At 53.5% G+C, this 57,671-nt stretch carries 51 protein-coding genes, 1 other RNA gene and 1 pseudogene (1 of these 53 cut by a window edge); 23 read left to right on the top strand and 30 right to left on the bottom strand.

The genetic code is table 11. The features are described 5' to 3' along the window. Both N512_RS0116115 and argH read left to right on the top strand, forming a co-directional pair. Positions 1–1,114, top strand: partial view of an argininosuccinate synthase gene (locus N512_RS0116115; RefSeq protein WP_025889296.1) — the 3' portion only. 110 nt of this gene lie to the left of the window's left edge; only the last 1,114 of its 1,224 coding nucleotides appear in the window; the start codon falls outside the window, past its left edge; its stop codon occupies positions 1,112–1,114. Positions 1,115–1,179: 65 nt separating this feature from the next. Then, positions 1,180–2,547 carry an argininosuccinate lyase gene (gene argH / locus N512_RS0116110; protein ID WP_028780992.1) on the top strand — a complete coding sequence of 456 codons (1,368 nt, stop codon included), beginning with the start codon at positions 1,180–1,182 and terminating at the stop codon, positions 2,545–2,547. Between the two features lie 84 nt (positions 2,548–2,631). On the opposite strand, the gene N512_RS0116105 is transcribed toward argH, so the two are convergent. Then, complete coding sequence (locus N512_RS0116105; RefSeq protein ID WP_028780991.1) at positions 2,632–5,166, bottom strand: penicillin-binding protein 1A; 2,535 nt, start codon at positions 5,164–5,166, stop codon at positions 2,632–2,634. 182 nt (positions 5,167–5,348) lie between these two features. Here N512_RS0116105 and N512_RS0116100 point away from each other — a divergent pair, with 182 nt between their 5' ends. The 9 genes from N512_RS0116100 (at position 5,349) to N512_RS0116060 (ending at position 14,500) form a co-directional block, all read left to right on the top strand. Beyond that, positions 5,349–6,428, top strand: coding sequence for a pilus assembly protein PilM (locus N512_RS0116100; protein ID WP_025011592.1), 1,080 nt, complete (start codon positions 5,349–5,351; stop codon positions 6,426–6,428). After that, complete coding sequence (locus N512_RS0116095; RefSeq protein ID WP_028780990.1) at positions 6,416–7,003, top strand: PilN domain-containing protein; 588 nt, start codon at positions 6,416–6,418, stop codon at positions 7,001–7,003. The genes N512_RS0116100 and N512_RS0116095 overlap by 13 nt, the downstream gene beginning before the upstream one ends. Continuing rightward, positions 7,000–7,620, top strand: a complete 621-nt coding sequence (locus N512_RS0116090) for a type 4a pilus biogenesis protein PilO (protein WP_025889304.1) — start codon at positions 7,000–7,002, stop codon at positions 7,618–7,620. Before N512_RS0116095 ends, N512_RS0116090 begins: the two co-directional genes overlap by 4 nt. Continuing rightward, positions 7,617–8,135: a pilus assembly protein PilP gene (locus tag N512_RS0116085; protein ID WP_025011594.1), complete on the top strand. Its 519-nt coding sequence runs from the start codon at positions 7,617–7,619 to the stop codon at positions 8,133–8,135. Before N512_RS0116090 ends, N512_RS0116085 begins: the two co-directional genes overlap by 4 nt. A gap of 21 nt (positions 8,136–8,156) precedes the next feature. Then, entirely contained in the window at positions 8,157–10,211 is a 2,055-nt protein-coding gene (gene pilQ, locus N512_RS0116080; RefSeq protein ID WP_025011595.1) for a type IV pilus secretin PilQ family protein, read from the top strand. Positions 10,212–10,528: 317 nt separating this feature from the next. Continuing rightward, complete coding sequence (gene aroK / locus N512_RS0116075) at positions 10,529–11,044, top strand: shikimate kinase AroK (RefSeq protein ID WP_025011596.1); 516 nt, start codon at positions 10,529–10,531, stop codon at positions 11,042–11,044. An 8-nt stretch (positions 11,045–11,052) separates the two neighbouring features. Beyond that, positions 11,053–12,129 (top strand): 3-dehydroquinate synthase, encoded by a 1,077-nt coding sequence (gene aroB / locus N512_RS0116070; RefSeq protein WP_025011597.1) that lies wholly within the window; start codon positions 11,053–11,055, stop codon positions 12,127–12,129. 16 nt (positions 12,130–12,145) lie between these two features. Then, a complete protein-coding gene (locus N512_RS0116065; protein WP_028780989.1) occupies positions 12,146–13,612 on the top strand; it encodes an AAA family ATPase in 1,467 nt (488 codons plus the stop codon). 48 nt (positions 13,613–13,660) lie between these two features. Then, a complete protein-coding gene (locus tag N512_RS0116060) occupies positions 13,661–14,500 on the top strand; it encodes a Dam family site-specific DNA-(adenine-N6)-methyltransferase (RefSeq protein ID WP_028780988.1) in 840 nt (279 codons plus the stop codon). 10 nt (positions 14,501–14,510) lie between these two features. Here the strand turns inward: N512_RS0116060 and N512_RS0116055 are convergent, their stop codons facing one another. Then, positions 14,511–14,699, bottom strand: a complete 189-nt coding sequence (locus tag N512_RS0116055; RefSeq protein WP_025011598.1) for a DUF2970 domain-containing protein — start codon at positions 14,697–14,699, stop codon at positions 14,511–14,513. Then, positions 14,700–15,050 carry a hypothetical protein gene (locus N512_RS0116050; protein ID WP_025011599.1) on the bottom strand — a complete coding sequence of 117 codons (351 nt, stop codon included), beginning with the start codon at positions 15,048–15,050 and terminating at the stop codon, positions 14,700–14,702. Between the two features lie 192 nt (positions 15,051–15,242). Between N512_RS0116050 and rpe the strand changes: the two genes are divergently transcribed. Genes rpe through trpS form a run of 3 tightly spaced genes read left to right on the top strand, consistent with a single transcriptional unit; the run spans position 15,243 to position 17,614 of the window. Beyond that, on the top strand, positions 15,243–15,911 hold the full coding sequence (gene rpe / locus N512_RS0116040; protein WP_028780987.1) for a ribulose-phosphate 3-epimerase: 669 nt from the start codon (positions 15,243–15,245) through the stop codon (positions 15,909–15,911). Positions 15,912–15,914: 3 nt separating this feature from the next. Then, positions 15,915–16,601: a phosphoglycolate phosphatase gene (locus tag N512_RS0116035; protein WP_037475295.1), complete on the top strand. Its 687-nt coding sequence runs from the start codon at positions 15,915–15,917 to the stop codon at positions 16,599–16,601. Between the two features lie 8 nt (positions 16,602–16,609). After that, positions 16,610–17,614 carry a tryptophan--tRNA ligase gene (trpS, locus tag N512_RS0116030; RefSeq protein WP_028780985.1) on the top strand — a complete coding sequence of 335 codons (1,005 nt, stop codon included), beginning with the start codon at positions 16,610–16,612 and terminating at the stop codon, positions 17,612–17,614. A 57-nt stretch (positions 17,615–17,671) separates the two neighbouring features. On the opposite strand, the gene N512_RS0116025 is transcribed toward trpS, so the two are convergent. After that, on the bottom strand, positions 17,672–18,562 hold the full coding sequence (locus N512_RS0116025; protein ID WP_028780984.1) for a LysR substrate-binding domain-containing protein: 891 nt from the start codon (positions 18,560–18,562) through the stop codon (positions 17,672–17,674). Positions 18,563–18,684: 122 nt separating this feature from the next. Between N512_RS0116025 and N512_RS0116020 the strand changes: the two genes are divergently transcribed. Beyond that, positions 18,685–19,560 carry a DMT family transporter gene (locus tag N512_RS0116020; RefSeq protein WP_028780983.1) on the top strand — a complete coding sequence of 292 codons (876 nt, stop codon included), beginning with the start codon at positions 18,685–18,687 and terminating at the stop codon, positions 19,558–19,560. Between the two features lie 31 nt (positions 19,561–19,591). Here N512_RS0116020 and N512_RS0116015 read toward each other — a convergent pair whose 3' ends face one another. The 4 genes from N512_RS0116015 to N512_RS0116000 all read right to left on the bottom strand — a co-directional run bounded on the left by N512_RS0116015 (position 19,592) and on the right by N512_RS0116000 (position 23,012). Further along, positions 19,592–20,161 (bottom strand): BON domain-containing protein, encoded by a 570-nt coding sequence (locus N512_RS0116015; RefSeq protein ID WP_028780982.1) that lies wholly within the window; start codon positions 20,159–20,161, stop codon positions 19,592–19,594. Next, on the bottom strand, positions 20,158–20,751 hold the full coding sequence (locus tag N512_RS0116010) for a phosphoheptose isomerase (protein WP_028780981.1): 594 nt from the start codon (positions 20,749–20,751) through the stop codon (positions 20,158–20,160). Before N512_RS0116010 ends, N512_RS0116015 begins: the two co-directional genes overlap by 4 nt. A gap of 96 nt (positions 20,752–20,847) precedes the next feature. Beyond that, a complete protein-coding gene (locus tag N512_RS0116005; protein ID WP_025889313.1) occupies positions 20,848–21,174 on the bottom strand; it encodes a YraN family protein in 327 nt (108 codons plus the stop codon). An 8-nt stretch (positions 21,175–21,182) separates the two neighbouring features. Next, positions 21,183–23,012 (bottom strand): penicillin-binding protein activator, encoded by a 1,830-nt coding sequence (locus N512_RS0116000; protein ID WP_028780980.1) that lies wholly within the window; start codon positions 23,010–23,012, stop codon positions 21,183–21,185. 88 nt (positions 23,013–23,100) lie between these two features. Between N512_RS0116000 and rsmI the strand changes: the two genes are divergently transcribed. Both rsmI and rnpB read left to right on the top strand, forming a co-directional pair. Continuing rightward, on the top strand, positions 23,101–23,943 hold the full coding sequence (gene rsmI / locus N512_RS0115995) for a 16S rRNA (cytidine(1402)-2'-O)-methyltransferase (RefSeq protein WP_028780979.1): 843 nt from the start codon (positions 23,101–23,103) through the stop codon (positions 23,941–23,943). A gap of 44 nt (positions 23,944–23,987) precedes the next feature. Continuing rightward, an RNA gene (rnpB, locus tag N512_RS23835) (RNase P RNA component class A) lies at positions 23,988–24,357 on the top strand. Positions 24,358–24,402: 45 nt separating this feature from the next. On the opposite strand, the gene N512_RS0115990 is transcribed toward rnpB, so the two are convergent. From N512_RS0115990 to N512_RS0115980, 3 genes are all read right to left on the bottom strand, one after another. After that, entirely contained in the window at positions 24,403–25,197 is a 795-nt protein-coding gene (locus tag N512_RS0115990) for a substrate-binding periplasmic protein (RefSeq protein WP_028780978.1), read from the bottom strand. 68 nt (positions 25,198–25,265) lie between these two features. Next, positions 25,266–26,915 (bottom strand): ShlB/FhaC/HecB family hemolysin secretion/activation protein, encoded by a 1,650-nt coding sequence (locus N512_RS0115985; RefSeq protein WP_028780977.1) that lies wholly within the window; start codon positions 26,913–26,915, stop codon positions 25,266–25,268. 156 nt (positions 26,916–27,071) lie between these two features. Next, positions 27,072–28,292 carry a threonine/serine ThrE exporter family protein gene (locus N512_RS0115980; protein ID WP_025889321.1) on the bottom strand — a complete coding sequence of 407 codons (1,221 nt, stop codon included), beginning with the start codon at positions 28,290–28,292 and terminating at the stop codon, positions 27,072–27,074. A gap of 216 nt (positions 28,293–28,508) precedes the next feature. Here N512_RS0115980 and N512_RS0115975 point away from each other — a divergent pair, with 216 nt between their 5' ends. Both N512_RS0115975 and N512_RS0115970 read left to right on the top strand, forming a co-directional pair. After that, positions 28,509–28,913, top strand: a complete 405-nt coding sequence (locus tag N512_RS0115975) for an MAPEG family protein (protein ID WP_028780976.1) — start codon at positions 28,509–28,511, stop codon at positions 28,911–28,913. Between the two features lie 175 nt (positions 28,914–29,088). Beyond that, positions 29,089–31,452 carry a YgiQ family radical SAM protein gene (locus N512_RS0115970; RefSeq protein ID WP_028780975.1) on the top strand — a complete coding sequence of 788 codons (2,364 nt, stop codon included), beginning with the start codon at positions 29,089–29,091 and terminating at the stop codon, positions 31,450–31,452. A gap of 58 nt (positions 31,453–31,510) precedes the next feature. On the opposite strand, the gene N512_RS0115965 is transcribed toward N512_RS0115970, so the two are convergent. Next, a complete protein-coding gene (locus N512_RS0115965; RefSeq protein WP_028780974.1) occupies positions 31,511–32,122 on the bottom strand; it encodes a TetR/AcrR family transcriptional regulator in 612 nt (203 codons plus the stop codon). Positions 32,123–32,681: 559 nt separating this feature from the next. Between N512_RS0115965 and N512_RS0115955 the strand changes: the two genes are divergently transcribed. After that, complete coding sequence (locus N512_RS0115955) at positions 32,682–34,139, top strand: MFS transporter (RefSeq protein WP_028780973.1); 1,458 nt, start codon at positions 32,682–32,684, stop codon at positions 34,137–34,139. On the opposite strand, the gene N512_RS0115950 is transcribed toward N512_RS0115955, so the two are convergent. The 5 genes from N512_RS0115950 to speFL form a co-directional block, all read right to left on the bottom strand. Further along, positions 34,136–36,829, bottom strand: coding sequence for a DEAD/DEAH box helicase (locus N512_RS0115950; protein ID WP_028780972.1), 2,694 nt, complete (start codon positions 36,827–36,829; stop codon positions 34,136–34,138). The genes N512_RS0115955 and N512_RS0115950 overlap by 4 nt on opposite strands. A gap of 272 nt (positions 36,830–37,101) precedes the next feature. Further along, on the bottom strand, positions 37,102–38,256 hold the full coding sequence (locus N512_RS0115945) for a porin (protein ID WP_028780971.1): 1,155 nt from the start codon (positions 38,254–38,256) through the stop codon (positions 37,102–37,104). A 77-nt stretch (positions 38,257–38,333) separates the two neighbouring features. Beyond that, the gene (gene potE, locus N512_RS0115940; protein WP_028780970.1) at positions 38,334–39,653 is read right to left on the bottom strand and encodes a putrescine-ornithine antiporter; all 1,320 of its coding nucleotides are present in this window, start codon (positions 39,651–39,653) and stop codon (positions 38,334–38,336) included. A gap of 58 nt (positions 39,654–39,711) precedes the next feature. Next, positions 39,712–41,877 carry an ornithine decarboxylase SpeF gene (gene speF, locus N512_RS0115935; protein WP_025011933.1) on the bottom strand — a complete coding sequence of 722 codons (2,166 nt, stop codon included), beginning with the start codon at positions 41,875–41,877 and terminating at the stop codon, positions 39,712–39,714. Between the two features lie 269 nt (positions 41,878–42,146). Then, positions 42,147–42,245 (bottom strand): leader peptide SpeFL, encoded by a 99-nt coding sequence (gene speFL / locus N512_RS24860; protein ID WP_352167380.1) that lies wholly within the window; start codon positions 42,243–42,245, stop codon positions 42,147–42,149. Between the two features lie 440 nt (positions 42,246–42,685). On the opposite strand from speFL, the gene N512_RS0115930 reads away from it, so the two are divergent. Continuing rightward, positions 42,686–43,021 carry a YkvA family protein gene (locus N512_RS0115930; RefSeq protein WP_025011932.1) on the top strand — a complete coding sequence of 112 codons (336 nt, stop codon included), beginning with the start codon at positions 42,686–42,688 and terminating at the stop codon, positions 43,019–43,021. Between the two features lie 36 nt (positions 43,022–43,057). On the opposite strand, the gene N512_RS0115925 is transcribed toward N512_RS0115930, so the two are convergent. From N512_RS0115925 to N512_RS0115890, 8 genes are all read right to left on the bottom strand, one after another. Beyond that, entirely contained in the window at positions 43,058–44,116 is a 1,059-nt protein-coding gene (locus tag N512_RS0115925) for a porin (RefSeq protein ID WP_028780969.1), read from the bottom strand. Between the two features lie 103 nt (positions 44,117–44,219). Beyond that, positions 44,220–45,185, bottom strand: coding sequence for a formate dehydrogenase subunit gamma (locus N512_RS0115920; RefSeq protein WP_028780968.1), 966 nt, complete (start codon positions 45,183–45,185; stop codon positions 44,220–44,222). Between the two features lie 18 nt (positions 45,186–45,203). Next, positions 45,204–45,827 (bottom strand): TorD/DmsD family molecular chaperone, encoded by a 624-nt coding sequence (locus N512_RS0115915; RefSeq protein ID WP_028780967.1) that lies wholly within the window; start codon positions 45,825–45,827, stop codon positions 45,204–45,206. Further along, positions 45,824–46,372 carry a 4Fe-4S dicluster domain-containing protein gene (locus N512_RS0115910; RefSeq protein ID WP_025890007.1) on the bottom strand — a complete coding sequence of 183 codons (549 nt, stop codon included), beginning with the start codon at positions 46,370–46,372 and terminating at the stop codon, positions 45,824–45,826. The genes N512_RS0115915 and N512_RS0115910 overlap by 4 nt, the downstream gene beginning before the upstream one ends. Before the next feature lie 11 nt (positions 46,373–46,383). After that, a complete protein-coding gene (locus N512_RS0115905; protein WP_025011929.1) occupies positions 46,384–48,585 on the bottom strand; it encodes a molybdopterin-dependent oxidoreductase in 2,202 nt (733 codons plus the stop codon). Positions 48,586–48,701: 116 nt separating this feature from the next. Beyond that, entirely contained in the window at positions 48,702–50,144 is a 1,443-nt protein-coding gene (locus tag N512_RS0115900; protein WP_028780966.1) for a disulfide bond formation protein B, read from the bottom strand. Between the two features lie 9 nt (positions 50,145–50,153). Next, positions 50,154–50,321, bottom strand: coding sequence for a hypothetical protein (locus N512_RS24555; RefSeq protein WP_164489371.1), 168 nt, complete (start codon positions 50,319–50,321; stop codon positions 50,154–50,156). 32 nt (positions 50,322–50,353) lie between these two features. After that, positions 50,354–51,316, bottom strand: a complete 963-nt coding sequence (locus tag N512_RS0115890; RefSeq protein WP_025011927.1) for a LysR family transcriptional regulator — start codon at positions 51,314–51,316, stop codon at positions 50,354–50,356. 336 nt (positions 51,317–51,652) lie between these two features. Here N512_RS0115890 and N512_RS0115885 point away from each other — a divergent pair, with 336 nt between their 5' ends. Next, positions 51,653–52,222: a hypothetical protein gene (locus N512_RS0115885; RefSeq protein WP_037475286.1), complete on the top strand. Its 570-nt coding sequence runs from the start codon at positions 51,653–51,655 to the stop codon at positions 52,220–52,222. A 49-nt stretch (positions 52,223–52,271) separates the two neighbouring features. On the opposite strand, the gene N512_RS0115880 is transcribed toward N512_RS0115885, so the two are convergent. The 5 genes from N512_RS0115880 to N512_RS0115860 all read right to left on the bottom strand — a co-directional run bounded on the left by N512_RS0115880 (position 52,272) and on the right by N512_RS0115860 (position 56,989). After that, on the bottom strand, positions 52,272–52,850 hold the full coding sequence (locus tag N512_RS0115880; RefSeq protein WP_028780964.1) for a YSC84-related protein: 579 nt from the start codon (positions 52,848–52,850) through the stop codon (positions 52,272–52,274). Between the two features lie 208 nt (positions 52,851–53,058). Further along, positions 53,059–55,119, bottom strand: a complete 2,061-nt coding sequence (locus tag N512_RS0115875) for a S9 family peptidase (protein ID WP_028780963.1) — start codon at positions 55,117–55,119, stop codon at positions 53,059–53,061. Positions 55,120–55,187: 68 nt separating this feature from the next. Next, entirely contained in the window at positions 55,188–56,045 is an 858-nt protein-coding gene (locus tag N512_RS0115870; protein ID WP_028780962.1) for a hypothetical protein, read from the bottom strand. Positions 56,046–56,103: 58 nt separating this feature from the next. After that, a complete protein-coding gene (locus N512_RS0115865; RefSeq protein ID WP_025011925.1) occupies positions 56,104–56,490 on the bottom strand; it encodes a nitrous oxide-stimulated promoter family protein in 387 nt (128 codons plus the stop codon). A gap of 139 nt (positions 56,491–56,629) precedes the next feature. After that, a complete protein-coding gene (locus N512_RS0115860) occupies positions 56,630–56,989 on the bottom strand; it encodes a DsrE/DsrF/TusD sulfur relay family protein (protein ID WP_025011924.1) in 360 nt (119 codons plus the stop codon). Positions 56,990–57,259: 270 nt separating this feature from the next. Here N512_RS0115860 and N512_RS24855 point away from each other — a divergent pair. Continuing rightward, positions 57,260–57,671: pseudogene (locus tag N512_RS24855) on the top strand (hypothetical protein); the annotation flags it as partial.

Below are 57,671 nucleotides of genomic sequence, written 5' to 3'. Positions count from 1 at the left end.
TGAGATCGTTGCCTTTTGTGCCGATGTTGGACAAGGGGAAGCCGAACTCGAAGGTTTGACAGAAAAGGCGTTGGCTTCCGGCGCCAGTGAATGTCATATTGTTGATTTGAAAGAAGAGTTTGTTAAAGACTACATCTATCCCACCATAGCAACCGGTGCCATCTACGAGGGAACCTATCTGCTGGGCACCTCCATGGCCAGACCCATCATCGCCAAGGCTCAGGTGGAAGTGGCCCGTAAGGTCGGCGCCGACGCCTTGTGTCACGGTTGTACCGGCAAGGGTAACGATCAGGTGCGTTTCGAAGGCTGTTTTGCCGCACTGGCGCCGGATCTGAAAGTGATTGCCCCTTGGCGTGAGTGGACCATGGAGAGCCGTGAAGATCTGCTGGCTTACCTGGCCGAGCGCAACATCAAGACCTCGGCTTCGGCCACCAAGATCTATAGCCGCGACGCCAACGCCTGGCATATCTCCCACGAAGGTGGGGAACTGGAAGATCCCTGGAATGAGCCCAGCAAAGAGGTGTGGACCATGACAGTCGATCCGCTGGATGCGCCAGATGAGCCTGAGTATGTCAGCCTGAAAGTGGAAAACTGCCGGGTGACTGAAGTCAACGGTGAAGCCCTGAGCCCCTATGCGGCGCTGATGAAGCTGAACCAGATTGCTGCCGCTCACGGTGTTGGCCGTATCGATATCACTGAAAACCGGCTGGTGGGGATGAAGTCCCGTGGCTGTTATGAAACACCGGGCGGCACTGTCATGTTTGCTGCTCTGAGAGCGGTAGAGGAGTTGGTGCTCGACAAGACCAGCCGTAACTGGCGTGAACAGGTGGCCGCTCAGATGGCACATCTGGTCTATGATGGTCGTTGGTTTACGCCTCTGTGCAACTCGCTGTTAGCGGCATCCGAGGCACTGGCCCAGGACATTAACGGCGAAGTGGTGATCAAGCTCTTCAAGGGCCAGGCGGTTGCCGTGAAGAAACGTTCTCCCAATAGCCTGTATTCCGAGGCGTTTGCCACCTTCGGTGAAGACACTGTTTACGATCAGAAACACGCCGAAGGCTTTATCCGCCTCTACTCATTGGCGAGCCGTATCCGCGCGCTCAACAGCAAGTAAGCGTCAGTATATCAGGGGCGCATCGGCGCCCCTTAGTTTTTATGCCCGAGAAAGAGGACCTTATCATGGCTTTATGGGGTGGCAGATTCAGCGGCCAAAGCAGCGAACTTTTCAAACTCTTCAACGATTCCCTGCCGGTGGATTTCCGTTTACTGGAGCAGGATATCCAGGGCTCAGTCGCCTGGGCCGAGGCGATAACCCAGGCCGGTGTGTTAACCCAGGAGGAATGCCAGACCCTGACTCAGGCGCTGGCTGAGTTGCTCGCAGAAGTTAAAGATACGCCGGAGCAGATCATCACTTCCGGCGCCGAAGATATTCACAGTTTTGTGGAATCACAGCTGATCGCCAAGGTGGGTGACTTGGGTAAGAAGCTGCACACCGGCCGTTCGCGCAATGACCAGGTGGCGACCGATCTCAAGCTGTGGTGCAAACAGGAAGGCGCACACCTGCTGAGTCTGTTGATTGAAGTCAAACAGGGGCTGTTGGCCTTGGCCGAGCGCGAGTTGGATGCCGTAATGCCGGGATATACCCATCTGCAGCGGGCGCAACCCGTGACCTTTGGCCATTGGGCTTTGGCTTATGTGGAAATGTTTGAGCGGGATATCAGCCGCTTGCAGGATGCACTGAATCGCCTCAACACCTGCCCTCTGGGTTGTGGCGCCTTGGCGGGTACAGCTTATGTCATCGACCGTCAGGCGCTGGCGGCCAGCCTGGGCTTTGCCTCTGCTACCCTCAACAGCCTGGACAGCGTGTCTGATCGTGACCATGTCATAGAGCTCTGCAGCGATGCCTCTATCAGCATGATGCACTTAAGTCGTATGGCTGAAGATATGATCTTCTTCAATTCCGGCGAAGCCAACTTTATCGAGCTGGCCGACAATGTCACCTCAGGTTCTTCCTTGATGCCGCAGAAGAAGAACCCCGATGCGCTTGAGCTTATTCGCGGTAAAGCGGGCAGGGTATACGGCAGCTTGATGGGGATCCTCACCACAATGAAGGCGTTGCCACTCGCCTACAACAAGGATATGCAGGAAGACAAGGAAGGCTTGTTCGATGTGATGGACAGCTGGAGCCTGTGTTTGAAAGTGGCGGTTCTGGTGCTCGAAGGTGTCAAGGTTAACCGAACCAATGCGTTGGCCGCAGCTCAACAGGGATACGCCAATGCCACTGAGCTGGCGGACTATCTGGTGGGTAAAGGCATGCCCTTCAGGCAGGCGCATCACGTTGTGGGTGAAGTGGTGCTGCATGCCATTGCCGAGGGTAAGCCGCTGGAAGCCTTGCCACTTGAAGTCTTGCAAAGCTATGCCGACATCATAACGGAGGATGTTTATCCGCATCTGAGTATCGATTCTTGCCTGGCGAAGCGCAATATTCTCGGTGGTACCGCGGTGGAACAGGTCAAGGCCGCACTGACAGCCAAGCAGACCAAATAGAAGCTATCCCTCGGATTCGAGCCAAACAAAAACGCGCCAATTGGCGCGTTTTTTAATGTTTAGCAGACGGTGTTAAACAGACTGTTACTGGAACAGCTCTTCCGGCGGTGTTTCGATAAAGATGTCGCTGTCATCTTCGGCGCCGGTGGCGTATTCCTTGGGTTCTGTACCCTGAATAAAGTACTCGAAGTCGCTGGTGTAGTCTGTCTTACGCGACAGCTTGCCGCTGTCTAAATCAATACGCACCGAAACGATTCCAGCCGGTGGAATGCTGGGTTCTTCCGGCGTTCCTTCCAGGGCATCGCGCATAAACTCGTTCCAGCCTGGGCCCGCGGTCTTGGCACCGGATTCGGCCCCTGAAATCTGATCTTTGGCGCCGCTGGCATTCCAGGCTGTACGCCCCAGCTCACGGCCATGGTCATCGAAGCCGACCCAGACGGTGGTGGCAAGCTTGGGATTGTAGCCACTGAACCAGGTGTCCCGCGATTCGTTGGTTGTTCCCGTTTTACCGGCTATGTCATGGCGTTTGACCACTCTGGCGGCGCGCCAGGCGGTACCGTTCCAGCCAGTGCCCTTGCTCCAGTTACCGCCACCCCAGATAACACTCTTGAGGGCATCGGTGATCAGGAATGCGGTCTGTTCGCTGATCACTTGCTTGGCGTGACGGGCACTTGGGCTGTCACAGCTGAAAGGATCTTCCTGAACCTGGGGCTGCAGCGGCTCTTGCATAGTCAAATCGGTTATCGCGTTATCCGCCATATCCTCTTCAGGCTTAAGCGGCGCATCACAAGCCAGAGCCGGATGAGCTTGTTCAAGGATTTCGCCCTGGGCATTCTGGATCCGTTTAATGAAGTAAGGTTCAACCAGGTAGCCCCCGTTGGCAAAGGCAGAGAAGGCAGTGACCACCTGCAAAGGTGTGGCAGATGGCGAACCCAGCGCCAGAGACTCGTTGCGGTTGAGCTCTTTGGCATCGAAACCAAACTGCACCAGCTTGTCGATGGCGGCATCCAGCCCAACATAACGCAGGGTTCTCACCGACATCACGTTGATAGACTGGGCCAGTCCCAGACGCAGCCTGGTGGGGCCGCCGTATACGTCGGGTGAGTTTTTGGGGCGCCATGCCGTACCTTGGCTGAGGTCGGGCTTGTTGATCGGCGCATTGTTGATCAGTGTCGCCAGGGTATAGCCTTTCTCCAGCGCCGTAGCATATAAGAAAGGCTTTATGTTGGAGCCCAGCTGACGTTTGGCCTGAGTTACCCGGTTGTACTGGCTCTGACTGAAGCTGTAACCACCGACCAGAGCCTGAATTGCACCATCTTTGGGATCTATCGAGACTATGGCGCTGGCAACCTGAGGCACCTGAGCCAACTGCCAGATATCGCCGTTGTTACGCACCCAAATCTGCTCGCCCACTTTCAGAAACTGTTCGGCTTTCTTCGGTGGTGCGCTTTGGCGTTTGTCATTGATAAACTTGCGGGCCCATTTGAGGCCATCCCAAGGCAGAGTGAGTTTTTCTCCCGAGGCGAGCAGCACCTGTGCTTGCTGTTCCTCTACTTGCAATACGGCGGCTGGCCTGAGCTCCTGAATGGGCATAGTTTTCTTCAGGGTGGCAATCAACTCGCTCTCATCAGGCTGCTTGTCTGTCCATAGAACCGCTTCTGGGCCTCGATAGCCATGGCGTTCATCATAGGCGTAGACATTGTTGCGCAGTGCCTTCTGGGCTTTTAACTGCAGTGATGAGTCTATGCTGGTGTAAACATCGTAACCACCGGTATAGGCTTCCTCTTCACCATATTTCTGCACCATATAATCTCTGGCCATCTCTGAAATGTAAGGGGCATAGAGATCGATTTCGGCGCCATGGTATTTGGCGGTAATAGGTTGAGCACTGGCTTCGTTATATTCACTCTGGGTGATATAGCCGACCTCCAGCATACGGTTGAGCACCAGGTTACGACGGGTCAAAGCTCGGCTGGGGGAGGTGATAGGGTTGAGTGTTGAAGGGGCTTTTGGCAAACCTGCGATAACTGCCATTTCAGCAAGCGTCAAGTCTTTGACTTCCTTGCCATAATAAACTTGAGCCGCGGCGCCAACCCCGTAAGCACGCTGTCCAAGATAGATACGGTTGACATAGAGCTCCAGAATTTCATCTTTGGTTAGCAGCTGCTCTATGTGGATAGAGATAAATATCTCTTTGACTTTACGAATAATTGTCTTGTCTCGAGTCAGGAAGAAGTTCCTGGCCACTTGCATGGTAATGGTACTGGCACCCTGTTTTTTCTCGCCGGTGGCCAGCATAACCAATGCGGCGCGCACCACACCTATGGGGTCGATACCTTTATGCTCATAAAAGCGTGAATCTTCGGTTGCCAGGAAGGCCTGCAATAGTGGTTTGGGCACATCGGCCAACTCCAGCGGGATCCTGCGTTTTTCACCGAATTGCGAGATCAGTTTGCCGTCACTGGAATACACCCTCAGTGGCGTTTGCAGTTGAACTGTCTTGAGTGTAGCGACATCCGGGAGTTCGGGCAGGACGTAGAAGTAGGCTCCAACGATAGCTGCAACCCCAAGAAGGGCCAGACTGAATAGAGCTATGAGTATACGTTTTAACCACTTCACGAGATTATTCCAAAACTTGCTGCGGGCACAATAGTATATAAGGCGTTTTGTGCAGGGTGAAGCAAAAAGGCAGCGTCAAAAAATTAGCCGTTGTAATGTGCTCAAACATTTTATACAAAGGGGCGTAACAATTTGAAAATGTGCTAATCTAAAACCTAACAATAACAAAGTGACAAAGGACTATGCTTTCGAATCTATGGAAGCGTCAGGCTCCGCAAATGGTGGGTATTGACATCGGTTCTCACGAGGTCAAAGCGATCCTGCTGGGCAAGACAGGCGATGGTTATAAAATCCAGGCTTATGCCGCTGCTCCTGTAAAAAAAGGAGCCATCAATGATCATGATATTCGCGATCCTGAAGCCGTTATTGAAGCAATGAGACAGCTGAAGAGGCAATTGCCCAAATCAACTAAATTTGCTTCTGTCGCTGTATCCGGATCAGCCGTAATGACTAAAGTCATCTACATGGACGCCTCCTTGAGTGAGGTTGAAATGGAGGCGCAGATTGAGATTGAAGCGGATAACCTCATTCCCTATTCACTTGATGAGGTCAGCATTGATTTTGAAACGCTGAGCGTCAACAAGACAGACCCCAGCAAGGTTGATGTCTTGCTTAGTGCTTGCCGTACCGAAAATATTGATGCCAGAATCGACGCGCTGGACAGTGTCGACCTTGAGCCTAAAGTTGTTGATGTAGAAGGCTATGCTCTGGGACGTGCCCATGAATTGATCCTGGGGCAGCTTCCGGATGGCGCAGCAGATCAGGTTGTCGCTTTGGTTGATATCGGTGCCAACATGACCACCTTCGCCGTGGTGGAAAAAGGGGAAACAGCCTTTATCCGCGAGCAAGCATTTGGTGGTGAACTCTTCACTCAATCTATATTGTCTTTTTACGGTATGTCCTATGAGCAGGCGGAAAAGGCCAAGATAGAAGGTGATCTACCTCGCAATTATATGTTTGAGGTGTTATCGCCATTTCAAACGCAATTATTGCAACAGATAAAACGTACGCTGCAAATATATTGCACTTCCAGTGGTAAGGATAAAGTCGATCATTTGGTGCTTTGTGGCGGCACTTCCAAATTAGAAGGCATGGCTAATCTTCTAACCAATGAATTAGGTGTTCACACTATAATTGCCGACCCCTTTCAGGGAAGTTTACATGCGGACGATTCAGTAAAAAATGCCCTGCAACCCCATATCAGTAAATACATGGTGGCCTGCGGCCTGGCACTGAGGAGTTATGCTCAATGGCGAACATAAACTTATTGCCATGGCGTGAAGAAGCCAGGGAAAAACAGAAGCGCGATTATATAGGTATTCTGGCTGCTGTTTTTATTGGCGCCGCGTTATTGGTTTATTTGGCACTGAACTTTATCGACTTGATGACAGAGGATCAGCGTCAGCGAAATGCTTATCTCCAGTCAGAAATTAGTTTGCTTGACAAGCAGATAGCTGAAATCACCAAGATAAAACAGCGCAAAAAGGATATTGAACGTCGCACCGAGATTATTCTTAACCTGCAACAGGCGCGTAATTTGCCAACCCACGTATTGGATGAGCTGGTACGGGTTATTCCGCCAGGTATCTATCTTTCCAGCATAGAAAAGAAAGGCAGCCTTATCTGGATCGAAGGACGCAGTGAGTCCAATAACAATGTCGCCAACATGATGCGAAAAATTAAAGCATCAGAATGGCTTCAGGATCCGAGTATGCAGTCGATAGTCTCTCAACAGGAAGAACTCAGAGAGCTGCAACGCTTCAGTCTCAAAGTCAGTATCAAGGGAGCAAACCGGCTTGAAGGGACGGCACAGATGGCGAAAGGAGCGGGCAAATGAGTTTCGATTTGAGCCAGTTCAATGATCTGGACATGGAGAATATCGGCGGCTGGCCGACTCAGGTCAAGGCCGTATTTGCAGGCTTGCTGGCGATTCTGGTGTTCGTCGGTGGCTATTATCTGTTTGTTTCAGACGCCATAGATATTTACCAGTCTGAACAGGTGAAAGAGCAACAACTGCGTGATGATTTCAAGCAAAAGTATCTGTTGGCCGCTAACCTGAAATTGTATAGGGAGCAATTGGTACAGATGGAGGCACAATTTGCCGAACTGTTGAAGATGCTGCCATCAGAGAATGAAATGCCGGGTTTGCTTGATGACTTGACCTATGTCGCCACAGATGCAGGTCTGAAGATCCAGAGTCTGGATTGGGATGCCGAGATCCAACGGGATTTCTATATTGAGTTTCCGATACGCATGGCTGTGACCGGTGACTATCACCAATTGGGGCACATGGTCGGCGGAGTTGCCAAGCTGCCACGGATCGTCAGCCTGCATGACTTTGTGGTTAAGCGCGATCCATCCGGCACCTTGGCAATGGAAATTCTGGCCAAGACCTACAGATTTAAAGAGGGAACGGAATTACCGCCGGAGAAGGCTAAGGGGAAAGGTAAATGAAACAACTCATCCCCCTGATCGCGGCGGCGTTAATGCTTGGCGGCTGTATCGGTGACAGAACAGATCTTGAAGCCTTTGTCACCAGCACCAAGGCTCAGCATGTTGCCAGGATCCCGCCGTTGAAAGAGCCGCCTCAGTTTGAGCATTTTGATTATCAGGCAGATATGTTGCGTAGTCCCTTTGTGCCGCCTTCCCGGGAACTGACGGAAGAGGTGATAGATACCACCAAGGATTGCCTGCAGCCGGATCTCAAGCGTCGCAAGAGCCGTCTCGAAACCTATGCGCTGGACAACCTCAAGATGCGCGGCACCCTGAGCGAAGACAACGTGGTTTGGGCCTTGGTGGAAACAACCGATGGCAATGTCTATCGGATGGGAGTGGGCGAGTATTTGGGACTCTATCACGGCCGCATCGCCAAAGTATCAGCACAGAATATCGACATCATTGAATTAGTACCGGACGGTTCCGGCTGTTGGACAGAGCGCAACAGCAGCCTGGAATTGACCGGAGAATAACAAGCGAAGGATGAGGGAATAATGGAATCTTCTGCCGCGAATATCACCCCGAAGAATGCAGCCAAATGGATGCAGTTTATCCTGGGCAGCCTGCTCGTCCTGGGGCTCAGTCCCTACGCTGGTGCTGCCAACAAGCTGGTGGATGTAAAGTACCACGCCATTGTGGATCATCAACTGGAGCTGGAGTTGGTGTTTGACAAGCCGATATCTGAGCCGGAAATCAATTTGAGTGCCGATCCAGCCAGTATCCAATTGGACTTCAGCGACAGTATTTCGGCGCTGGAGAAAGCACAGATCCCTATTAATACTGCCGGTGTCGAGCAGCTGTCCAGCATGCAGGACGGCGATAATTTACGACTGGTTCTGGCACTGAAAAAAGTGAAACCTTATCAGGGTAAGGCGGTAGACAACGTTTATCGTTTGACTGTCAATGATGAGGTCATGGATCCCCAGAGCAAGGCCAGCAGTCCTTTCGTCAATAGCATAAAGAATATTGATTTCCGCCGCTTGGGTGACAATGGCGGAGAATTGCTGGTTGAGCTGCGTAATTCATCGGTTGCCGCCAATGTGGAGCAAGTTGGCTCCAGGCTGGAGCTGAAGTTGTATAACACAGATATTCCATCTGACATGTTATATGTCATGGATGTGCAGGACTTTGCCACTCCGGTGAAGAGCTTTGAGACCTTCAAAGAAGATCTGACTACCCGGGTGCTAATCGATATCAAAGGTGACTACGAATATAACTACAAGCAAGATGGCAATATGTTCACCTTGGCGATGAACAAGGTCGAGCGTGAAGTTCAACTGGAAGAAGAGAAGAAATACTCAGGTAAGACTCTGTCACTTAACTTCCAGAATATTTCCGTCAGGACCGTGCTGCAGATTATTGCCGATTACAATGATTTCAATCTGGTGACCAGTGATACAGTCGACGGCAGCATCACCCTGAGACTGGACGATGTCCCTTGGGATCAGGCGTTGGATCTTATCCTGCAAACCAAGGGGCTGGATAAGCGAATCGAGGGTAATATCCTGATGGTGGCGCCGGCGGAAGAGCTGGCCATACGTGAGGAAAATCAGCTCAAGAACAAGAAAAAGGTTTCAGAAGAGTTGGCACCGCTTTACTCAGAGTATCTGCAGGTGAATTACGCCAAGGCCAATGATATTGCCAACCTGCTGAAGGGAGAAGGTTCCAGCCTGTTGTCCAAGCGTGGCACTGTTGCCGTGGACGAAAGAACCAATACTCTGTTGGTTAAAGACACGGCCGATATCCTGGAAAATGTGCATAAGCTGATTGAAGTATTGGACGTACCTATTCGTCAGGTGCTGATTGAAAGCCGAATGGTCACGGTCAAAGATGATGTTTCGGAAGACCTGGGTATCCGTTGGGGAATTACAGATCAGCAGGGCAATAAGGGCACATCGGGTAGCCTGGAAGGTGCTCAGGACATAGCCAACGGCACCATTCCATCAATTGGCGATCGTCTCAATGTGAATCTGCCGGCAGCACCAAGCAATGCTACCAGCATAGCTTTTCATGTGGCCAAATTGGCTGACGGTACCGTCTTGGACCTGGAATTGAGTGCGCTGGAGCAGGAAAACAAGGGTGAAATTATTGCCAGTCCGAGGATTACCACTTCGAATCAGAAAGCCGCTTATATTGAGCAGGGTGTCGAGATCCCTTACGTGGAATCGGCTTCCAGTGGGGCGGCAACTGTACAGTTCAAGAAAGCGGTACTGTCGCTGCGGGTAACACCTCAGATCACCCCGGACAACCGCGTGATACTGGATCTGGAAATTACTCAGGACTCGCAGGGTAAGGTAGTACAAACTCCGTTGGGAGAGGCTGTCTCCATCGATACCCAGCGCATAGGTACTCAAGTGCTGGTGGATAATGGTGAAACCATAGTCTTGGGTGGTATCTATCAACAGAACCTGATCAGCCGGGTCAGCAAGGTTCCTGTATTGGGGGATATCCCCTTGGTCGGCTTCCTGTTCCGCAATACTTCGGACAAGAATGAGCGCCAGGAGTTACTGATCTTCGTAACGCCCAAGATAGTGACCGAAGAAATCTAGGGAAGGTGTGAATGGGTCATCGTGGCGTTCTCTTTTGTAGAGCGTGGCTTGCACAGCAATTGGCATTGAAGGCATGCCGGGGTCAGCCTAAGTTTTTTCCAAACCTGTAAAACCTCAATCAAAGCCAGTGCCAGTCGCTGGCTTTGATGTTTGGGCCCGGGGAAATTTGGCTTTAATAGTCGGCATTACTTGCCTTGAATGTCCTTAAGCTGAGATAATCCCCGGTCAAGTCTCATTAGAGCAAGGTAACAAATCCCGTCGATTTGATAGTAAGTCGACATTCGGCAAACTTTTCATAAGATTCAGACGTACAAGAAATGGCTGAAAAACGTAATATTTTTCTGGTAGGCCCTATGGGCGCAGGCAAAAGCACCATAGGTCGTCATCTGGCACAAATGCTGCATTTGGAATTCCACGATTCAGATCAAGAGATTGAAAATCGCACTGGCGCTGACATTGCCTGGGTATTTGACGTTGAAGGCGAAGAAGGTTTCCGTCGCCGCGAGGCTCAGGTGATTTCCGATCTGACCGAGAAACAAGGCATAGTTCTGGCCACAGGTGGTGGCTCAGTTCAAAGCAAAGATATCCGCAACTTCCTCTCTGCCCGCGGTATCGTGGTGTATCTGGAAACCACTATCGACAAGCAAGTGGCCCGTACCCAGCGCGACAAGCGTCGTCCCTTGCTGCAGGTAGATAATCCTCGTGAAGTGTTGGAAGCACTGGCAGACGTGCGTAATCCTCTCTATGAGGAAATCGCCGATGTTATCGTCAAGACAGACGAGCAAAGCGCCAAAGTTGTGGCCAATCAAATCATTGAACAATTAGGCTTCTAGGACGCAAGATGCAACAGATCCGGGTTGATTTAGGTGAACGCAGTTATCCTATCTTCATTGGCCAGGGTCTGTTGGCCCAGAGCGATTGCCTGACGGCGAGTGTCTCGGGTAAAAAAGTCCTCATTGTCTCCAATGACACAGTAGCTCCCCTGTATCTGCAGTCTTTGCAGCGCCTTCTGCTGCCTGCGGCTCAGGTTTTTGCTCATATTCTGCCCGATGGTGAGCAGTACAAGACACTGGCACAACTCGAAAGCGTATTTACGGCTCTGCTTGAGCACAACTGCGGTCGTGATGTGGTGCTGGTGGCTCTCGGTGGCGGTGTCATTGGTGACATGGTCGGCTTCGCTGCGGCCTGTTATCAGCGGGGCGTGGACTTTATCCAGATCCCCACTACGCTCCTGTCTCAGGTCGATTCCTCTGTGGGCGGCAAAACAGCGGTCAATCATCCGCTGGGCAAGAACATGATAGGCGCTTTTTATCAGCCACAACTTGTGCTGATAGATACCCTGTGCCTGAAGACTCTGCCGGCGCGTGAATTTGCCGCCGGCATGGCTGAGGTGATCAAATACGGCATCATTTGGGATGCTGACTTTTTCCTGTGGCTCGAAAACAATGTTGAGTCACTCAAATCGCAGCAGCCAGAGGCACTGGCTTATGCCATACGTCGCTGCTGTGAGATAAAAGCCGAAGTGGTTGCCGAAGATGAGACAGAGCAGGGGGTTCGCGCTCTGTTGAATCTGGGGCATACCTTCGGACATGCTATCGAAGCCGAAATGGGCTATGGCAATTGGCTTCACGGTGAAGCGGTTGCCGCTGGCACGGTCCTTGCTGCACAAACTGCAAAAGCCATGGAACTGATTGACGAGTCAATTCTCCGTCGCATCACTGAGCTGCTACAGGTATTCGACTTACCGGTAACTGCACCAGAGTCCATGGATTTTGAAAGTTTTATCAAACACATGCGGCGTGACAAGAAAGTTTTGGCTGGGCAAATTCGCCTGGTTTTGCCCACAGACATGGGTCAGGCCGGTATTTTTGCTCAAGTGCCGGAATCCCTACTCGAACAGGTGATCTGCCGCACTTGATCCTTGATGGGTGACAATGGTGGCAACCGAAGAACTTCTCCTGCCCTCGCAAGAGGCACTGTTACAAAGACTGCAGCATCTGGCCTGTTATGGTCAGCAGCTGGTTTTGTTGCAGGGGCAGGCTGGAGCAGGTAAGACACGACTGTTGACCGCCTTGGCCAATGTGCTCGATGAGCATAATCTGGCGTTGGTCAGTTGCCCTCAACATGCCGATGCTGCTGAAATAAGGCGCAAGTTGCTGATCCAGTTGCTGCCCGATCCCCTGTTTGACGACGAGCAGCCTCTGGCCGATACCCTGCTGCGCTATCTGGGTGAGATGCGCAAGCCTATCCACATTCTGATCGACGATGCCGACAATATGCCCTTGGCGCTTTGGGCCGAGTGTTTATTGCTGACTCAGCTGCAGGCCAGAGGTGAGCCTATCACGTTGACCTGTTCTGTCTCTCCGGAGTTTGCCGAGCAGCTACAGCTTCAACTGCCCAAAGCACAGAAACAGCAGGTGTTGCCGGTTAAGCTTGAGCCGCTTTCTCTCGTCGAGCGTGAGGGCCTGTATCAGACACTGTTGACCCGCAGCGCAGTGCACACTTTCACGCCACGGGCCATAGTGGTCAAGCAGTTGGAGAGGCAACAAGGCACACCGGCCGAGGTATTGGCATTGCTGGAGCTGGCATTGAATGGTGAGCCGCCGAGGCCAAGGGTATTCCCTTGGAAGACCATACTGACATCGAGCCTTGCCGTGCTTATCTCTCTGGCGCTGCTCTCTTGGTATCTGCTGCGCTCGACCGAGCCTCTGCCTGAATTGCCCAAGTCAGCCCTGGTGCTGGAGCATAGTACAAGTCCCTTAAGCCAATTTGCCGAACGTTGGCTCGATATTGACCAAGATCAGGAGGCGCTCTCAACTACGCCCGTTTACGTTCGCCTGGAACAAGTACAAAGCCAGGTAACAGAGCCGCAGGCGGTCTTGGAGCAAATAAACGATCAGCATGCAGAGACTCAAGTGGTTACAGCGCGATCCTCAGAGTCAGAATCTGAGCTACTGAGTGACGCCAAGGCAATACTGGATGTGCAAACCGCTCCTGTTACTACGCCGGTTACCCAAAAGCCGCAGGTCAAAGAGGCCGCTAAGGCTTCTCAAGATACCAAGTCGCAAGAAGCTCAGGATAAATCTGATCTAGAACAAGAGCCCAGTGCCGGAGTGCTACCGACACAGGGTTATACTTTGCAGTTGGTGAGTCTGAAACGTGAATCGTCACTGACGGCGTTTATGGCCAAGCTGAAAAAAGTGGAAAATGTCAGGGTAGCCAAGCACAAGGATTGGTGGGTGGTATTGGTAGGGGAATATGCCAGTAAGCAAGAGGCCATCGAAGCCGGTAAAGTGTTGCAGCAGACTTTGGGCCTGTCTCAACCTTTGGTCAAGTCATGGCAATCACTGCAGCACTATCGCTTACAAGCTGGCCTAAGTAACAGTGAAATTTCATCTTAAACGGAGTACAATCCCCACTTTCGTTTTTCCGGGCACCAATCAATTTTAATGAAGAAAAAACAAAGAGCCTTTCTTAAGTGGGCCGGTGGTAAATTTAAACTGGTTGATGCCCTGACTCAGCACTTGCCCAAGGGTGAGCGCTTGGTTGAGCCCTTTGTCGGTGCCGGTTCTGTGTTTCTCAACACAGATTATCCGAGCTATTTGTTGTGCGATATCAATCGCGATCTGATCGATCTTTACTCTATCATTCAGACTCGTCCAGAAGCATACATAGGGGCGGCGGCGGACCTGTTTGTACCGCGGATGAACGATAAAGAGCAATACTATCTGGTCAGAGAAAAATTCAATCGCAGTCGTGACCCCTTCGAGCGGGCAGTCTATTTTCTTTATCTCAACCGCCACGGCTTTAATGGTCTGTGTCGTTATAACCGTAAAGGCTCATTCAATGTGCCCTTTGGTTCCTACAAGAAGCCGTATTTCCCTGAGAAAGAGATCCGCGGTTTTGCTGCCAAGGCACAAAATGCCGAGTTTCGCTGCATTGGCTACGAGCAGGCGTTTGCCCTGGCTAAAAGCGGTGACGTGATTTATTGCGATCCGCCATACGCACCTTTATCGACCACCGCCAGTTTTACCACTTATGTCGGTGCCGGCTTCTCTTTGGATGACCAGGCACTGCTGGCCAGGCATTCCCGTCATACCGCCATTGAGCGTGGCATTCCTGTGCTTATCAGTAACCATGATATTCCGTTGACCCGCGAGCTCTATCACGGCTCGAGAATGGAAGCGATACAGGTTCAACGTAACATCAGCCAGAAAGGCAGCACCAGAACCAAGGTGAATGAGTTGATGGCTCTGTACGACGAAACCTATCACAACGAGAACGACTGAAAGTCAGTAATCAGGCGAGTACTCTATTTACCAGCAGCAACAGACCTAGTACCAGTAGTGCGGCTAGCAACACGCCCGTGATGATATAAGGGAGAGGTGAGGAATTGGCGCTGAAGTCCCTGACGCGATTGGACTCACTCTGCACGCCGAAGAAGGCTGCCAGCGTACTGTAAAGGTAACGCCAGTAGCGGCCAAGCATCTAGAAACCGTTATTGGAATTCGCCGGAGCCATATCATCAACCGGTTTACGTTGATGGCCGTGCAGCAACTCCAACAAGTCAACAAAATGGAACTGACCCGAACGACTCTTGCCGCTGAGCCAACTCTTCCAGCTCAGATCATCTTCCTGAGTCGCACAGCGATTATTGGGATGGCTGGAAGGCAGGTTGGGATTGTAGTCATTTTCCTGGCTGCAGCTACAGGCCAGATTATTGCTGGAAGAACCCAGGCTTTGGAAACCAACGGCAGTTGCTCCCACCACGCCAGCGGCGACAGCGAGTATGACTGCTGACTTGATGCTGTGTGTGAAAACCTGCGGTTTCTGGTTCATCCTGTTCCAATCCCAAATGTGACATCGGTCAATTATAACAAAGCCGTTGATAAATTGAACAGCTTTTTACCAAGTAACAACTTTATTCCAACTTATGGCGCTTTTCAACGGCAGAAATGGGCGCCAGGCTATAGAGCCCGAGCGCCTTGGCGGGTAAAATAGGCGACTTCTTAAACATCCTGTGAGAATGCTATGCGCCCATATCTTATTGCTCCTTCCATTCTGTCTGCCGATTTTGCCCGCCTGGGTGATGATGTTAAAGCCGTATTGGATGCGGGGGCCGACGTGGTTCACTTCGATGTGATGGACAACCATTATGTACCTAACCTGACCATAGGCCCCATGGTCTGCAAGGCGTTGCGTGACTATGGTATTACCGCCGATATCGATGTGCACCTGATGGTGAAGCCGGTCGATCGCATAGTGCCTGACTTTGCCAAAGCGGGGGCTTCTATCATCACTTTCCATCCAGAGGCCAGCGAGCATGTGGATCGTACAGTGCAACTCATCCGCGACCATGGCTGTAAGGCGGGTTTGGTTTTCAACCCTGCCACGCCACTGCACTACCTGGACTATGTGATGGATAAGCTGGATGTGATTTTGCTGATGTCGGTCAACCCAGGGTTTGGTGGTCAGTCATTTATTCCATCGACACTGGACAAACTGGCCGAAGTGCGTCGCCGCATCGATGAGAGTGGCCGCGATATCCGCTTGGAAGTCGACGGTGGGGTTAAGGTGGACAATATTGCCGAAATCGCCGCCGCCGGTGCCGATATGTTTGTAGCCGGTTCTGCCATCTTTAGCCAACCGGACTATAAAGCGGTTATCGACCAGATGCGCAGTGAACTGGCAGGAGTGTAAGTTATGATCGCAAGCAGTATCAGTGCGATCGCCTTTGATTTGGATGGCACTCTGGTGGACAGTGTGCCGGACTTGGCCGCTGCAACCCAGGCAACCTTGGCCGATATGGGACTGCGTGGTTGCACTGAAGACCAGGTTCGCAGCTGGGTTGGCAATGGCACAGAGATGTTGATGCGCCGGGCGCTGACCTCGAGCCTGGGCGATGAGCCGGATGCCTCTGTCATGGCCGATGCCATGCCGGTATTTATGAGGCACTATGAGGCCTGCCTCGAGCGTTACAGTAAGCTCTATCCCGGGGTTGAGTCCGTGCTTGGCACCCTGCAGCGACGAGGTTTCAAGCTGGCAGTGGTCACCAACAAGCCTTATCGCTTTACTGTGCCTCTATTGCAGGCCTTTGGTATTGAGTCGTTTTTCAGTGAAATTCTCGGCGGCGATTCACTCACCAAGATGAAGCCGGATCCCTTGCCGCTGACCCACCTGCTGGATAAATGGCAGTTGCAGCCTCAGCAGATGTTGATGGTGGGCGATTCCCGCAACGACGTTCTGGCGGCGAAAGCCGCAGGTATTGCCTCAATCGGCTTGACCTATGGCTACAACTACGGTGAAGATATTGGGCTTTGCGGCCCAGATGCCGTATGCGATCATTTTGAGCAAATTTTGGCGCATTTGCCGCCACAGCAATCGGAGTAATGAAATTCATGAGCAGTCCCAAACCCATAGTATTGAGCGGTGCCCAGCCCTCAGGCGAGTTGACCATAGGTAACTACATGGGTGCCCTGCGTCAGTGGGTAGCCATGCAGGACAGCCATGATTGCCTCTATTGCGTGGTGGATCTGCATGCCATCACAGTGCGCCAGGATCCCAATGCCTTGCGTGAAGCTTGCCTGGATACTCTGGCGCTATACCTTGCCTGTGGTGTCGATCCCAAGAAGAGCACAGTGTTCATTCAGTCCCAGGTGCCGCAGCACACTCAACTGGGGTGGGTTTTGAACTGTTATACCCAGATGGGCGAGCTGAGCCGCATGACTCAGTTCAAGGACAAGTCGCAAAAACACGCCAACAATATCAACGTGGGTCTGTTCGGTTATCCTGTACTGATGGCGGCCGATATCCTGCTGTACCAGGCCAATGAGATCCCTGTCGGTCAGGATCAGAAACAGCATCTGGAATTGACCCGGGATATCGCCACCCGTTTCAACAACGCTTATGGTGACACCTTTACAGTGCCCGAGCCTTTTATCCCTGAGCTGGGTGCCAAGGTGATGTCGCTGCAGGATCCCACCAAGAAGATGTCCAAGTCCGATGACAACCGCAACAATGTCATCGGCCTGCTGGAAGATCCCAAGGTGGTGATGAAGAAGCTGAAAAAGGCGATGACCGACAGCGATGAGCCGCCTGTGGTGCGCTTCGACATAGACAACAAGCCTGGGGTGTCCAATCTGCTGAGCCTGATGTCCGGGGTGACAGGCCAGAGCATAGCCGAACTGGAAGCCGAGTTTGAAGGCAAGATGTATGGCCATTTGAAAGTGGCCGCCGGTGAAGCCGTGGTCGGTATGTTGGAGCCGCTGCAACAACGCTTCCGTGAATTCCGCGAAGACAGAGCCTTCCTGGAGTCGGTAATGAAGCAGGGCGCCGAAAAGGCCCAGGCTCGCGCCGAAGTCACAGTGAAGAAAGTTTATGAGAAGATAGGCTTGCTGGTGTAAATCAGCCAATCTTGAGAGCCGACCTACAAGGTCGGCTTTTTTGTGGCTGCGTGCGAATTACTGCGGTTGCGGCTGGCTTGCCATCAACATCAGCCAATCGGCAAAGGCCGCTATCGCCGGTTCTTTGAGGCGCCGCTCCTTACAGCAAAAAGTGAATTCAAACCCTGTATGCACGTCCGGCAGTTCGGCCTCAATCAAACGGCCACTGGCAATATCATCCTCTACCATAAAGTCTGATGCCAGTGCTATGCCTTGACCGGCAATAGCGGCCTCAATGGCCATCAACACATGGCTGAAAATATGCTGTCTGTGATTGGCTGTCAGAGTCACACCGTTGGCCTCGGCCCAACGGTTCCAGTCCAGCCCCAACGGGCCTTCATCTACGGTCAACAGCGGATACTGCTGCAGACTCTGAATCGTTATCTGTCCGGCTCTGGGGGGCAATTGCGGGCTGCAAACCGGAATAAGCCGCTCCTTGTGCAGCACCGTCTGCCAGTAACCCCGTCGTTTGAGGCCGCCACTGATAAAGAGATCGGCCACGCTGTCGCTGAGCTCGGGATCTTGAGTCACCATCTCCAGCCTGATCTGCACCTCGGGGTGACGGCGGCGAAAGTCGCTGAGTCTGGGGATCAACCATTTAACTGCAAAAGAGCTGTAAACCGCCAGTTTCAGCTCGCGATTGGGTTCACCGAACAAACGGCCAAGGTCAGCCAGCTCGTTGAATATTCGCTCCAGTTCCCCGTAGAGGATCTCTCCCTTGGGTGACAGTTTGAGACTGCGCCCCTGACGTTGGAACAGGGACTCGCCAAAGTGTTCCTCCAGTAATCTGACCTGGTGGGACACGGCACTCTGGGTAATGCACAGCTCTTCGGCGGCGCGGGAAAAGTGGCTCTGGCGTGCAGCTGCCTCGAATACCTGCAGCGCTCTCAAGGGGGGAAGTTTTCGCATCAGCTATTCTTTCCGGAAATTTAGTATGAATTTAATTCATTTATACGCAAAAAACATCATTTCAGTTTGGTTTTTAACCCGGATATGATGCCGCCGATTGAGAGTCGTTCAGGATAACCAAGATGCAGAGAACCGTTGCTATCGGTTTGATTTTATTGACCGTAGGAAATCTCTTCAGCGCTTTTTATGACGTGTCGGTCAAGTGGTTACCGGATGATGCCAATGCGGCGACTTTCCTGCTGGTGCGCCAGGTGACAGCGGTACTTATGTTGCTGCCCCTGTGGCTCAAGGCCGGTCGCCCGGGGACTTCTCACTTTAAGATCCACCTTTGGCGTGCCAACACAGGAGCTGTTGGCGCGCTCTTTTTGATTATTGGTTTGATGGCGCTGCCCTTGGCGACTGTCAGTTCACTGTTCTATTCGGCGCCCTTGATGATCATGGTGTTAGGTGCCGTATTCCTGAAAGAACAGATCACGCCGTTGCAGTGGGGTATTGCGGCGCTGGGATTTGCCGGTATCTTATTGATCCTCAGGCCCAGCGAGTTGGAGTTGGCCGGCATTGCCGTGCTGGTTTCGGCCTTTACCTTCTCCTTGAACCAGATGAGCCTGCGCAAGCTGCCAAGTACCGAGGCCGCCAGTCTGACTTTGCTCTGTTACAACCTGCTGAGTTTGCCGCTGATCCTGCTGGTGGCGCTGTCGCAACAACTGGCCGGGCTGAGCTGGCAACTGCTTGGAGTGGCGCTGTTATCCAATGCCTTCCTGCTGGCATATAACTGGTTCTGTGTCCTGGCCTATCGCAGAGCCAAGGCCAGTGAAATTGCCGTAGCCGAATACAGCGGGCTTATCTTTATTGTCTTCCTCGGTTGGCTGCTGTTCGATGAGTGGCTGGATACTTTGAGCTGGGTAGGGGCTGCCCTGGTGGTGGTGCCGACTTTGTGCCTGCCCGCCATCGCCAAGTTGATGAAAGCCCGCGAGCTGAAAGCACAAGAGCCGGTGTGACCGGCTCTCGTTCGACTCGATATAAAGGGCGTTAAGGGGTGACGTAGTCGAACACCTTGATAACCTTACGTACTCCAGCTGTGTTGCGGGCGATTTCTACTGCCAGGTCGGCTTGTTCACGCTCGACCAGGCCCAGCAGAAAGACTTCGCCATTCTCTGTGATCACTTTGATCTTGGTGACATCCAGATTCTTGTCGTTGAGCATCCGCCCCTTGACCTTGGTGGTGATCCAGGTGTCGTTGCTGCGGGTAGTGAAGGACGTTGGGTTGCCGATACGGATCTGATTGTGGATTTTGCCACCCAGTTGCAACTCTTTGACCAGCCGAATCGCCTTGTCCCTGAGCATGGAGTTGGGCGCCTGACCTATCATCAACACATTGCCGTTCATGCTGATGCCGGTGATATTGGTCTGATTCTTCAGATCATCTTCCGCTCCCAGTACACTGGAGATACGAAAATCGGCATTGGTGTCATCCAACTGGGTCTTGAGCGAACGCTCATCGTTAACCACCATGGCGCCGCCAACTGCACCCACCATTACGGCTCCGGCACAGCCGGTCAAACTGGTAAGCAGCAGACACAGGGGCAGCAGACGTCTCATTGATGTTCGTCCTGCGGGAACAGGGTGCGGTCAATGTTGTCGCACAGGCAATGGATAACCAGCAGGTGCACTTCCTGAATGCGGGCCGTGACATTGGAAGGGACGCGGATCTCCACATCATTGGTGCTCAGCAATCCGGCCATGGCGCCGCCGTCTTTACCCGTGAGTGCCACTATGGTCATATCCCGGCTCAGCGCGGCTTCCATCGCTTTAATGACGTTGCCTGAGTTACCGCTGGTGGAAATGGCCAGCAGTATGTCACCGGGTTGACCCAGTGCCAGTATCTGCTTGGAAAACACTTCGTCGTAGCTGTAGTCGTTGGCGATGGCCGTCAGGGTAGAAGTGTCTGTGGTCAGAGCTATGGCCGGCAGAGGTGGGCGTTCCACTTCATAGCGGTTCAACAGCTCGGCTGAAAAGTGCTGGGCATCACCGGCGCTGCCGCCGTTACCACAGGCAAGGATCTTATTGCCACCCAACAGACATTGCACCATCATTTCTGCGGCCTTGGCGATAGACTCAGGCAGCGCCTCTGCGGCGTCAATCTTGGTCTGAATCGACTCGGTGAAGCTGTCTTTGATACGTTCTAACATGGATAAGTCCTTCACTATCAAGTGTTGCTATCATGCCATAGGCCGGGGGCTTTGTTCAGGCATTAAAGTGTAAATTTGTTTCGGGTTAAGCGCTTACTAAAAAGCGTCCTGTAGCCATTGCACCTTGCCGGCATCAATGGCCAGTAGATCGAAGCGACAGGGGGCATTGATCCTGTGTTGCTGCAGATACTGGCTGGCGGCTTTGCGAAGCCGGGTTATCTGGGCCTGGCTCAATGATTGCAAAGCACCGCCGAATCGGCTGGGTGAGCGGTATTTTACCTCAACAAACACCCATTGGCTGCCCTGTTTCATCACCAAGTCCAGTTCGCCGAAACTGTAGCGCACATTCTGTTCGACAAAGGTCAGGCCCTGTTGTTCCAGATAGCGGCGAGCCAGACGCTCGCCTTCCTGTCCCAGATCCATAAGCCGGCTTACAGTGGCCGCAAAACGCCGCGCTGGTATTTGGCCCAGCTGAGCTGACGATCGATCACGCCTTCCGGGCTCACCGTCAGTTGGCCGCTGCGGCCACTGTACTGGTATCCGGGGAAGGCATGCATCTGGGCCAGACGATTGACCAGCTGCAGGGCATCATAGCCCATCACGTACAGGCGTTTTTGGGCATTGCCCCAAGTGGGCCACAACTTGTTGACCGCTTCGGTTTCTTCACTGGCCTGCAGCAACCAGGGGATATCACTGATGGTGATATTGTTCAGTTCAATCGCGGTTTGCTTGGTGTTGTCTTCCTGACGGGCGCGGCTACTGGTATACAGCGGCACTTGCTCGGCAAAGACACTGAAGTTGACATCGATAAAGGGTTTCAGCAGCGGTAAGTCCTGAATCCCCGAGATCATATAGATGGCATCGATATCGGTACGGGAGCGGAAGTCAGCCTTCACCTTGCTGCCCAGCAGTGCCTTAATGGCTTGGATCCTCGCCTTGCTGTCAGTCACGCCAAGGGCTTCTTCCACGGTTTCGCGCATCTTGTCACCGTTATCATAGAAGTGAACCTCGGCATCACTGTCGGTCAGCTCCATCCAGGTCTGCTTAAAGCTCTGGGCCATACGTTGGCCTACGGCATCATTGCTGGCCAGCAGCAGTGGCACCTGTATGCCATCCTGATACATGCGTCGGGCGGCATCGCTGGCTTCCTGAGTGGGAGACAGGGCGAAGTAGTACTTATTCTGTTGCGGTTGCAGCTTATCTATTTGATTGAGAAACAGTTGCGGCGGGGTATCTGTCTTTGCAGCTTGCTGGGCCGCCATCACCTGTTCCACTTCGTTTTGCAGCAGCGGGCCTATCACAAATTCCGCGCCGCTCTGCAGCGCTTGCTGGTAGGCCTTGTCGGCACCTTGGGCCGTGTCGAAGAAGTTGAGGCTGACATTGCTGTCCGGGTCGCTCAGATAACTGGCCAGTATGCCCTGACGCACAGTGTTGGCGACTCCGGCTCTTGGGCCCGAAAGAGGTAGCAGCACGGCAATATTGCTGGGTCTGTATGGCTTGGCACTGAGCGCCAGCTGCAGATCCGAAGGCAACTGCACCGCCGCAGGATGATAAGGATTACGTTTCTGCCAATCACTCAGCTGGCGGATCAGGCTTGAGGGATCCACCGCGTAGTGTTTGGCCAGATAAGCCAGCTGCAGCCAGCCGGTAAATACGGCATCGCTCTCTTGAGCGGCAAAGCTCTGCAGGGTTTCTTCCTGCAGTGGCTTGAGCAATTGCCAAATTTCATCGTTAACCTCGCCGGTCGCCTTCACCGGCAGATACTGACTGAGCTTACTCAACTCACGCACTTGCTCCACGGGTTGCTGGTTGGCAGCAAATAGTCGGGCACGGGCTTGGTGATAACTGGCCCATTGCCAATCGGCCAGTTGCCAATTACCGGGGTAATTCAGGGTGGTCAGGGCCTCGGCGTTTTTGCCGGTCAGTTCTTGCAGGCGGGCGCTGAGAAAACGGTGCTCGGCCTGGATTTCATCCACCGGGCTCAGCCCGGCCTGCATTGAACGCAGAATATCTGCAGCGGCATCTGTATCACCTTGCTTGAGGTAAGCATTGGCGGCCAACAGCAGGTAACGCTCGCGGTTTTCCTTGCTGGGCGCCTTGGCGGCAAATGCCAAATACTCGGCCGGGGCTTGCGGGGCACTGACCAGAGAAACGACGGCCAGCTGATCTTTGTCTGCCGATGGCGTGCTGCCACAGCCCCACAGGCTGGCAAGCAAAATCGCAGCAGAAATGTATTTAACTCTATTCAGGCTTTTTAACACAGGGCTTCACTCTGGTAAGATGCTGGCTCTAGTTTAACCTTCTATTGTGCCTGACGAAAGTCTCGGCACTTTCATCTCCGAGGTAGTTATGGACCTGTCGGTCGCGCTGTATATAGTTCCCACTCCCATAGGCAACCTGGGGGACTTGAGCCCCAGGGCTCTGGAAGTATTGAATCAGGTGGCTTTGATCGCCTGTGAAGACACTCGCCACAGCGGTAAATTGCTGAGTCACTTCGGCATAGACACCCGCACGACAGCGCTGCATGACCACAATGAACGTGCCCGGGCGCAGTGGATTGTCGAACGCCTCGGCGAAGGTGAAGCCATAGCGCTGATCAGCGATGCCGGCACGCCGCTGATTTCCGATCCCGGCTATCACCTGGTATCCCATGTACGCGCCGCCGGTTACCCGGTGATCCCGCTGCCCGGCCCCTGCGCCGCCATTGCCGCGCTGTCGGCATCTGGCTTGCCCTCGGATCGTTTCTCGTTTGAAGGCTTTTTGCCGGCCAAAGACAAAGGGCGCCAGGATAAACTGCTGGCGCTTAGGGAAGACCCGCGCACCCTGATTTTCTATGAGTCTCCCCACAGAATTCTGCCCAGCCTCAAGTCGCTGGTGGAGGTCCTGGGGCCGGATAGGCAGATGGTGATGGCGCGGGAACTGACCAAGACCTTTGAAACCTTCCTCTGCGGCACCACGGCCGAAGTGCTGGCGCAGGTAGAAGCCGATGCCAACCAGCAGCGCGGTGAAATTGTGCTTATGCTGCACGGTTTTGTCAGTGAAGAAGCAGACGAAACGCCCGCCGCGGCGCTGGATACCCTCAAACTACTCTGTGATGAATTACCGCTGAAGAAGGCGGCCGCCATTGCGGCACAGATCCATGGGTTGAAGAAAAACGCTCTCTATAAAAAAGGGCTGGAGCTGGGCTGGTAAGGAAATGCCTTGGTGTGAGGCTCGCTATGGGCTATAATCCGCGCCGAGTTGGCCGGGCAGTCGCTGCGTTCGCAAGAACGGGGAGGAAAGTCCGGGCTCCATAGAGCAGGGTGCCAGATAACGTCTGGGCGGCGTGAGCCGACGACCAGTGCAACAGAGAGTAGACCGCCTGCCTTCGGGCCGGTAAGGGTGAAAGGGTGCGGTAAGAGCGCACCGCGCGGCTGGTAACAGTTCGCGGCACGGTAAACTCCACCCGGAGCAAGATCAAATAGGGTTCCACTATTCTTCGGAATTAATGCGTGGCTCGCGTTGGAACCGGGTAGATTGCTTGAGCCTGTGAGCGATTGCAGGCCTAGAGGAATGACTGCCGCTCCTTCGGGAGAACAGGACCCGGCTTATAGGCCAACTCACCAAATAAAACGAGGCCGCCCGTGTTATCACGGGCGGCCTTTTGCTTTTCTACTCGAGTGGAATGTTCATGGCTTGGGCTTGCTCAGGCTGCCATTGGGCCGGTTCAACCTGCCAGCGCTGCAGTAACTGGTGCCAGGCTTCTCCCTGCTGCAACTCCAACAACAGCCGATTGAAGCGGGCTATGGTTTGTCGGTCATTATGACGGATATCGAATGCCAGACAGTAGTAAGTCTTGGGTTGGCTGGGTAGATAGTCCAAGCCTTCAATCCCCTGTTTCCCTGCGTACCAGCGACCGACATCCCGGTTGACAAAATAGGCATCAAAACGCTTTCTGGCGAGCATTTTCAGTGGTAACTCATCGCTTTGTGGAAAGGTAACCACCTGCATGGGGGGAACTTGTTGCCGGATCAGTTCCTGATTCAATTTTTGCAGGGCATTGTGGGTATTGGATGGTGAGAACACTGCCACACGCTGATCCGATAGCTGCTGCATCTGCTTCAAACTCAGTGCCTTGAGGCTGAAGAAACCATATTCAGACTGCAACAGGGGGACCGAGAAATAGTATTGTGAGGTGCGATAATCTGCCCAGGCTAGCCCCATGGCACCGGTTTCTCCCGAGTTCATCTGTTGCCTGGCGCGGCGATTGGGCCACAGCTTGAGTTGGCAGCCTTCCTCCCAGCGCAGGCAGGCTAGGCGAGTCATCTCTACCATGACGCCCTTGAGTTCTCCTTCTTCCTGAAAGCTGTATGGCGCAAAATCAAAAAAGGCGATTTTCAACGTGTTTGCCTGTGCCGATATCAGACACGACAGGCCGAGCAGCACAGAGGAAAGGAGTTTTTTCATGTCAGGTCCAGGTTGCTGTGACCCTTCAAGTTTAGTGCAGCGTTTGCCGCTGGGATGGCAAAGTCAGCCTAGAAACTCTGTTTCACTTGAAAGCGCCATTCCCAGCCGTCTACTTCCTCGCCCCGGGTAAAGGGCACGCTGAAATCGATATGGGCGACATGACCATAACTGGAGCGGGAAGAGTAGATTCTGGCACCTATGCCGATAGAGCCTATGGGGCCTGAGACTTCGTTGTCATTGGCCATGGCACCACCAAAGGCCTGACCGACATCGATAAAGGCGGCCCAGCCCAATTCTGCCAGTTGGTAAAGGTTGATATTGGGGTAATAGCGGATTTCGCCGGTCAGCAGCCATTGATTGTCACCGTGCTGGTAGTCGTTGGGATAACCGCGAATGCCGGTTTCATCCCCCAGCGCAAAGGGACGGTCGATATAGTTGTTGTTGGAGTTGGACAGCCGCACCTTGGAATAGGCGGTCCACTTGGGGGTGAACTTATAGAAATACTCGGCGGCAACATTCACTTGATAAAAGTCCCGTTGCCGGGTGGCCAGGGTGGCTTCACCGCCAAATGCCAGCAACAGCAGCTCCTTGCCTTCAAAATAGCCGCGACTGCTGCGCCAGTTGAGGTGATAACCCAGGCTATCACTGTCTTTGGTTTCCAGCCCCAATTTAACGCTGTGATGCCAGCCGAGGTTGAAGTCTTCGTTATAGTTGACCAGGTGAATATTGGTCAGTACCCGAAAATCATCCTGCAAGTATTCCCATTCTACCCAGGGGTAGAGAAAGTCTCTATCCTGAGGCAAGGGCTGCTGCGGGTATTGAGGCAGGGCGTAAAAGCTGTGCTTATCCTGGGTGACTCCAAGGCGTAATCTTTGCCGGCTCTGGTTTTCTTTGGCGAACATAAAGCCCCAGTAGAGGTTGCGATAGCGGAGCTCTTCATTGAATTCGTTGATGTCGAGGCCGTTTTGGCGAATGGTGTCGATTCTGTCTTCATCCAGATACTCGGCGCCGTAGGCGCGTGTGTCGTCCAGAGTATAGAAAGGCTTGTCGAAATACAGCTGTTTGGCCTGACCATCGCTGTTGTCATAGAAGTTGGCCGCCACAGTGGCATTTTTGATGATGTTCAGCGGCATTTCGAACGCGACTTTGTAGCCGGTTCTGTCCTCGTCGGATTGGTACTTCAAACGGGTGCGGATCCCCAGGCCAAGAATATTGTCGTCTTTCAGCCCTACGGAGAAGCTGTTGTTGCCACCGCTGCGTCCCAGGCTGATGGTGGGCAGCAGCGACCATTGATCCCAGGTTTCCACCAGCAAGGTTTCACCATCAGGCTGTTGATCGGCACTCGGGTCGGCCTTGACCACAGAGATCCTGGCGTCTCTGAGATAGGCTTCACGCCTAAGAATTCGCTGCGCTTCTTCCAATTGCCTTGGGGTCACTTCCTGCCCCTCCTGGATACTGAGGCGATTGAGGATCACCGACTCCCGGGTATTGATATGCAAGGCGTTGGCCCAATTGTGCAGGAAGATGGCGTTGTCGGCAGACTCGTCGAAAATTGGGTTGCTGACCACCACAATTTTGCCAACCCTGAACCGCTCAGGGAGTGGATTTTGGCCTTGGGAAGACGAGGTTGTGCTATCGCCTTTGGTGCCTGTGTCGGCCAAAACGGAGAGGCTGGCAAACAGGGTTGCCAGAAGCAAGACACTGCGGCTTGTTGCCATAGACTGCCTCCTCTCGGTAGTGAATATCGGGCTGATATTCACACTTCAATAACACAACCGAATAGGCGGTTAGTCAAGGCGACAGTCGAAATAAAGTAATGATTTAGCTTGTAATAAATTACCTTCCCCCGGCGATAATGCCCACGGTGGCTGCGTTTAGAGGGTGTTTCTCGGCGGCACCACCACGTTGGAGAAGATAAGCCCGGCGATCAGTGACATGAATATCAGAAAGATTTGCGACCCCAGATGCGACTGGTTCAACATGGTTTCACCCGAGATCAGCACATTGAGGCCGATATAGGTCTTGGAGCCAGGCACCAGGATGACTATCCCCTGCAGCAGGGCGATGGAGGCCGGTGCCTTCATCCAGCGGGCAAACAGGTTGGCGTAGATACCCACGGCCAGGGCGCCGAAGAAGATCCCCAGAGAATCCCCCAGATAGAGGCCGCCGAACATGGCGGAGAAGAAGGCCACAATACCCGCCAGTACGCCCCAGGGGGCATCTTTGAGCCTGGCCTTGAAGATGAACACCAGCGCCATGGAGAGGATGGGCACCGCCGACCAGATGGCCCAGCGAGGCAACGGCATGGGCTCAATATAGAGGGATTCGCCGAACAGGGCATTGCCTATTGCCACGCCGAGTACGGCGCCGAAGTAGAGTTTGAATAGCAGCATTACCGCATCCATGATCCTCATGGTGCCTGACATAAGATCCCTTGCCGCCAGTTCGGCCAGGCCCAGGGTCAGCGCCAGGCCGGGAATAAAGACGATGATCCCCGACAGTACCACCACGGGGATATTCAGCCCGGCATCCAGTTGCGCCAGGCCACAGGCGGCGAAACCGGCCAGCATGGCGGCCAGAGGCTCCAGCAGTTCGGCCATCCGCCGCGAGCGTTCGGCGCTGAATACCAAGCCATAGACCAGCATGCCTATCAAGGCCGACCAGAACACATCATTCCAACTGCTGCCCATCAGCATAGCAAAGGCGGCGGCCGAGGTGCCAAAGGCACCCAGGGTTAACATGGGGCCATAAGGATTGGGCTTGTTGGCTATCTCATCCAGCCGTTCCAGCGCTTCACTCAGGCTGCGTTGCCCCAGGCTCAGCTCCTGCACTAAGGCGTCGGTGCGGGCCAGCGACCCCAGATCCAGCTCGCCGGGTTTGACCCTGGCAACATGGTTGTATTCCTGATCTGTGTCGTGCTGCAGCACAAAGGTCATCGAAGTGGGGGATATCAGAAAATAGCCTTCGATGCCGAGCGTCTTGGCCACTGTCTGCAAGTGGGTTTCGAGCCGATAAGCCGGGGTGCCGAACTTATGCAGAGCCTTACCCAACTTAATGATAAAACGGCGCTTTTCAATGAATTCTTGATTATCCACTCGGTTTCCCACTGTGCCCTTGGTTGGATGGACGGTTTTTTGCCCGCGCGGATTCTACAGTAAGGGGGCAGAATCCGGTTAATGACATTTTAAAAATTATTTCCTTTATGTGAGCTTAAGTGCAAGCTTGTTGCGTTAAGGTTGATTGGCTGCGCTTGGACAGCGTCGCATCAGCCAAGGCTGAACAGAGAATTTCAAAAGGAGATAAAAGAAATTATGTCATTGTTTATATCGGGTTTTTATGCCGCCTTGACGGGGCTTTTGGTCTTGGCTTTGGCTTACCGGGTGGCGCGGTTGCGCCGTGCTTACAAGATAGGCCTGGGCGATGGCGGTAACGATGCACTGCATTTGGCCAACCGGGTACACGGCAACCTGCTGGAAAATGCCCCGATAGCCTTGCTGCTTTTGGTGCTGGCCGAGGCCAACGGCATGGTCGGCGTTTGGTTACATCTACTGGGGACGATTTGGCTGGTGGCCAGATTGCTGCATGCCATAGGTCTGACCCAAGGCAAGGGCGGTTACCACCCGGGCCGTTTCCTAGGCACCTTGTTCACCTGGATAAGCATACTCGTGCTGGCGCTGTTTAACCTATGGCAGTATGTGGGGCGCTTATTGCTCTGAGCCCGAGATAAGCCACAATCCTAGTAGGGCCTTGGCTTGCAGGCACAAACAAGGGGCACAAATAGTCGGCAATTGGTGAAAAATCAGTCACACTTAACCAGGTTAGCCTGTTATACTCCGCGGCCCTGAGGCAGCGTGGCTGCCGTGTGTCGAATCCTCTGATGGTCAGTCTCAAATGCAAGTCGAATCCAGCTTATTTCAGTATCCCAAGTATTGGGCCGAGTGTTACGGCACGGCTCCCTTTCTGCCCATGTCCCGCAAGGAGATGGAACAACTGGGATGGGACAGCTGTGATGTGATCCTGGTGACAGGTGATGCCTATGTGGATCACCCCAGTTTTGGCATGGCGGTGATAGGCCGTTTGCTGGAAGCGCAGGGATTCAGAGTGGGGATCATCTCGCAGCCGGATTGGTCCAGCAAAGAGGCCTTTATGAGCCTGGGTAAACCGAATCTGTTTTTCGGGGTCACTGCAGGCAATATGGATTCGATGATCAACCGTTATACGGCCGATCGTAAACTGCGCCACGACGATGCCTATACCCCGGGCAATGAAGGCGGCAAGCGCCCGGATCGCGCCGTGACTGTTTATACCCAGCGCTGTAAGGAAGCCTTTAAAGAGGTGCCCGTGGTCATAGGCGGTATCGAGGCCAGCCTGCGGCGGATTGCCCACTATGACTATTGGTCCGACAAAGTGCGCCGCAGTGTGATTTTTGATGCCAAGGCCGACATCCTGATCTACGGTAATGCCGAGCGGCCGCTGGTGGAAGTGGCGCATCGTCTCGCCAAGGGTGAAACCATGGCGCAGATGCAGAATATCCGCGGCACAGCGGTTATCCGTAAAGAGCCTCTGCCAGAATGGCGCGGCATGGACTCGCGCAAGATAGATCAGTTGCACAAAATTGACCCTATCCCCAATCCCTATGGCGCCGATGATGTCGGCTGCCAGAATCTGTCCGGGCCATCAGACAAGAAGATCTTCGACAACGACGCTCCCAAGCCCATCAGCGTGCAGCCACCCAAGCCAAGGCCCTGGGAGCAGACCTATGTGTTGCTGCCGGCCTTCGAGCGGGTGAGTGAAGACAGATACCTGTACGCCCATGCATCGAGGATTTTGCATCAGGAGCAAAACCCAGGTTGTGCCAGAGCCCTGTTCCAGCCCCACGGCGACCGTGGTGTTTGGGTCAACCCACCGGCTTGGCCGCTCAACACAGATGAGATGGATGCGGTATTCGACTTGCCTTACGCCAGGGTGCCACACCCGGTTTACGGCAAGGCCAAGATCCCGGCCTACGACATGATCAAGACCTCGATCAATATCATGCGAGGCTGTTTCGGTGGCTGCTCATTTTGTTCGATAACCGAGCATGAAGGGCGGATTATCCAGAGCCGCTCTAAAGAATCCATTATCAAAGAAATTAAAGATATACAGCAGAAAGTGCCTGGCTTTACCGGGGTGATTTCCGATCTAGGCGGCCCAACGGCCAACATGTATCGTCTCGGCTGCAAGAGCGAAAAGGCCGAAAAGACCTGTCGGCGCTTATCCTGTGTCTTTCCCGGCATCTGTGGCCATTTGGACACAGATCATCAGCACACCATAGATCTTTACCGCGCCGCCCGGGATGTTCCCGGGATCAAGAAGGTACTGATCGCCTCCGGCGTGCGGTATGACCTGGCGATTGAAGATCCGCGTTACGTTAAAGAGCTGGCCAAGCACCATGTGGGCGGCTATCTCAAGATAGCGCCGGAACATACCGAAGAGGGGCCTTTGTCCAAGATGATGAAGCCAGGTATGGGCACCTACGACAAGTTCAAGGAGCTGTTCGACCAATACTCGGCCGAAGCGGGTAAGCAGCAGTATCTGATCCCCTATTTTATTTCGGCTCACCCGGGCACCACGGACGAGGACATGCTCAACCTGGCGCTGTGGCTCAAAGAGCGTAAGTTCAAGCTGGATCAGGTGCAGAACTTCTACCCATCGCCTATGGCCAATGCCACAACCATCTACCACACAGAGCTGAACTCGTTGAAAAACGTCAAACACAGCAGCGAACAGGTGCCGGTGGCCAAGAAGGGGCGCCAGCGGCGACTGCACAAGGCCTTGCTGCGCTATCACGACAGCGCAGGTTGGCCGCTGATCCGCGAGGCGCTTATCGCCATGGGGAAACAGCATCTTATCGGCACCGGGCCACAGCATCTGGTGCCCCCGGAAGGCCGCGCCGAAGCCTGGGCCGGTAAGCATAACCGCAAGGGGGCAGACAAGGGCCGCCAGGGACTCACCCGTTTCAGCGACAATCAGTTTGCAGAGCGCAGCGGCAAAGCCGCCAAGGGTAAGTCCACTGAAGGGGCCAAAGGCGGTAACAAGGCCGGAAAAGGCAAGGGCGGCGACCACACAACAGGCAAACCGACAACAGCTAAAGGCTCCAAGCCCGGCAGTGGCAAAGCCAGACCCGGAGCCAGGCCTGTCTTTGGCCATGCTCAGAGCCATGCTCAGGGTAAAAGTCAGGGTAAAAGCCAGGGCCAGAGTAAGAAATCAAAGTAAAAACCCAAGACGATAGAGGGCGCTAGCAAGCCTTTGTTCTACACAAGGGCTGCGTAGGCTAACAGCCCAGCAGACGCCGGAATTCCAGTGACAGATCTTCGCCGAGTTGTTGCGCCGTCGCTTGGCGGTCCTTGATGCCGTTATGCATGGCGTTGTCTACCGCGCCATGCATGCCGTGATAGAGGATGATGGCGCTCAGCTCAGGCCTTTCCAACTGCCAGGCGCCATGGCGCTTGCCGCTTAGCAAAAGCTCAATAATCTGCGCCAACACCCGATCCCGCTCACTGTTGCCGTGACCGTGATAATAGTTGTCATGGAAGAGCAGGTCGTGCAGCTCTATACCGGCCAGATAGGCGTTGACACTGGCCCGGCACCAAACATCCAGTCGTGTCGGCCAGTCATCGCTATCGCAGGCATCCATTGCCAGTTGCACCTGCTCGACAAAATGCCGGCTAAAGCGTTGCCGCAGAGCCGAGAGTATCTCCGGCTTGGCATTGAAGTAGTGGTAAAAAGTCCCCTTGGCGACCTTGGCCTCGCGCACTATGTCGTTGACTGTAGTGGCTTCAAACCCCTTCTCAATAAATAACTTCTGGGCCGCATCCATGAGTTCATCGAGACGAACCTCGGCCGGTTTAGTGCGTGGAGCTCCCGGGGTGCTGTTATTTGTCATTAGCCATACCACTCAATATAAGAAGTTTGATCTGCCAGGAAACTGCGTTGGCCAGGATAATGTTTTTCTTGGCCGATTGGCCGCCAAATTCTTTCATACTCGCCGAGTGAATCAAGCCCCTGTGCATAAGGAAGGTGCGAATAAGTCCTCGTGGCCTTCTCTTTTGTAGAGAGTGGCTTTCACAGCAATTGGCGTTCAAGGCATCTGACTGAAGGCATGCCGGGGCCTGTCGAAGTCGGATAACGCAGAGAGCCGGTTGCTGTGAAAGCCCCGAAGGGCGTGGCTTACAGGCCTGCCTGCGGTGTTGTTCTTCTTGCAAAGGACTAGGGCCATTTGCTGCGAACCACGCCTTGCATCCAAGCCAGTAAGCCGACGCAGAGCACACATGGGATTTGTTCGCACCTTCCTTAGGTCAGAATCGGCATTCATCCTACCTAAAGTGCTGATCCAAGGCCAGATGCCGGCCATCCAGTGATTGTAAATGCCATTGACCGACGGTCGGTCGAAATCTATATTGAGAATTATTCTCAATAACAACTAAGCTTCAAGGAGGAACAGCATGTCTTCTCTGCGTCAGGTCGCTCTGCTTGCGGCCATCTGTCTGGGCACTTTTATGGCGACTCTGGATATCAGCATAGTCAATGTTGCCTTGCCGACAATGAAACAGGAGTTGGCAATCAGCATGGCGGATTCCCAATGGGTGGTGAACGCCTATGCCCTGTGTTTATCGGCTTTAATTCTTTCTTCCGGGCCGCTGGGGGACCGTTTTGGCCGCAAGTTGTTGTGGCTCTGCGGGGTCGTGCTGTTCACTCTGGGTTCAATCGCCTGCGCCATGGCAGACTCTCTGTGGCTGTTACTTCTGGGAAGGGTGATTCAAGGGATTGCCGGTGCCGCCGTTATCCCGGGAGCCCTGTCCCTGTTGACCCACGCCTTTTCTGACGTTGGCGCCCGCACCCGCGCGATAGGCATCTGGTCATCGGTCAGTGCCCTGTCACTGATACTGGGGCCGATAGTCGGCGGTTTGCTGGTGCAGCATGTGGGTTGGCAGAGCATTTTCTGGATCAATGTCCCCATAGGCATAATCGCATTACTGCTGGGGGCTTGGGGGCTGGACGAGAGTGCCGACCCGGAACAGGCGGCACTGGATTTTGCCGGGCAGTTGCTCAGCATACTTTTCCTTGGGGGACTGACCTATGGCCTTATCGGCTTGGGTGAGCATGATTGGTTGAGTTATCACACCTTGGTGCCGCTGCTGTTGGCCGCCATTTTGTTTGCGGTCTTTATCCGGGTTGAACTTAAGGCGCCGCGGCCACTGCTGCCGCTGAAGTTGTTTCGGCAGCGGGACTTTGGTTGCTATAACTCGGCTTCCTTTGTGTTGGGCTTTTCTGCCTACAGCAGCGTGTTTTTTATGTCGCTGTTTTTTCAGGAAGCGCAGCGTTGGGATGCCGCCGAGGCCGGTTGGCGGATGGCGCCCGAGTTTATCGCCATGGCTGTGGCGGCCATGGGGTTTGGCCGCCTGGCGGCGAACTTTGGAGTCAGGCGACTGATGAGTCTGGGGTATGGATTGATGGCTTTGGCGCTCATGTTGCTGTCAAACCTGCAAGCGGAAACGGCTTATTTTCTGACGGCGGGCTATCTTGCCCTGCTTGGTTTGGGAATGGGGCTGGCGGTACCGGCAACCAGTGAGCTGGTGATGGCCAGTGTCGGGGCTCAGCGCTCGGGCATGGCTTCGGCCACCATGAATGCCGTGAGGCAGACGGGTATGACCTTGGGGATCGCCCTCTTGGGCACTCTGATGAGCCGGGTCATCTACACGGCCAAAGAGACTGAAAGTGGGGGACAGTTTGATCCGAGTGGGATATCAGCGATAAATCATCAGGCGGTTGCCGCCGGCTTTGGGGTCGCTATGTTTTGGGCCGGCGTGCTTTGTTTGGGGATGACCTTATGGTTACTGCTGCTGCGTCATCCCCGTTTGGGTTCGCTTGCGGCCGCCAAAACCGCTTCTGATGATTGTTAACTCTGGGGTTCCCGAGTCAGCTTACTGCGAATGCGCTCGATACAGGCACCGGGATTCTTCAACCAGAGTCCATAGCTGATGGGCAACATGGGCACCTTGGCCCGCTGCAGTATCTTGTATGTGTCCAGTTCAAAGAAGTCCATCCAGGGGCCGGGAAAGCCGATGAGATCCAGCGCCAGATACTCCCCCTGCCAGCGGCAGAGGATATCCACCTCTGTGCCGGCTATCTCATAGCCCGGCCAGGTTTCGATATTGTGCCCGGCCAAGGCGTCACAAAGCTGGCGCTGAAACTGATCCAACTGGTCATTTTGCCTGTGCCGAGCATTGAATTGACGGCTGGATTCCAGATAGAGGCGCAGCAGTGAGTTGCTCGGCAGCTCTTGAGCCGCTACCGAAACAAACAGGTGCTGTTGTTCCCTGGCGCGGGTAATGGCTACATTGAACACATCTTCGCGGTTGAGATATACCGCGGCTCTCTTGCTCTGTGGGTCAACGGCGAAGGAGAGATACATAATGTCGCGTTCCTCTCCCTGAAAACCAAAGGGGGTGTCGGCCCGCAGGCGATATTTTTCCAGCTCGGTGGCGGAAAACTGTTTGAACAAAGCATCGGCCAGCGCATCGGCCTGAGCCCTAAAAGGCGATAACACTCCCAGCGACTTGGGCATTCCCGCTTGTTCGCAACTGTCTATCTGCTGCCTTATCAGGTTGCACAGTGCACTGACTTCAGCCTGGTTGACTCCCTGTTCACTGCGCTCGCCCATCACTGAGTGCAGATGCAGATGGCCGCTGCTGGTACAGGGTCTGTGCTGCATTATCCGCAGCCGCTGCTGATAAAACTGTGAGTTGCTGAAGCTGATAAGCTCGGGAGCGCTGCGAAAGTGCTCATCGAGAAAGGCGATCTGCTGCTGGGAGGCTATCTGCTCGGCCACCAGATCCAAAATCGATTTATCGCGATAGCTGCAGATGCCGGATTGCGCTGTGGACACGCCATGCAGTTGTTGCAACGCCTGCTCTTTGCTGCGGGACAGGAAAGAGATATGCCTGAGTTGCTTGCCATCGCCGACCACCAGGGCCCGTTTGGCCCGAAACAGCGCCGGTAAGGCGCTGGTGATATTGCTCTGGCTGGCTTCATCGAAGATAACCAGATCGAATAGCTCCCGCTGCAGCGGCAATACCTTGTGAAGGGTGTTGAGGCTCACCAGCCAGATGGGAAACGCCTGCTGCAACACCTGGTAATCCAAGGTATCGAACAGTGCAAACTGCCGCTGTGAGGTGCGGGAACGAATCGCTTGATTGAAAGTTTGCAGCTGTTGCCTGTGGTTGTTCAGCAAGCCGGCGACCCGGCTGGCTTTGACATTTTGCAACAACTTGGCTGCCAGCGCCTCTTTGGTTGTCAGGCTATCGTTCAACTCATCCAGGGTGTCCCAATGTTGGTTCAGGTTTTCCATGCTGTGGCCAAACAGAGCAAGATAGAGCTGCAACAACCAGCGCCGCTGTGAGCGTTCCAGTTTGTGCAGCCTTTGACCGCGGCGAATGGCGCGGCGTAAAAATCGCAGCAGCCGGCGTTCTGAGTTGTCCAGTTGCCGGTTCAATAAATTGAGCTGGCTTTCCAACTGCTGCGGGGGTGTGTGCTCAAGTGAATGATAGCCGTCCAGCAGATTGCTGAGATAATCCTTCAGCTGTTTCAGGAAGGCCTTTTGTCCCGCCCGCAGGCTGATGTCCTTGAGCCCGAACTGACTCTCAAGCTTGTCGTTAATGACATCGAGCGCATGTTCGTTGTTGGCAACGATCAGCACAGACTCGCCCCGGGCCATATGTTCGGTCGCGACGGCGGCTATGGTATAACTCTTGCCGGTTCCCGGCGGCCCGACAACGCAGCCAAGACTGTGGCCGGCGCCAATCTCCAGCACTTGCTGCTGTGCCCGGGACAAGAGGCAGGGCAGGTACTGGCTTTTGAGGCGGCGCTTGGCTTCGGCCTTGGGTGGCAGTTGTGTTCCCATCAGATTCTGCAGCGGCGCCGAGAGTTCGGCCGCATTCATCATGGCAGAGATCTCATGCAGAATGCCGCGACTGGCGCTGGGGCGTTTCAGAAACACCAGTGCCGATGCCGGCACCAGAGTTAACTTACGCTTGCGGGTCAGGCGGGCGAGGCTGTCATAGCCTGTCAGTTTGGGGAATCCCAGCAGCCCCAGGGTATCTATGTTCTGGTGGCTCTGGCTCAACAGCGAGGTCCAGCTGTCGGGGCGCTCGGGAGCGAAGATGGCATCAAAGCCGGCTTCCATACTGTCTTCCGGCAGCAACAGCCGCAGCAAGGGTTCGTTAATCTGCAGTGCCCCCTCTTTGAGGGAAACATAGAAGCTGCCGTCATCCTCTTCCAACTGGGCTTCTTTAAAAACCAGAGGGCTGAGTACAGTGCGGGTCTGCCCCTCTTCCTTCAATTGGCCGACCACAAAATGGGAAACGTAAAGCAGTTGGCGCTCGCGCTGGTACATGGCGATTCTGGGCAGGAGCTGCGCCCCGGCTTCATGGGCGATTGGCTGTCTTGGCAGGAAGCCTGAAAGCAGCGAATCCTCGCCCTCAATAAATAGCCTGTCTTCCTGGTTTAGTTTGCCAAGGTGCCACAGATTAAGGTCGACACAATCTTCCCTATAGCAATCCTGGTAGTAAGCGAGTAATGGTTTGGCGGGCATGACCTTGGCTACTTTTTTGCGTTGGCGCGGCTGCATCCACTGAAGCCGCGGGATGGCAAGTATCCTAACGGTTTAGGAGTAAGCTTTCCAGAAGTGCGCCATGATGCCGGTTGTTTTGAGTGGAGCCTTGGGGGGCATATCTCCCGCCAATCTTTTCGGTTTCAAGTAAAAAAAACCACCCTGGAAGGAAGTGGGGTCAGGGTGGCCGAGCGTGCCTGGCAAAAAGGGTACTGCCAGCAATGGAGCGGGAGTGTGCCGCTATAGAAGTTCAGTTAAAAGAAGTAGTTGATCCCCACTGCGAAGTTATTGTCCTGGGCGGCATCTTCGGCCGGGTCATCCATGTCGCTGAAGTCAAGTTTGGCCTCAAAGAACATCACAGTGTCTCTGCTGTATCTATAGTGCAGACCCACCATGGCAAACTGGCGACGCCAGTCCCCTTGAATGGCGCTGTGCTGATCTGTATCCAGATCCAGGTAGCTGAGCATGGCAATGGGCACAAAGCCGTTGTCGTATTGGTAGGCCACCATCAGTTCGGCGCCGGTGGCGTCGTACAGTTCACCGCCAACCAGTTCGTTGTTGTCACTCTTGTGGGCGTTGAAACCCACATACAAACCGCTGGCTTCACGGTTGGGTGCATAGTGATAATAGTCGCCATACATGGCACCTATGCCTACTATCTGGTTGGTCACCTTGAGTTCGGTACCTTCCAGGTGGCCATCGATATCACCACGGTTGAAGCCGGCCAGCAGTTTGAACTTGTCAGTGACGCTGTAGGTCAGGCTGGCACCGTAGCTGGAATCAAAGTCCAGTTCAGAGTTGGCCAGTGGTTCGCCGTTGCTGTCCTGTACCGAGACCTCACCATCTTGCTTGGCGGCGTATTGCAGTGCCAGATGCAGTGGGCCAAAGTCATTGCGGTATTGGAATGCGGCATCGGCGCGCCCTGTGCCCGTCAGGCCACCATCGCCGAAGGTGTAAGCGCCGACGGCATAACCTGCCACGACATTGGGTAAGTCAGTGGTACCGGCCACATCATAATAGGCGCCCCACTGCTTCCCGAAGGTCAGGCTACCCCAGGTATCGTGGGACAGACCGACATAACCCAGGCGGTTGTTAAGGAAGTCATCGGTTTTCTCTGCGGCGAGTCTGCCACCCTGTAGCACCAGATTGTCATCACTGGTGACCATATTGATGCCCCATTCGGTGACGGCATAGGCGGTCCAGCCGTTGCGCTCTTTACGCTCGAAGCTCAAACGTATCCTTGATGTGTCGTCAATTACCGAGGTCTCGTGGCCATCATTGTAGGCGGCGAAACCCAACCAGCCGCTGATGCCAAAGCTATTGGTATCATCGTTGTACAGATCGATTGCCTGGGCTGAGCCGCAGAGCAGCAGCGCAGGGATTGCCAGCGCCAGTATTGTCTTGTTCATAGTCCACCTCATCCAATATTGTTATTGATTTAACTTTTAGGTGGGCGCGCACGCAGGGGAGTGCACACCCGTAAGCCTTAAGCGTGTTTCAATTTTTGCTTGTCGTTTTTGTTGGAAATAATGCCGAACAGGGTCCAACCGAAGAAGGTTGCGATAGAACCCAGCATTACGGCGGTTTCCCCTGAGCTATAGAGGGCATAGAAGCTGTACAGGGCACCAATTACCGCCATAAAGTTGGCAATTCGGGCCTGTTTTACAGGGATATTCAATTGCTTTTGCATCACACCCAGAGCAGCCATGGAAAGGATGTAAGGGATGATGTTGGTGACCACGGCCAGGTTAACCAGCGCCTCAAACTGTTTGCTCAGCGATGGGCTGATGGTCATCAGTGACAGTACCGTTTGTACCGAAACGATGATCAGCATGCCGACAACCGGGGCGTCTTTCTTGGTCACCTTGGAGAAGGCTTTAGGGAAGAAACCTTCATCGGCAGATGACTTGAACACCTGGGCGATGGTGAACTGCCAACCCAGCAGGGAACCGGTACAAGAGATGATGGCGCAGGCCATGACGATAGAACCGATAGTGGGGTTGAACATTTGCGCAAAGGCCAGACCGAAAGGTGCGTTGGACAGCGCCAGCTCACCGTTGGGCACAATACCGGCGATCACGTTGGTAGAGATGATGTAGATAACCGCTGCACCTATGGTGCCGCCCATTACCGCGATAGGCACGTTTTTCTCTGGGTTCTCTACTGCTTCAGAGTTGGCACAGGCAGATTCCAATCCCAGGAAGGCCCACAGTGTCATGGCGATTGAGCCACCCAGAGCCTTGAAGAATGGCATGTCGTGGGGGTTCCAGGCCGCTTTGTACAGGTCAAAGTCGAACCAGAACCAACCTATGAGGGACACCCCGATAACCGGAATGATAATCCCCCACACGGTAACACTGGATACCTGACCTGTGATGCGGGCACCACCGAAGTTGGCCACAGTGGCCAGCCAGAGCACACCTATGGTGGCCAGACAGATAGCGATGGGGCTGAGTTCGACACCGAACAGCACGGCACCATAGCCCACGGCGGAAATCGCGATGGCCACGTTGGCGATCAACAGAGATACCGCATAGGTATAGTTGGCCATAAAGTTGCCACTGCGACCGAAGGCATACTCGGCATAACCGCCCATACCACCGGATTTTTTGCTGAACATACCGCACTTGGCAAAGGCGTAGGCCAATGCCGTTGAACCCGCCGCCGTCACCAACCAGGACAGAATTGAAATCGTTCCCACCTGAGCCAGCTGGGTTGGCAGCATAATGATACCTGAGCCCATCATGTTCACTATGGTGAGTATGGTTAGCTGAACCACGCCAATTTTATTATTTGCTTTGCTCATAATTATTTACCTAAGTCATGTTGCCAGGTGGCGGGGCGCCATGCCCCGCCGCTTATGGTTAAGCTTTCAGGACATAGCCCATGGCCTGTTGCCGGCCTTCAGGGGTTTGTTCCAGATACACACCCTGCAGCTCAGGTGAGAAACCCGGCAGCAGATTGATCCCTTCTTCCAGGGCGAGGAAGTAACGTTGAACCGCGCCACCCCAGATCTCGCCGGGAACCACACAGAGCACTCCCGGTGGGTAAGGCAGGGCGCCTTCGGCCGCGATGCGACCTTCCACCTGTGACAGGGGCACCAGCTCCACATTGCCGCGGATAAACTCTATGTTGGCTTCCTGTGGGTTCATCACGGCTTTGGGGAAGTGGGCCTGGCGGAACATCTCTTTTTGCAGCTGTTTTACATCATGGCTGACATAGAGATCATGCATCTCCTGACACAGCTGGCGTATGGTGTAACCCTGATAGCGTTCCTTGTTGGCGTTGTAGACATTGGGCAGCACTTCAGACAGCGGCGCATCTTCATCGACCAGCTTCTCGAAGCGGGCAATCTGAGATACCAGATGCTGCATCTTGGCCATGTTTTCGGCCGGGGTGATCAGGAACAGAATCGAGTTGAGGTCGCACTTCTCCGGAATGATGTTATTTTCACGCAGGAAGTTGGCCAGAATCGTTGCCGGAATACCGAAGTTGGTGTACTTGCCGGTTTCGGCATCGATACCCGGAGTCGTCAGCAGGAACTTACAAGGGTCGACGAAGTATTGGCCTTTCTCATATCCCTCGAAGGCATGCCATTTCTGACCGGGTTCGAATTCGAAGAAGCGCAGGTCATCGGCCATCTGTTCGGTTTCATGATCCTGCCATGGGGTACCTTCTATCATTGGCGGAATGAACGGCTTGATATATTTGCACTTTTTCAGCAGCAGCTTACGGGCTTCGATACCGGCTTTCACCGCCTCACGCCATAGGAAGCGGCCACTGGCGCCTTCGTGCATCTTGGCGTTGACATCCAGTGCGGCAAACAGCGGGTAGAAGGGGCTGGTGGAGGCGTGCAACATAAAGGCGTTGTTGAAACGTTTATGGTTGCAGTATCTGTCCTGGCCCTTGATATGGCTGTCTTTCTTGTGGATTTGCGAGGTTTGTGAGAAACCGGCCTGCTGTTTGTGTACCGACTGGGTCACCAGGATCCCCGGATCTTCTGCGGTCAGCTCCAGCAACAGCGGTGAGCAGTCGTTCATCATGGGGATAAACTGCTCATAGCCCACCCAGGCGGAGTCAAACAGTATGTAGTCACACAGGTGACCTATCTTGTCCACGACCTGACGGGCGTTATATATGGTGCCGTCGTAGGTACCCAGCTGGATTACCGCCAGACGGAAGGGGCGCTTGGCATCGGCACGGCTGGGGTCAACCTTTCGGACTTCTTCGCGCAGATAGTTTTCGCTGAAACAATGGGCATCGATACCGCCGATAAAGCCGAAGGGGTTACGGGCAGTTTCCAGATAAACCGGGGTAGCACCGGCCTGGATCAGCGCTCCGTGGTGGTTTGACTTATGGTTATTGCGGTCAAACAGTACCAGATCGCCCTTGGTCAGCAGCGCATTACACACCACCTTGTTGGAGGCTGAAGTGCCGTTGAGGACAAAGTAAGTCTTGTCGGCATTGAATACTTTGGCTGCATGCTTCTGGGCATCACAAGGGGCGCCTTCGTGGATCAACAGGTCGCCCAGTCTGACGTCGGCGTTACACATGTCGGAGCGGAATACTGTTTCGCCAAAGAAATCAAAAAACTGACGGCCAACAGGGTGCTTACGGAAGAACTGGCCGCCTTGGTGTCCTGGGCAGGCAAAGGTGGAGTTACCCATTTCCACATATTTCTTCAGTGTACCGAAGAAAGGTGGCAGCAGTGCCTGCTCATACTTATTGAGCGCGGTTTCTACCTGTTTGCCGTAAAACTCAGTACTGCTGCTGGCGCACAGCTCAAATACGCCGGTAATGGAAGAGCAGATATCATCGGGAAAGGCTTCTTCACAACATACGGCAACGAAGATCGGCAGTTTCAGGCCTGTGTTATTGATTTTGTCGACTATACCGTTATTAACGTCTGTGACTGAAACAACCACGGCACCAATATCGCAAAAGTCGGTAGTTAATACGTTGACCACTTCTCTTTCAGTATCAAAACAAGAACGAACAGATAAACTTGCTGCAATTTTTAGTGATTTCATAAAATAACCTTATTTAAAAAAGTCAGCAGGGCTCGTATCGGAAAATAAATTCCAATATTAAAATTTAGATAAAGTCAGCCCTGGGCTGATATATTCAAGCAGCGATATTTATGTAAGGCGTAGAGATACCATGACGAATGCTTCGTCAGAGAATAAGGTATAAGAAAGCCTTACCGTTACGCGTGCAGGATATTACCGGCCGAGTAAAAGCAACTAATTGTATGTATTGGGGATGCTAAGGAGATGGATGCGCGGAGCAGCCTATCTCCTCAGTCAGCGATGATTGAGGCGGGGAAAAAGTAGGAGTAGTCAAAATAGTCACGATGGGTTGGCATCATGATATGTCGGGTGCGCCTTATATGCGCCATGATTTTGGACTTTCTCTTCATATACAACTCCATTACGTTTAGAGAAAAGCACTGGTGATAACTTAATTGCGAGTTTATATCCGGCCAAAAAATAAAAGTATGAGCTAAGTCATAGTTCCAATCACTTGTGAAAAAGTGTATCTGCTTATTTTAAATTTTTATTGTTTTTAATGAGTTGTACCAAAAACTTACACTTTATATTTATATATTGTTTTGGTTATACATAAAATAAGGAACATGTAAAATAAATGGATATGTATGATATGTCGATATATTTGAGATTATATTTCGATTATTTGATTAAATATTCACTTTATTAAGACTGTTGCATAAAGGTAAATGAGTCGGCGGATTATTCCAGTATCAACCATTTGTATGGTGCTTGACGTTGTCGGGGCTTGGGTTGAATACTGTCCTCTATATCGGCAGTGGAGAGTGAGATGGAACAAGAGCAGTACAGCGACAGTGGTTTCTGGGCCAAACTCAAGGGTTATGCCAGGCAGGCCGGCAGGGAGGTAGTGCAAAAGGCGCTCTGGCTATACTATGCCGCCCAAAGACCCGATACCCCCAAATGGGCCAAGACGGTGATCTTTGGCGCCCTGGCGTATTTCATTACTCCCTTGGATGCCATTCCGGATCTGACGCCCTTGGTGGGTTTCAGTGATGATCTCGGTGCGCTGGCAGCGGCACTGACCATGGTGAGCCTCTACGTGAATGCCGAGGTGAAGCAGGAAGCCGATCAGACGCTGAAGCGCTGGTTTGGGGATGAGCAGTAACTCAAGGTTGGCCGTCCCTGGCCCAATGGAGAAGGTTCAGAAGCGCCAGTTCAGATCGAAGTCGTAGCGAATGCCTATGGCAATGCTCTTGTCGGTGGCACCTTGTTCGTTGTCTTGCTGCAGGTACTCCAGGTGCAGGCGTACATTGCCGGCGGGGTTCCATTCCAGCGTGGTGTTGAAGCCCTGATAATCCAGGCTGATATCGGGCTCCAGGCCATCATCGAAGCGGAAGTAGCCCAGCTTGAGTTTGTAGTCCTGCCACAGCGGGATGGCCAGTGCGGCGTCCAGGGTGCTGCCGTCCCTGTCTTCGGAGCCTGTCAATTGATAGTCTTTATACTGGTAGGCGAGCGCCAGATAGATGCCGTTGTCGAAGCTGTAGGCCAGTGCGGCGGCGCTGGTCTTATCCTTGCCGGTTTTTAGCTCACCCTCGAAATTGTCCTGTTCCAGATAGCTCACCCCCAGATGCAAACCCTGCCAGTCAAAGCCCAGACCCGCATTGATGGCATCGGCGCCGCTGTTATCGCCTTCACCATCGAAACGTGCCGAGGCCATCAGGGTAAAGTGCTGTAACTTAAACTGGTACAGCGCCAGATTGTCGGCGAAGAAGGGGCTTTCCTGGTTGTAGGCAAATGGGCTGTTGGCGTTGTTGAATATGTCTGTGTATTCGGCCACCAGGGTGTATTGTACCGGCCGCTGGCGGCCGAAGCTGAGTTGACCATAGGGTGAATCTACCCCGGCAAATGCCAGCCTGGCATCGCCGAAGCTGCCATCACCATTGAGGTTGATTTTCCATTCACCCTGAGCCAGCAAGGCCCAGCCGGGGGCAAATTCGGTGCGCCCCTTGACGCCGATGCGGGACAGGGCATCGCCCACATCCCACTCATCTGTGATGTCACTGTCGCTGTAAACCAGGGTCGGGCGCAGTGAGCCATAGAGACTGAAGCTGGTGTTTTCGGCGCTGGAGCTGACTTGTTGCTGCTCCAGGCGTTGCAGGCGCTGGTCAATCTGCTGCCAGTCACCGTTGCTGTTATTATCGGCCGCCATTGCTGTCAGCGGCAGGGCACAACTGAGTAAATACAGGGAAGATGTTCGCATCTGTTTGTCCCTCATTTGGGTATAGGGATCCCCGACCCATCAGGGCCGTGGTTGCCATAGGTTTGGAAAACCCTCCCCCGGGAGCAGGAGGAGGGCGCAGGGGTTATTTGCCTTTGGAGAGGCTGTCGTACCAGAGGTTGTGGTGCTGTTTCGCCCAGTTTTCGTCGCACTTGCCGCTGAGCATACATTCCATACCGCCTTCAGAGATCACTGTGGCCATATAGATATGCACTATTGTAAAGGCGCCGAGTACGAAGGCACTGACTAGGTGGAGGATCAATGCCAGATTGGCACCGTCTTTGGTGGCCACCAGGCTTGGGAACATAAGCACCAGACCCGAGCCGACCATCAGGGCACCGAACAAGGCGAAGCACCAGAACCAGAGTTTTTCACCGGCATTGGCAAAACCGGCATCAGGATGCTTGCCCTTGAAGGGGCCGAAGTTCAGATAGCCGCCAACCACTTTGAGCCAGCCGATATCACAGGCTTCCGGCAGCTGCTTACCGGCCCATTTGACCACCATGACCGCCCATCCCAGGATGAAGGGGAAGGCCATCAGGTCGTGCATGGCTACCGAAGTACCGATAAAGCCGGTCCAGTGGGAGGCGCCCATGTTGGGTTCCAGCCAGAAGCGGCCGGCAACCATGATAAGGCCTGTGATGATCAGCAGCAGGCAGGCGATGGCGCCCACCCAGTGCACCAGCACATCCATGCCACTCCAGCGGTCGACCTTTTTGCCGGAAAAGCCCTGGCTCAGCTTGGCTTTACCATTGATGGCCACGAACAATGCCAGCAGTACTATCATGCCAAAGAAGCTGTAGCTCAGGAGGTCGGCCCACCAGGAGGCCGGCGCCAGAGTATCGAGATACCCTTGATTGACGGGGGGCAACGCGTCCGGGAACTGTGCCTGTTGCGGCATGCCCCTGAGTTCAGGGATATCGCCCTGAATCGCCACTTCCTGTATCGGTTGCCACTGTTGTGGCTCGGGTGTCAGAGTGTCGGCGGCCAGCAGCGGTAAGCTGAATACTAAGGCCACAGCACCTGAGATAAAGGCATTTAAACTTTTCATGTCAAATCCTTAAACATCTTAATGATGCTTTGCAGTCGGAGTCTCGACCCCGGAATTCTTCAGTCTGGAAGTGAGGAAGTCTTCCAGCGCCTGGGCATAGCAGCGCCAGAAATCCAGCCGTGCATGTTGGCTGATCCCCTGGGCAAACGCCTGATACCAGGTGCCCAGGTGTTGCTCGAGGAAGACTTGCGCCAACTGCTCCAGCTCATCGGCCGCGGCCGGGTCTTCGTTTTGCTGCTGATGGCGCAGGGCCTCGGCACAAAACAGAAACTCCAGCTCATTGCCTATATAGTCCGCCGGTTCGTTGAAACCTGTATCTGTCACCAGTCCCAGCTGCTGGTAGAAGTCGGCGACCTCCAGAGTGCGAACCGTATGGATCTGCCGGCCGACATCGCGGTAGACAGACTCATAGGGAGGCACCAGCAACTTGGTGGGACCGATACACATACGGTTGAAGTCACACTCAAGTTCCAGAGGCTCTGATTGCCATTGTTTGGCTTGTTGGAGCAACTCTGGATAGCGCTGCTCCTGTTCCAGCCAATCGATAAGCCGCTTGAGCGATTCAGGGCTTGAGGGGGAAAACAGCATTCCCTTCAAGGCCTGATAGCCGCTGGCGACCGGACCGAGGTCGAGATGTGTCATGGCCGCTCCTTGATGATGACCATATTGGGCTTGGTGATGCAGTCGCCGTAACCTACGCCTTGTTTACTGGCTGAAGGTTTCTGGGCCAACACCTGCTGTACTCTGTCGGTATCCAGACACTTGACCGGACAACCGTCGACACAGGCGGGCTTGAGACCCTGATCGATAAGCTCAATACACATGTTGCACTTGGCGGCTTTGCCATCGGTTTTCAGCATGACTACCGCATCATAAGGGCAGGCACTGACACACAGGCCGCAACCGGTACATTTCTCGCGGTTGAGTACTACCAAACCATCGTCACGCACTGTATAGGCCTGAGCCGGGCACACCATGAGACAGGCCGGGTTGCCGCAATGCATGCAGGAATGACTGAGCCACACGTCCACCATGCCGTCGTCACGTTTGACTTCGTAGCGGTCTACCTTGCGAAAGCGCACGTCTTCCGGCAGCTCATTGTGGATCTGGCAGGCTATGGTGCAGGCTTGGCAGCCGACACAGTTTTCCTGTCTGAAGACGAATCCGAGTTGATGTTTGTTTTCCATGAGGATCTCCTTCAGGCTTTGGCCAGTGCCACGCGGGTTGAGTGATAGGCCGAGCAGCCGCCCATATCGGTCAATTTATCTGTGGTCAACGAGTTGGTGCAGCCTTCGGTGCCGTTGGGATTGAGCCTGAGCCAGTTACACTTGGGAGTCATCAGCGAGCCCTCTGGCACACCTGTAGTGACCATGGCCACAAATTTGGCTTCACCTCTGTGGTTGCTGAGTTTGACTGTGTCGTTGTTGGCAATGCCGTATTGTTGGGCATCTTTGGGATTGATCTTGACGTAGTAGGCTGGAATGGCGCGGATATACTTCACGTTGTAGAAGGAGCTATTAACCCGCTGTGGTACCCCGGAAGATAGCAAGCGGAATGGCAACTCTCGCTCTCTGGGTTCCATCTCATCCTCTGGCAGGCCCCAATCCAGTACCGGATGGAAACCGGCATCGGCCATCAACTGAGAACTGAATTCAATCTTGCCGCTTGGGGTTTCATATTTACCGTCGGCCAATACGGGCTGAGGAATGTCCAGCTTGATGTATTTCTCCTTCATCAGCCGGTCATAGGTTACTCCTTTATAGTACTCGGAGTCGGTATCCAGCAGTTCGCGGATCACATCGTCATTGCTTGCCTGGAAGGCGGGGTCTTCAAAGCCCATTGCCTGTCCCAGCTCGCGGAAGAAGGTCCAGTTACACTTGGCTTCACCCAGAGGTTCAATCACCTTCTGGCACACCTGTACATAGTAGCCGTGGTAGTCGCCGACAATATCATCGGTTTCAAACTGGCTAGCAGCCGGGACTATGATGTCGCAGTACTGCAGAGAGTCTGTCATTACCATGTCGTGGCCGACAACAAACAGGTCTTCGCGCTTCATCCCCTCGAGCACCGCATTGGTATCGGGTGCCACAACCACAGGGTTACCGTTGTAGATGATCATCCCGTGGATAGGCTTGCTGGGCTTGTCGTGGCTGGTGGGATTGGTTGGATGCAGCGCCTTGGCCAGCTCTGTCATATTGATCCGCTGGGCATCCGGATTCGGGCGCATGTATTTGCCGCTGGCCTGGTACTGATTCAAGCCACCACCGGCATGAACGTTGTCATAGATAAGGCCATTACCGCGCTTACCGAAATTGCCTGTGACCGCCAGCAGCATGGCGACGGCGCGAGACATACGGGCACCGTTGAAGTTGCGCTGGAAGCCATAACCCATACGCAGCATGGTTTTTTCGTTTTCACCCAGTACCTGGGCAAACTCAAACATCTTGGCTCTGGGGACCCCGGTAATGGCTTCGATTTCGTCGTAGCTGATTTCATCGAGGCGCTTGAGCAACTCGTCGTAGCCTATGGTCTGTTCGGCAATAAATTTATGATTAACAAGATCTTTTTCTACAAGATACTTCATGATACCGGCACACAACTGTACGTCTGTGCTGGGGCGAGGTTGCAGGTAGATGTCGGCCTGAGAGCACAAAGGTGTGCGCTGTGGGTTGACCGCCAGCAGCTTGGTGCCGCGATCCCTGGCCTGGTTGATGAGCTTGATGGCTATGGTGTTGGAAACGACTTCATCGTGTCCCCAGGTCAGATAGACGTCACTGAGCAGCACATCTTCAGGATCCGGGCCGAGGAAGGTGCCGTAGAGTGACTTGAGGCCGTCGTAGGCGGCGTAGGTACATACCTTACGTTCCAGAATGGAGGAACCGATACGGTTCCAGAAACGCTCGCCGGAGGCCGACATACCGATGGCACCATAGTTACCCGAATAGCTGTAAGGCAGAATTGCTTCCGAACCGTGCTCATTGATGATCTGCTTAAAGCGGCTGGCGATCTTGCTGTAGGCTTGATCCCAGGTGATCCGGCGCCATTTGCCTTCACCCTTCTTACCCACCCGTTCCATGGGATGCAGGATACGGTCGGCGGCATAGGTGTACTGAACATAACTTTGCCCCTTGAGGCAGGGTGCCTTGCCAGTCTTGGCCTGTTCCTCGGCGCCGGTGACATAAGTCATTCTGCCGTCCTGAACCCGGAACTTGAGCAGACAGCGGGCGGCGCAGTTACGCAGGCAGCTGTGGTACACGACTTTGCCGTTACGCTTGGCCAGCAGCCCTGAATTGGCTCCCGCCTCTTTGGCATTGGCAACACCGGGAGTCAACCCTGACAGGGAGGAAAGCACGGCTGTGGCGCTGGCCCCCTGTAGAAATGTGCGTCTGTTGATTTTCATAGTCATCACTCACCATAATTTGGACCCTGGGTCCGTTATGATTGTTGGCCCAAGGGCCTTTATAGTGCCGGTTTCCCGGCGTTACCCCGGGGGATACCCCCCGGAGCTAAGGTGCATTACATTACAAAGGTTTGCAGTTGGTTACGGCCATTCACCAGGCTGACAGTCAGCAGTTGACCATCGCGAACCAGCAAGCCCTGTGGGTTGTTTGTGCCAGGCAGTTTCACACCTGAGTGAACTTCACCTGTGAGCAGGTTGAGTTGCATGGCTTCACTTGCATCATTGTTGAGCAGCCAGGCTTGCTCGCCATCGACGCTGATACCCGTCAGTTGTGGCAGCGCCTTGCCTTCAAGCCCCTTGAGATTGGCTTCGGCAGACAGTGTCATGTCACCCTTGTCGAAACGGGATACCACCAAGGCATCGCTGAGTTCGTTGCGGGTGGTGACAGTGACGTATTGATCCAGCGCTTTGCTGTAACCCAGTGCCAGGCTATAACTGGTCTTGGCTCTGACAGTGCTGAACTGACCACGGGCCGTTTCGCCTATACCGTCGCTGCTCTGACTGAAGCGGCGATAGTTCATTTCCCAATTTTGCTCAGGATCCACTACCAGTTCGGCCCAGGCCTTGTTGAACCCCATCACCAACAGGCTGTTGGCCGAGGTAAAGCTGACGCCGCTCAAGGTTTCAATGTGCAGCATATACATGCCGTCGATTTGCGCCTGAGTGAGCAGTTTGAACTGACGGTCGAGTATGTAGACCCAGTTGTCTGAAGTGGTCAGGGCGTAGAGCTGGCTTTCAGGCTGGTAGTCGATGGCGGTTACCCGGCCGGAAATCGCTTCCGGCAATGTCGTTTGACTCAGTAGTCTGGCTTCTGGAGCCGAGGTAAACAGTGCAGCCGTCTTGTTCCAACTTTCCATATCAGGGTTGCTGATGGCATAGGCGCCGCGGGCATCCGGGGCATAGGTTGGCCAATGGTCCAGTTCCCAGCTCATGAACTTGGGATTGAAGGATACGCGGCCTGGACTATCCTGGCCGACGAAGGGAATCGGGCCGGTTTGGGTAAAGGCCTGTACTATGTTGCCGGCAATCACTACCAGGAATACGCCGCAGGCCAATTTTGGCAGGGTGTCCAGCGGCTGTTTGCCATAGGCGTTGCCGGGAAATTTATTGCCCAGGGTCAGCATCAGCAGAGCAACAACCACAAGGACCACGATAAAGACCAGCAGTGCCCAGGTGTAGGTATGGGCGCCCATGATCTTCAATGAGAAGCCCTGGCCTATGTCGCTGCCGAGGTTGATGGAAGTATGCACGGATGCCATAAAGGCACCATAAATACCCAGCCAAACCAGCGCGGCAATATATTTCGGCTTGAGGCCAAAGCGCACAATATACAGAGCGGTCAGCGCCACCAGAATCATTGCCGTACGTTCTTGCCAGCAAAATGCACAAGGGTTATCCAGGAGAATAAATCCGAAAAAGAAACAGGCAATACCTACGGGTAAGGCCATGATGACAATAGCGGCGAAGGATGCCAACTTGTTGAATATATGCTCTTTCATAACGACTCTTTAGTAATTTCCGACTGGAAGTAAAATGCCCCAGGACATCATGATCCAAATAAAGAAACTCATTCCGATACAACCGAAAAGAAGTTTATCTGCCAGTTTTTCTTTTTCTGGTTTCTTATAAACCAGATAAGCGGCATAGGCCGTAATGCAAAATAGTGTGAACTCCATTGGATACCTCTTGTTTCACTTGTGATTTATCTCTATGTGGCCGCAGCCAAACGCCATTCCCGTTCCAGTCCATAAACGAGTTTTGATTTCACCCAGTTGAATGCCGGGGAATTATTAATATTTCCATAAAGAATGTAATTGCCGACGGTACGATGTTCGCTACGGATTTCTTTTATATTTTCAATCATGTTGTCAGATAATCTTCGATAACTGACCGCCGGCAACATGTCGACAAACTTGCGGGTAAATTGATTGCAGCTGAGGGTTATATTGTCCGACTCGGCAAGGATCTGCATCGCGGTGGCAACACTGTCTGTATAACCGGCGACATCCATCTGCAGGCCGTTGTCCCGACACAGATTGACCAGCAAAGGGCAGGTCAGGTCGTTGTAGTTGTCGATTTCCAGCAAGGGATAGTGGGATAGCTGCTCCAATGACATGGATTCGGACAGAATTGGATGATCTTTTCTGGCCAGAATGTAGATATCACCTGTCTCAGAGAAGATTTCATAGTTGAGCCTGGTGTCATCAAAACCTTCGTAAACCACCACGAAATCGACGCCGCCACCAATGAGTTCATTGCTACAGTCATGGCTGAGTGTACGAATGTCGAAACGCAAGTTGGGTGCTTCGGGAAGAATATAGTTATCTATGACTTTATGAACCGCATAGACAAATTCATCATAGGCTCTGATAACAAAATGACCGCCGGATTGGCTGGGGGAAAAGACAGAATGTTGCCTCTCAAGCAGTTGATATTGTTCTACCAATAATTTGGCGTGTGGGATTAACTCTTCGGTCTTTTGTGTAGGAATTAATCCATTTGATTTACGGACAAATAAAGAGTCCATAAAAACATCACGTAGCGCATTTAGTGTACGGGTGACGGCACAACTGGATATACCTAATTCGGCTGCGGCCAAGCTTCCTTGACCGTGCTTATATACAGCGAGTAAAACTTTTAATTGGTTGTAATTAAGGCTGTCAATTTTCATGTAATCGCTCCCCACACTGCTGAGACATTACTATGAATTCATTGTTGGCCTATTGCCAAGATTAAGATCACATTGAGAAATAGTTAATTATTTGAAACATGAATTGCTTCCTATTTTTAACTAAGCGAAAAAACCTTATTTCCGCAGGCGAAATTAACATAGGGTTGTTTTTATTCTCAGGGTGTGAATTTACTCAAGTAATACAGTGAAAGTATTTTCGAGATACTCTCTTGTGACTTTGCTACTTGCGCATGGCAAAAACTTGTTATAGGGATTCAGTTTGGTTTCAAACTGTGTCCTTATAGTCGTTCATTTAATGGAGAAGGAACAAGAATAATGAAACGATTAGGACTGATGGCATCTTTGCTGCTGGCAACGACGGTACAGGGGCAGGAGTTGACTGCTGCCGAGCAGTTTTTTAACCACCTATCCGGTTTATGTGGCAAGGCCTACAGTGGTGAGTTGATCAAGGGGGGCAGCAGCGGCGATGGTTTTACGGGCCAGCCGCTGGTGATGCATGTGCGCCAATGCTCAACAACCGAGATCCGTATTCCGCTGCATGTGGGAGAGGACAGATCCCGCACCTGGGTGATCAGCAAGACGGCCGATGGCCTCAGGCTCAAGCATGATCATCGTCATCAGGATGGCAGCGAAGATGCCGTAACCCAGTATGGCGGTGACAGTCGCAGTCCGGGAACCGAGTCCTGGCAGTCATTCCCGGTGGATGAATTTTCAATTGCCAATTTCAAACAGCATGGTCTGGCCCAGTCGGTAACCAATGTTTGGCATCTGGGGCTGGATCAGCAGAATTTCAGTTATCGCCTGACCCGGGAGAAGCGCGATTTTCTATTGCAGTTCAACTTAAGCAATGAAGTAACGCCACCTCCGGCGCCATGGGGACATTGATAATACTGGCAAATGGGTGAGGCGACTCAGGATCACCTCACCCATGGGCTTATTGCGCTTCGAAGGTAAATGATTGTCCGGCAAGTGCGGCTTCAACCATGAGGCCACCCTTGGCAGCGGTAAACACCGCCATGCCGTTGATATAGGAGGCCTTGGCAGCCTGACTGCCGCCGGATTGGCCGGCTCCGGCCGAGTTGCCTGTAGTACCGGCCTGAGCGTTGGCACCGGCGTTGATGGCTACGGCGGAAGCCTGGGCGCCGAATTCAAAGCTGCCGCTGGTAAAGTCGCGGTAGGCCTGTTCATCCTTAAAGAAAATAATCTCACTGTAGGCCTGACCACCGATTTGAAAACCGATGGAAACCTGAGTCATGCTCGACTCACCGGTATAAACGCCGCCGCGATAGACACGTCCTTTACCATAGGCCGCCCCTATGCCCAGACCTCCCTTGCCGACAGTGGGGAATATGGCGTAACCATAGGCAGAGTCGAAGAATTTATGGGTTTCACTGGCTTGTTTGAAGGTAGCTATGGCACTGCTGTAGCTGTCATTGGCACTGGCCGTCGGGATCAGCAGCAGGCTGCTCGCCAGGGCTAATAAGGCAAACAAGGTACTTGAAATGGCTTTCATGATGAACCTCCAAATTGAGAGTCTTAAGCTCCCCGTCAATGAGAGACTGGGTACCTGTAGGTACTCTTGAGCTTACTTGTCCGGCAGCAAAAATACAGAGGGGGAGACTAAAAAAGCGCCGATAACGGCGCTTTTTGGAGTGAATGTCAGCCAAAGTTCAGTTAACTAGAGCTCAGTTAACCCGGCTGCTAAGACTGCGCCGCCAGGGCTAAGGAAAGGGTTTGCCGAGAACATAATGTTCAAACCAGGCCTGATCCCAGTCCATCTTGGCTTGTTTGTGCTTGTAGCGGCTCAAACCATGACCTTCACCCGGGTAAGTAATCAGTTCCACCGGTACATTCAGGTAATGCTTGAGGGCGCGATATAGCCCCTGGGCGTGGCCCAAAGGTACCCTGGCGTCTTTCTCTCCGATATGGATAAGTGTCGGGGTCTTTATTCTGTCTGCATGCGTCAGCGACGAACCATGGGTATAAGCCTCGGGTTTTTCCCATGGCAAGCCCTGCATAAAATTGACCACATGTCCGGGCGTATCTTCCAGCATCCATTGTAGACGCTGATCGAATACCCCGGCCCCTGAACTGGCGGCCTTGAATCTGTCGCTGCTGGCGATAAGCGCATTGGTCAGATAGCCGCCGTTGCTCCAGCCCATGACGGCCAGCTTGTCGGCATCGACCAGGCCCTCGGCAATCAGCTTGTCCACACCGGCCATGATGTCGTTTACCTCAATCTCGTGTTCATGGCCCACCAGATCAGTGAGGAACTTGTCGCCATAACCGGTAGATCCGCGGTAGTTGGGCGACAACAAGGCCCAGCCGTTGGCGGCGAAAGTGGCACGGCCATAGGATCTGTGTTGCAGTGCAAACGGGGTAGCAGCAGTGGGGCCTCCGTGAATTTGCACAACAAGTGGCAGGGGGCCATCGGCTTTGCGGTAGCCGGATGGTAATTCCAGTATGCCTTCAACCTGAGTGCCATCGGCGGCTTGCCACTTGACTATGCTCAGTTGTGGCAGCAACCAGGAATCGGTTTGCGGATTGATATTGGTCAGGCGTTTGGCCGGTGCTTTGCGCTTCTCGGCGTTGGCGATGAACAGATCGTAGAAGTGATCCAGGCCGTTATGGCTGAACGCCAGTTGCTTGCCGTTGTGACTGAAACTGTAACTGCCGATGACGGTATCATCCTGCAGCAGAGTCCGGGTGTCACCCTGTTCCAGGTCATTGATTTCAGTGCAGTAGAGGCGTACCAGCGCATGATCGGCACCGCGATAGCAGATTTCTTCACTGCCCGGACGCCAATGGATGTCGCCGCCGCTGAGTGTCATATCACCCTGGCGTTTAACACTCAAAGGTGCCTGTTCGGGTTTACTGGTATCACTGATAAACAGCCTGCCGGGATGGCCGTCGAAATCGATTCTGAAGGCGAGACGGCGGTTATCCTCGGCCCAACTCAGCTCCAGCAGCCAGCCGTAAGGAGAGGGCGCCTGTTCACGCCAACGCTTGTCGGCCAGAACCTGGTTGCCGGCGTTTTTGATATCGAAGACTTCTACTTGGGACCAACCTTCCAGATTGACCAACTCGTTGTCTTCTGTGGTGATCCGCGCCAGTTTATTGCCATCATGGCTGACGCTGAACTCCCAAACCACTTTGTCATCATCCAGCAGCAACTGCTTGCGAAAATGGTTCAGATCCAGGCGATACAGGGGATTGGTATCGCGACTGCCGTGAGCATACTCAGGGCCTTGGTGATCGGCGCGCATACCGGCCCAGGGATCTTTGTCTGTCAGGGTCTTATGGGTCATGAAATAGAGCTGGCTGCCATCGTCACTCAACTGGTAACTCTTGACACCACCGGCCTCTTGGGTAACGGGAACAGCTTCACCACCTTGGATAGAGAGACGATAAATTTGCGGTTTGGCGTTGAAGGGCGCCGGCTGCTCGGCATTGCCGCGGCTGCTGAGAAAATAGATATATTGGCCATCAGGGCTCCAGCTGATAGCGCTTTCACTCTCGTTGCTGAAGGTCAGTCGTTTGCTCTGGCGGCTCTTGCTGTCGACCAGCCAGATGTCTTTCTGGGCCTTATCCAGATTTTTGTCCCAGCGCGATTCCAGCCAGGCGGCCATTTTGGCATCCGGGCTGAGCACTACCTGGCCCATGTTGGCTATCTCGAAAAAGTCCTGGTTGGTTATTTTATGCTGCCGCTCTGCGGCCAATACCTGGGTTCCCATACCGATAAGGCACAGGGCCAGCAGGCTGTAGCTGTTAGGCAATCCCATCTCTGTTCCTTTGTTTTTGTTATTAAAAGCCGCATTAGATTAACGTAAAGGTCACAGCCTGGGCGATGTTACTTATCTTTTTTTTCGTGCAGTATCTCATTGAGAAAATCCAGCTCTTCCTTATCGAGAGGCTGTTTGGGTCCAGAGGCGGCTTGAGCACGGGATTCGCGTCCACGCAGATAGGCGGCGCGGGTGAGCTGATTGAGGCCGTAGATGGCCAGCAGATAGAGGGTCAGCAGCAGTGCCAGTCTCGGGATTGCCTGCGCCACAACCGAAAATTGATCGCCGAGAAACAGAGTCAAGAGCACGGCAATGTTACGAACCAACCAGTTCAGTATCAGTGCCAGGGTCAATACCAGCAGCCAGTTACTGCGCAGCTGTTGCAATCTGTTGTCCTGCTGAGCCGATGCATGAAAGTGGCGCTTCATCAGCTGCAGCACCAATATCAGGTACAGGGTGGTTTGCAGTAACAGCAACAGTGGCAACAGCAGGGAACCCCAACTCAGGCTGGGCTGGTAGCCCAGTAGAGCCACACCTGTGACCAGGCTGGGATTGAATAGCCACAGCAACACCACCAGAAACATGGCAAGTATGGACGGCAACAGATGCTTGAGCGGCAACCTTGCATCTACAGTCGGCCTGAGTTGTTGCTTCAGATATTGATACAGGGCCGGCATCAACAGGAAGTACAGCGGCAGTAATAACAGAAACAGCAAATGGATAGGCGCCGGGGTATTGTCACGATTGAACAGGCCGGTAAAGAAATAGAGCGCCATCAAGGCAAAGATGCCTGCGAGCAGCCGACGTTGGCTATGGCTGTCCTGATAGACAAAGCGGGCGTAGATGGATAACGCCAGGCAATGCAGGCCTCCAAGCAGCGACAGCCACCAGTAAGCTTGGGTAAAAATGTCGCTGAATGCAGTCATCTGGCCCCCTTAACGACATTCTTATCTCAGCCGCTTGAGGGGTGCAACAAAAAAGTAGTCAGTTTTTGGCGCACTGCATGCGCTTATGGCGGTTGGAGGCGTCCTTCGGAGGCTTGCCCGGCGCGGCTTTGCGCTCGCACCAGAGGTGGCGCAGTGCCAGTATCGGGTGGCTCAACAGCATTCTGGGACCGGCGTAACGCATCACCTGACGCATCTGTTCTTTGGGTTCAGGTTTGTAGCAGTGTACCGGGCATTTGTTGCAGGTGGGCTTGCTTTCACCGTAGGGGCAGCGGTCGAGGCGGGTGTGAGCGTACTCCATCAAGGCCTGACAGTCGGGGCAGAGGCTGCCATCTTCAGTTCTGGGGTGATGGTCACGGCAGTAGATCCACACCATGGCTGAAACAGTGCGGAACTCGGTCAGTAGTTTTCCTTGCAGCAGTTCCATAGCCTTACCTTGGTAAATAACTCAACTATGGTCATCTTAGTCCTGAGGCGGGGCAGGGTTCAAAGTCAGTGGCAGGAATTATGAAGGTGCGCACAAAATGAAGCTTTATGCGCACCCAAGGTCAAATGACAAGTTAACCCTAGATATGGATAACCTTGTCGGCTTCCAGGGTCCAGCGGCTCAAGTCGCCGAGTGTGCCAATGGCGGCGCCGTCCAGCAGCATGTCGGCCACTACGCCGCGGGCTTCAACACAGGTCTTGCACAGCAGCAAGGGCACACCCTGAGCAGTAAGGATTTCAAACATCTGCTGCAGGTTGTAGCTGAGATCCGGCGTATTCTGACCTTTTACTGCGCCAAAGACAGCGTCTGACATCAGGAATAACTTGAGCTCCACTTCGGTCTGCTCCTGGTCTTTCAGCGCCAGGGCGATACGCAGAGTGTTGAATAATTTTTCTGTGCCATAAGGGCTGGCGTGAGCCACTATCAGTAATTTTTGCATCTGAATCCTTGTTTGCCATTCTTGGGATCAAAACCCTAGGAGTGTACCAGCTTGTATCTGTCGATGGCGCGCCAGGCTTCACAGACTGAGTTTCAATTGCAAAAAGCGCCTAAAAGCGAGCAGAAAAAGCATAAATACTTGATTTATACTAAGACGATACTCTATTAATATCGGTTAAACTCTGTGCAGAGCGGGGTGGCTTTGGCTGATTGCCAATACCACAAAACAGGGCCGCCAGTTGGCCCGGCACTCAAGAAATGGTGGACGAAGATGTTTCAAATTCTGGTCGTAGTACTGTTGGTCGCAGCGGGTATTTTCCTCTATAACCGGGCGCAGCGGCTGGCAAAAGAGGAGCGTGATGAGGCGCTTAAGCTCAAAGACAGAGCTTCGGCCATGCCTCAGGCGCCACAGGCCGAGACGGAAAACGAGACTCAGGAGGAGCACCAGAGTGTCGATCTGGACTTTGCCGAATCGAAAGAGCAAGCCGAACCCAAGCCTCAGCCATCGGCTGAGCAAGCGGTCGCAGAGTCGCCTGAGCTTGAACCTCAAGCGGAAAATATCGCCCCAGAGGTGGAAGTTGGCCGCGCCGAGGTCGAGACTGTCCTGCCAGAGCCAGAGCCAGAGCCAGAGCCAGAGCCAGAGCCAGAGCCAGAGCCAGAGCCAGAGCCAGAGCCAGAGCCAG

This window comes from Shewanella sp. 38A_GOM-205m (assembly GCF_000518445.1).
GTDB classification, from domain to species: Bacteria; Pseudomonadota; Gammaproteobacteria; order Enterobacterales; family Shewanellaceae; genus Shewanella; species Shewanella algae.
Note: the sequence above shows the minus strand (reverse complement) of the source record. Positions and strands in the feature narration are given on the sequence as shown.

What these genes read in the sequence shown, in the direction of transcription:
- argH (WP_028780992.1), top strand. Translation starts at nt 1,180, where the DNA reads ATGGCTTTATGGGGTGGCAGATTCAGCGGCCAAAGCAGCGAACTTTTC.
- N512_RS0116100 (WP_025011592.1), top strand. Translation starts at nt 5,349, where the DNA reads ATGCTTTCGAATCTATGGAAGCGTCAGGCTCCGCAAATGGTGGGTATT.
- N512_RS0116095 (WP_028780990.1), top strand. Translation starts at nt 6,416, where the DNA reads ATGGCGAACATAAACTTATTGCCATGGCGTGAAGAAGCCAGGGAAAAA.
- N512_RS0116090 (WP_025889304.1), top strand. Translation starts at nt 7,000, where the DNA reads ATGAGTTTCGATTTGAGCCAGTTCAATGATCTGGACATGGAGAATATC.
- N512_RS0116085 (WP_025011594.1), top strand. Translation starts at nt 7,617, where the DNA reads ATGAAACAACTCATCCCCCTGATCGCGGCGGCGTTAATGCTTGGCGGC.
- pilQ (WP_025011595.1), top strand. Translation starts at nt 8,157, where the DNA reads ATGGAATCTTCTGCCGCGAATATCACCCCGAAGAATGCAGCCAAATGG.
- aroK (WP_025011596.1), top strand. Translation starts at nt 10,529, where the DNA reads ATGGCTGAAAAACGTAATATTTTTCTGGTAGGCCCTATGGGCGCAGGC.
- aroB (WP_025011597.1), top strand. Translation starts at nt 11,053, where the DNA reads ATGCAACAGATCCGGGTTGATTTAGGTGAACGCAGTTATCCTATCTTC.
- N512_RS0116065 (WP_028780989.1), top strand. Translation starts at nt 12,146, where the DNA reads ATGGTGGCAACCGAAGAACTTCTCCTGCCCTCGCAAGAGGCACTGTTA.
- N512_RS0116060 (WP_028780988.1), top strand. Translation starts at nt 13,661, where the DNA reads ATGAAGAAAAAACAAAGAGCCTTTCTTAAGTGGGCCGGTGGTAAATTT.
- N512_RS0116055 (WP_025011598.1), bottom strand. Translation starts at nt 14,699, where the DNA reads ATGCTTGGCCGCTACTGGCGTTACCTTTACAGTACGCTGGCAGCCTTC.
- N512_RS0116050 (WP_025011599.1), bottom strand. Translation starts at nt 15,050, where the DNA reads ATGAACCAGAAACCGCAGGTTTTCACACACAGCATCAAGTCAGCAGTC.
- rpe (WP_028780987.1), top strand. Translation starts at nt 15,243, where the DNA reads ATGCGCCCATATCTTATTGCTCCTTCCATTCTGTCTGCCGATTTTGCC.
- N512_RS0116035 (WP_037475295.1), top strand. Translation starts at nt 15,915, where the DNA reads ATGATCGCAAGCAGTATCAGTGCGATCGCCTTTGATTTGGATGGCACT.
- trpS (WP_028780985.1), top strand. Translation starts at nt 16,610, where the DNA reads ATGAGCAGTCCCAAACCCATAGTATTGAGCGGTGCCCAGCCCTCAGGC.
- N512_RS0116025 (WP_028780984.1), bottom strand. Translation starts at nt 18,562, where the DNA reads ATGCGAAAACTTCCCCCCTTGAGAGCGCTGCAGGTATTCGAGGCAGCT.
- N512_RS0116020 (WP_028780983.1), top strand. Translation starts at nt 18,685, where the DNA reads ATGCAGAGAACCGTTGCTATCGGTTTGATTTTATTGACCGTAGGAAAT.
- N512_RS0116015 (WP_028780982.1), bottom strand. Translation starts at nt 20,161, where the DNA reads ATGAGACGTCTGCTGCCCCTGTGTCTGCTGCTTACCAGTTTGACCGGC.
- N512_RS0116010 (WP_028780981.1), bottom strand. Translation starts at nt 20,751, where the DNA reads ATGTTAGAACGTATCAAAGACAGCTTCACCGAGTCGATTCAGACCAAG.
- N512_RS0116005 (WP_025889313.1), bottom strand. Translation starts at nt 21,174, where the DNA reads ATGGATCTGGGACAGGAAGGCGAGCGTCTGGCTCGCCGCTATCTGGAA.
- rsmI (WP_028780979.1), top strand. Translation starts at nt 23,101, where the DNA reads ATGGACCTGTCGGTCGCGCTGTATATAGTTCCCACTCCCATAGGCAAC.
- N512_RS0115990 (WP_028780978.1), bottom strand. Translation starts at nt 25,197, where the DNA reads ATGAAAAAACTCCTTTCCTCTGTGCTGCTCGGCCTGTCGTGTCTGATA.
- N512_RS0115985 (WP_028780977.1), bottom strand. Translation starts at nt 26,915, where the DNA reads ATGGCAACAAGCCGCAGTGTCTTGCTTCTGGCAACCCTGTTTGCCAGC.
- N512_RS0115975 (WP_028780976.1), top strand. Translation starts at nt 28,509, where the DNA reads ATGTCATTGTTTATATCGGGTTTTTATGCCGCCTTGACGGGGCTTTTG.
- N512_RS0115970 (WP_028780975.1), top strand. Translation starts at nt 29,089, where the DNA reads ATGCAAGTCGAATCCAGCTTATTTCAGTATCCCAAGTATTGGGCCGAG.
- N512_RS0115965 (WP_028780974.1), bottom strand. Translation starts at nt 32,122, where the DNA reads ATGACAAATAACAGCACCCCGGGAGCTCCACGCACTAAACCGGCCGAG.
- N512_RS0115955 (WP_028780973.1), top strand. Translation starts at nt 32,682, where the DNA reads ATGTCTTCTCTGCGTCAGGTCGCTCTGCTTGCGGCCATCTGTCTGGGC.
- N512_RS0115950 (WP_028780972.1), bottom strand. Translation starts at nt 36,829, where the DNA reads ATGCCCGCCAAACCATTACTCGCTTACTACCAGGATTGCTATAGGGAA.
- N512_RS0115945 (WP_028780971.1), bottom strand. Translation starts at nt 38,256, where the DNA reads ATGAACAAGACAATACTGGCGCTGGCAATCCCTGCGCTGCTGCTCTGC.
- potE (WP_028780970.1), bottom strand. Translation starts at nt 39,653, where the DNA reads ATGAGCAAAGCAAATAATAAAATTGGCGTGGTTCAGCTAACCATACTC.
- speF (WP_025011933.1), bottom strand. Translation starts at nt 41,877, where the DNA reads ATGAAATCACTAAAAATTGCAGCAAGTTTATCTGTTCGTTCTTGTTTT.
- speFL (WP_352167380.1), bottom strand. Translation starts at nt 42,245, where the DNA reads ATGGCGCATATAAGGCGCACCCGACATATCATGATGCCAACCCATCGT.
- N512_RS0115930 (WP_025011932.1), top strand. Translation starts at nt 42,686, where the DNA reads ATGGAACAAGAGCAGTACAGCGACAGTGGTTTCTGGGCCAAACTCAAG.
- N512_RS0115925 (WP_028780969.1), bottom strand. Translation starts at nt 44,116, where the DNA reads ATGCGAACATCTTCCCTGTATTTACTCAGTTGTGCCCTGCCGCTGACA.
- N512_RS0115920 (WP_028780968.1), bottom strand. Translation starts at nt 45,185, where the DNA reads ATGAAAAGTTTAAATGCCTTTATCTCAGGTGCTGTGGCCTTAGTATTC.
- N512_RS0115915 (WP_028780967.1), bottom strand. Translation starts at nt 45,827, where the DNA reads ATGACACATCTCGACCTCGGTCCGGTCGCCAGCGGCTATCAGGCCTTG.
- N512_RS0115910 (WP_025890007.1), bottom strand. Translation starts at nt 46,372, where the DNA reads ATGGAAAACAAACATCAACTCGGATTCGTCTTCAGACAGGAAAACTGT.
- N512_RS0115905 (WP_025011929.1), bottom strand. Translation starts at nt 48,585, where the DNA reads ATGAAAATCAACAGACGCACATTTCTACAGGGGGCCAGCGCCACAGCC.
- N512_RS0115900 (WP_028780966.1), bottom strand. Translation starts at nt 50,144, where the DNA reads ATGAAAGAGCATATATTCAACAAGTTGGCATCCTTCGCCGCTATTGTC.
- N512_RS24555 (WP_164489371.1), bottom strand. Translation starts at nt 50,321, where the DNA reads ATGGAGTTCACACTATTTTGCATTACGGCCTATGCCGCTTATCTGGTT.
- N512_RS0115890 (WP_025011927.1), bottom strand. Translation starts at nt 51,316, where the DNA reads ATGAAAATTGACAGCCTTAATTACAACCAATTAAAAGTTTTACTCGCT.
- N512_RS0115885 (WP_037475286.1), top strand. Translation starts at nt 51,653, where the DNA reads ATGAAACGATTAGGACTGATGGCATCTTTGCTGCTGGCAACGACGGTA.
- N512_RS0115880 (WP_028780964.1), bottom strand. Translation starts at nt 52,850, where the DNA reads ATGAAAGCCATTTCAAGTACCTTGTTTGCCTTATTAGCCCTGGCGAGC.
- N512_RS0115875 (WP_028780963.1), bottom strand. Translation starts at nt 55,119, where the DNA reads ATGGGATTGCCTAACAGCTACAGCCTGCTGGCCCTGTGCCTTATCGGT.
- N512_RS0115870 (WP_028780962.1), bottom strand. Translation starts at nt 56,045, where the DNA reads ATGACTGCATTCAGCGACATTTTTACCCAAGCTTACTGGTGGCTGTCG.
- N512_RS0115865 (WP_025011925.1), bottom strand. Translation starts at nt 56,490, where the DNA reads ATGGAACTGCTGCAAGGAAAACTACTGACCGAGTTCCGCACTGTTTCA.
- N512_RS0115860 (WP_025011924.1), bottom strand. Translation starts at nt 56,989, where the DNA reads ATGCAAAAATTACTGATAGTGGCTCACGCCAGCCCTTATGGCACAGAA.